This is a genomic window from Macrococcus sp. 19Msa1099, from assembly GCA_019357535.2.
Lineage (GTDB): Bacteria > Bacillota > Bacilli > Staphylococcales > Staphylococcaceae > Macrococcoides > Macrococcoides psychrotolerans.
Genome location: CP079955.1, coordinates 1,265,390 through 1,323,060, shown reverse-complemented (window position 1 = coordinate 1,323,060; position 57,671 = coordinate 1,265,390). Strand labels below are relative to the sequence as shown.

Here is a 57,671-nt window from a genome sequence, read left to right as displayed (position 1 = left end):
AGATGACAAGAAGCTATTTGTCAGAGAAAGATTATCAGTTTGTAGTAAAAAGTTATGAGCTGGCAGAAAAGGCACATGAAGGTCAATTTCGTAAAAATGGACTTCCTTATATCATGCATCCTATCCAGGTCGCAGGTATACTTGCCGAAATGAAATTAGACGGACCTACAATCGTTGCAGGGTTCCTGCACGATGTCGTTGAGGATACGCCTTATACATATGAAGATCTGAAGCAGATGTTCAATGAAGAGGTTGCCTATATCGTTGATGGGGTGACGAAGCTCGAAAAAGTAAAGTACCGTTCTAAAGCTGAGGAGCAGGCAGAAAATCATCGTAAACTATTTATTGCAATTGCAAAAGATGTCCGTGTTATTCTCGTGAAACTCGCAGATAGACTACATAATATGCGTACATTAAAAGCGATGCCCCACGAAAAGCAGGTGCGTATCGCAAAAGAAACGCTAGAAATCTATGCCCCTCTGGCCCACCGTCTTGGTATCAATACGATAAAATGGGAGCTTGAAGATATTTCACTGAGATATATTGATAGTATCCAGTATTTTAGAATTGTTCATCTTATGAAAAAGAAACGTAGTGAACGTGAATCTTATATAGAGAATGCCATCGACAATATTCAAAAAGAGATGCAGATTACAGGTATTGATGGTGAAATCACAGGGAGACCGAAACATATATACAGCATTTATAGAAAGATGGTTAAACAGAAGAAGCAGTTTGATCAGATATTTGATTTATTAGCAATCCGCATTATTGTTGATAGTATTAAAGATTGTTATGCGGTTCTTGGACTTGTACATACATTATGGAAACCGATGCCTGGTCGTTTTAAGGACTATATCGCGATGCCGAAACCCAATATGTATCAATCACTTCATACAACAGTCGTAGGACCGAATGGCGATCCGCTTGAAATCCAGATTCGAACACATGAAATGCATGAAATTGCTGAGCATGGGGTTGCTGCGCACTGGGCATATAAAGAAGGAAAGTCATTAGTTAACCCAGATGAAGCGAAAAGTTTAAGCAAGATGAGCTGGATGCAGGAAATTGAAGAAACAGATTCTACTTCACCAGATGCGGAAGCTTTTATGGAATCATTAAAGTACGAGCTTCAAAGTGATAAAGTATATGTGTTTACCCCAGAATCAGATGTTGTTGAGCTTCCGATTGGTGCAGTGCCGATCGACTTTGCATATGCTGTACACAGTGAAGTCGGCAACAAGATGATTGGCGCAAAGGTAAATGGTAAGATTGTACCGATTGATTATGAATTATCGACGGGAGATATTATAGAGATTAGAACATCAAAACATTCTTATGGCCCAAGTCGTGACTGGCTGAAAATTGTTAAAAGTGCAAGTGCAAAAAGTAAGATAAAGAGTTTCTTTAAGAAACAAGACCGTTCTAGCAATGTTGAAAAAGGTCGATTTATGATAGAAGCTGAAATTAAAGAAAATGGTTATCAAGTTGAAGAGATTATGACGGCAGAAAATATTCAGGCCGTCGTGGAAAAGTATAATTTTCAAAGTGTTGAGGATGTATATGCGGCAATTGGTTTTGGTGGGTTAACTGCATCGGCTGTTTTTAATAAGCTTTCAGAGAAACAAAGAATTAAAGAGAAGGAACTGAAGCTCAATCAAGTTCAGGAAGTAAATAAACAGTTAAGCGTGAAGGGTAATATCCAGACAGAGTCAGGTGTATATGTCGAAGGTATGGATAACATGCTGATAAAGCTTTCAAAATGCTGTAACCCAATTCCTGGGGATGAGATTATCGGCTACATTACTAAAGGTCATGGCGTAAAAGTTCATCGCACGGAATGCCCTAATGTTGTAAATGAAACGGAGCGTTTAATCGACGTAGAGTGGGTTGTTTCCTCTTCTGAGAATAAGACGTATCAAGTTGACCTCGAGATAACAGCTTACGACCGTCTCGGACTTATTAATGAAGTGCTGCAGGCTATAAATGCGACGAAAGTATCACTCGTTCAAGTTTCTGGTAAATCTGATGTTGATAAGAATGCGAAAATCAATATCAGTATCATGGTTAGAAATGTATCAGAATTAATGAAAGTCGTAGATAAGATTAAGCAGCTTGGTGATATCTATACAGTAACAAGAACATTAAACTGAGGTGTTGTATGAGAGTTTTAGTACAAAGAGTGAAAGAAGCTTCCGTGAAGAGTGGTGATTATTACGGATCGGTTCAAAAAGGGTTGCTGCTACTTGTCGGTATTCATGAAGAGAGCACTGAACGTGATGCAGATGTACTGGCAGATAAAATTGTGAAATCTAGAATCTTCGAAGATGCTGGCGGTAAGATGAACTTATCTGTTCAGGATATCGACGGAGAAATTTTGTCGATTTCTCAGTTTACACTGTATGCAGATGTAAAAAAAGGAAATCGTCCAAGCTTTACTAAAGCTATGCAGCCACGAAAAGCAGAGCAGTTATACCATTATTTTAATATGCAGCTTAAAAATAAAGGGATGACGGTTGTGCAGGGATGTTTTGGTGAAATGATGGATATTGCACTGATAAATGAAGGACCCGTTACCATCATGTATGAGAGTAAAGATGGTAAGTTAGTATGACGAAGATAAAACTGACGACAAAAGCATTGAAACTATTACTGGCACTTTCTTTGTTGGTATTAATTGTGCTTATTATGTTTGCTTTCATTGCAAAGCAGGAAAACCCAAAACGTTTGTCATTAGTTGAAGACAATTCACTGAGAACTGGTCCGAGTGCGATGTATCCTGAAATCTTCAAAGTTGAAAAAGGTGAGTCCTTCAAAATATTGAAGCAGGATAAAAAATGGTTCTTCGTTCAAAATGATGAGAAAAAAGGATGGATTGCAGGTTGGCACACGAATTTAAATATTAAACGTGACCACGTTCATCAGGAACACCCTTTAAAAAATAAGACCATCATCATAGATGCAGGACATGGTGGTGCAGACCAAGGTGCATCAAGTAGAAATGGTACAAAGGAAAAGGAAATCACCTTAAAGACCGGTCTCATGCTGAGGGATAAGTTACAGGATGAAGGTGCGAATGTAATTATGACGCGCGCAACTGATGAATACGTTAAGCTGAATGACCGTAAAGGAAAGGCTGATGCATTTTTAAGTATTCATGCAGATGCTTTGGAAGGTTCAGCACCACATGGTCTGACGGTCTATTATTATAGAGACTCACAAAAAATGCTCGCTGATACATTGCATATGGCGATTAAGAAAAAAGCGTTATTATCTGATCGTGGTGTAAGGCAGGAGAACTTTCAGGTCATACGTCAGACGAAGCAGCCGGCAGTATTGCTAGAACTTGGATATATAAGTAATCCTACTGATGAACATATGATGAACGACCAAATATACCGTCAGATTACGACGACGAGTATAGTAGACGGTCTTAGAAATTACTTTTCTTATTAACTTGACTTTAAACAGTTAAATTAGTAATATAAACCTAATATTAATTCCATATCAACCGTTATGAGCTTATATATTGTTATTGATTATTTAAAGAGACATCTACAGCTGCTGAAAGTAGATGATTAATGATGACAATGTGAACAATAAGCAAGGTTGCTTTATGAAAGTAAAGCCGTAATGCATGCGTTAAATGTACTAAAGAGGATATTCTTTACTGAATATCAATTTGGGTGGCACCACGAATATTTCGTCCCTTATGCATATGCATAAGGGGCTTTTTTATATTAAGGAGGATAATGATGATTAATATACCAAGAGGAACACAAGATATACTACCTGCTGAAACTGCCAAGTGGCGCTATGTCGAATCAAAGTTGCATAATATTGCAGCAAGTTATAACTATAAGGAAATCCGTACACCAATGTTTGAGTCGACGGATCTCTTCGCGCGTGGTGTTGGAGGTTCTACAGATATCGTTCAAAAAGAAATGTATACGTTCAAAGATAAAGGAGATCGTAGTTTAACATTACGTCCAGAAGGGACAGCAGCTGTTGTAAGAAGTTATATTGAGAATAAGATGAATGGAGATGCTAATCAACCGGTTAAACTTTATTATAATGGGCCAATGTTCCGCTACGAACGTAAACAAAAAGGACGTTATCGTCAATTTGTACAGTTCGGTGTTGAAGCAATCGGTAGTGAAAATCCAGCAATTGATGCAGAAGTTATTCATATGGTGTATAACATATACAAATCATTTGGGTTGAAGCATATTAAGATTGTACTGAACTCAATTGGTGATATGGATAGTAGAGAAGAGTATAAACAGGCGCTCATTGAGCATTTTGAACCACATATCGATAATTTCTGTAATGACTGTAAAAACAGATTACATACGAATCCGATGCGTATCCTGGATTGTAAGGTTGACCATGAGCAGCCTGCAGTTAAAACAGCACCGAAGATTACTGAGTACTTAAACGATTATTCAAGAAATTATTATGAAGAAGTGAAACAATACTTAGACTTGCTAAACATTCCATATATCGAGGATGCAAATTTAGTGCGTGGCCTAGATTACTATACGCATACTGCATTTGAAGTGATGAGTGAAGCGGAAGGTTTCGGAGCGATTACAACACTTTGTGGTGGTGGTCGTTATAACGGATTATTAGAGATGCTGGATGGACCTAAAGAAACAGGAATCGGATTCGCATTAAGTATTGAACGATTATTGCTTGCGATTGAAGCAGAAGGCATTGAACTTGATGTTGAAGAATCAGTAGATATATTTGTTGTAACGATGCCTGAAACTGTGAAAGAAGCAGTTAAGATTGTTGCAGAACTGCGTAATGCAGGTATACGTGCTGATATGGACTATCTCGGACGTAAGATGAAAGGTCAGATGAAGCAGGCCGACCGTATTCACGCAACATACACTGTTGTACTCGGAAGCGACGAAATTGAGACGAATGAAATACAAATTAAAGCGATGCAGACCGGTGAAAGTGAAACAATTAAATTACAGGATATTGCATCATATATTAAAGGAGAATAATGAATGGATAACAGAACAACTTATTGTGGCTTAGTCACAGAATCATATATAGGACAAGAAATTATTTTAAAGGGATGGGTACAAAAACGTCGTGACTTAGGCGGACTAATCTTTATTGATCTACGCGACCGTGAAGGTGTCGTACAGATTGTATTTAACCCGGACTTCTCAAAAGAAGCATTGGCAATTGCTGAAACCATCCGTTCTGAATATGTTATTGAAGTTCATGGTAAGGTAGCGATGCGTGATGAAGCTGTTATCAACCCAAAGATTAAAACAGGTAAAGTAGAAGTTCAGGTTAGTGATGTAACGATTATTAATAAATCTGAAACACCACCATTCCAGATTGAAGCAGAGACTGATAGCTCAGAAGACGTGCGTTTAAAATATCGTTACCTAGATTTACGCCGTGAACCTTTAGCGAACACATTTAAAATGCGTCATCAAATTACACGTGCTGTACGTAACTACTTAGATGAAGGTGGATTTTACGAAGTTGAAACACCTGTACTTACGAAATCTACTCCTGAAGGTGCACGTGATTATCTTGTTCCGTCACGTGTACAAGAAGGAGAATTCTATGCATTACCACAGTCTCCGCAAATCTTTAAGCAGTTATTGATGATTGGTGGATTTGATAAATACTATCAGATCGTTAAGTGTTTCCGTGATGAAGATCTACGTGCAGACCGTCAGCCGGAGTTTACTCAGATTGATATCGAAATGAGCTTTGTTGATCAGGAAGATGTTATGACAATGAATGAAGGAATGCTTAAACGTATTATGAAAGATGTTAAAGGGATCGATATTGTGACACCTTTCCCGCGTATGACGTATGAAGAAGCGATGCGTGATTACGGAATTGATAAACCTGACACACGTTTTGATATGAAACTTGTGACTTTAAATGAACTTGCTTCAAAGATGGAATTTAAAGTATTCAAAGGTGCCGTAGAAAGTGGTGGTGCCGTTAAAGCAATCGTTGTAAAAGGCGCAAGCGATAAATATTCACGTAAAGATATTGATGCGTTACAGGAATATGCAAAGATATATGGTGCGAAAGGGTTAGCATGGGTTAAAGTGACTGAAGATGGATTAAACGGACCGATCGCGAAATTCTTTGAAGAAAGTCATGCATCAGAATTATTAGATGTGACAAATGCAGAGACGGGTGACTTAATATTATTTGTTGCTGATAAGTGGAGTGTTGTCAACGCAAGCCTCGCAAACTTACGTAATAAGCTTGGTAAGGAACTTGGCTTAATTGACGATAATAAATTTAACTTCTTGTGGGTGACAGACTGGCCGTTATTTGAATATGACGAGGAGCTAGATCGCTACTTCGCAGCACACCATCCATTCACAGCACCGAAAAAAGAGCATAGAGAATTATTGAAAACGGACAAAGAAAAAGTACAGGCGAATGCATATGACGTCGTATTAAATGGTTATGAGCTCGGTGGTGGATCAATCCGTATACATGATCAGGAGATGCAGCAGGAGATGTTCGAGGCATTAGGATTCAGTGAAGAAGAAGCACAGGAACAGTTTGGATTCTTAATGGATGCATTTAAGTACGGTGCGCCACCACATGGCGGTATCGCTCTAGGATTAGACCGTATGGTAATGTTATTATCAGGCCGTACAAACTTACGTGACGTAATCGCATTCCCGAAAACTGCAAGTGCAACTTGTTTATTGACAGATGCACCAAGTAAAGTGGACGACAAGCAATTAGAAGAACTTCATATCCAGTTAAATATTGAAAATTCAGAAAAATAGAAAGTTTTTTATTTGCATTATATGAAATATATGATATTATAAAGACATAAGATAGGTGTCTGAAGAGTACGACATTAGTTTTTATATTTTGACCTAACACTTTATGATCAGGGAGCCTAATAGGTTTTCTTACGATGCACACGCCTCTAATGGAGGACTTGCTGAATAAGAAACAGGGCACCCACCTGAATTTATCAGGCCAAAATGATCAACTATACAATGACGGCTCAGTTGGATACTATCGTATTGGCGAAGGACTTATGTCCTTCGTCTTTTTTGTGTTCACAAATTCGAGTTATATGGTAGGATATACATATAATGAAAGAAGAATGGAGAACATTATGAAACATCAATTTTCAAGAAATGAGCTTGCATATGGAAAAGAAGGATTAGATGCATTAAATAAAAAGACGGTAATGGTCTTAGGTGTTGGAGGGGTAGGTTCTTTCGCTGCTGAAGCGCTTGCTCGTACCAATATCGGGCACATTATACTGATCGATAAAGACGATGTAGATATTACAAACGTTAACCGTCAAATTCATGCACTGACGACAACTGTGGGACAATCTAAAGTAACATTAATGGAAGAGCGTATAAAATTAATCAATCCTGAATGTAAGGTGACTTCTCTGCATATGTTCTATACAGACGAAACGTATGAAGAGATATTCGAATATGACATTGATTATGTTGTAGACGCATCAGATACAATCATGTATAAAATTCATTTAATGAAAGAATGTCTAAAGCGTGGTATAAAGATTATTTCGAGCATGGGGGCTGCAAACAAAACGGATCCGACACGTTTCCAGATTGCAGATATCTCGAAGACACATACAGATCCTATGGCGAAAGTAATTCGCACAAAGCTGCGTAAAGAGAAGATTTATAAAGGCATCCCTGTTGTTTTCTCTGATGAAAGTCCGATTGTAATACGTGACGATGTGAAATCGTATGTCGGCAACCCTGATGCTCCGATTCGTAAAGCGCAGATGCCCCCGTCTTCTAATGCTTTTGTACCAAGTGTTGTCGGATTAATTTGTGCGAGCTATGTGGTAAATGATATTTTGAAGGATTTCCCTGTGACACGTGTGAAAGATAAACAAAACAGCAATTGAGGTTGCTGTTTTTTAATGTCATTTTACTAGTAATTTTAGCATTAAATGGATAACTATAGTACAATTAAGTGGTAAAAATGATGGAGGTGTATCATGGAAAGTCAGCAATATAGTCTTGAAGTCACTAATCTTCACAAAAAGATTGGTAAGAAAGAAATTATTAAAGATCTGAACTTCACCGTAAATAAAGGAGAAGTATTTGGCTTCCTCGGTCCGAACGGTGCAGGTAAAACGACGACAATCCGTATGATTGTAGGTCTTACAACACCAACAGAAGGTGACATTAAAGTACTTGGAAAGTCTGTCGTGCACAATCGTTCAGAAATAATGAAAGATATCGGTGCAATTGTAGAAAATCCTGAGCTTTATCCATTTTTATCTGGATATGAAAACTTAAAGCAGTTTGCACGTATGCAAAAAGGAATAACGAAAGCTGATATCGATCGCGTTGTGAAGCTTGTAGGGCTCCAGCCACGTATAAAAGATAAAGTGAAGAAGTATTCACTAGGTATGCGTCAACGTTTAGGTCTGGCACAGGCGCTCTTACATAAACCGAAAATTTTAATTTTAGACGAACCGACAAACGGATTAGATCCGGCCGGAATTCGTGAAATTCGTGACTACATAAAGAAACTCGCTAAAGAAGAAAATATGTCAGTAATCGTATCAAGCCATTTAATGAGTGAGATGGAGCTGATGTGTGACCGTTTCGGTATTATTAAAAATGGTAAGATGGTACAAATTGAAGAAGTCAATAAAGTTGTAACATCAGACACTATTGTTAAACATACGTTAGACTTATATCCTTCTGAACGTGCGCAGGCATTTTTCCAGCGTATTGGTAAACAGTATCATCAAGAAGGTGATACGTTTACAATCGATACCGCAAGTAAAGATATACCGGAATTGATACGTAATATCGTAAAGGATGATATTGATATATATAGTGTTACGAAAGAAAAAGTATCACTTGAAGATCGCTTTATGAATATTACGAATGACGGAGGTGTGCACATTGGGTAAGCTGGTTTATAACGAATGGATTAAATATTTCAATCGACTTGGAACATGGATCATGCTCGGGTTAATCATTTTATTTATGTTGCTGCCTAGTTTACTAACGATGCAGTTTGGTTCAACGAAGTATGACCATAAAACGTATGGTGATAACTGGAAAACTGAAGTAAAAAAAGATATTAAGGATATGCAGACGGAACTTGCAAAAATTAATAAAAAGAAAGAAAAAGATAGAGAAGTAGTAGATTATAATAAACTTGCGACGTATGAAAGTCGTATTTCTGAGTTGTCATTCTACTTGAAAAAAGATGTTCAGCCACCTGCTGGTAATGATGTATATGGTGATATGCTCGGTATCAATGGTTTTATCCCATTAATCGCGATAATGATTACAGTTATGTGTAGCGGATTAATGTCGCGTGAATATCAGCAAGGGACGATTAAACTGTTATTAATACGCCCAGCATCACGACTTAAAATATTTGCATCTAAATTAATATTTGCATTTATTGCATCGTTTTTATTCCTGTTATTTGGTTATGTCGTGAAGCTTATCATTAGTCTTATAACATCTCAAATGAATCCAACAAGTAAGATTGCTGTACAGAGTGGTGAAGAGATGAAGTATAAAATGGTAGAATTCATGCCATTACTGATGAGACATTTTGCAAATGACTATATGTACGTTGTTATATTTGCAGTTATTGCATTTAGTTTATCCGTACTGTTCAGAAATACTTCATTAAGTATCGGTATCGCATTTACGTTAATGTTCTTCGGAGATATCGCTGTCATGTTCTTACAAAGTAAAACTGAACTTGTAAAGTTTTTATGGCCGGCGAACTGGGGACTGAATCAATATAATGTTGATAATATTGCACCACTACCTGTAGACGATATGACGTTTACTTACAGTTTAATTTACAACATTGTTGCACTACTCATTGTAATTATCGTAACTGCTGTTATATTTAAGAAACGAGATGTAGCAAACTAAATCAAAACGACAAAAGCGATTAACGCTTTTGTCGTTTTATATTGTCATAAATCTGTTTGAACTGCTGCTCTGACTTACTCGTTGCTTTTGGTTCGTAATAGTGCTTATGCTTTAATGTATCAGGTAAATACTGCTGCACGACATAGCCACTTTCAAAGCTGTGTGGATATTTATAATCAACACCATTTCCTAAGTCTTTGGCACCTTGATAATGTGCATCCTTCAAATGTTTTGGTATCGCACCGACTTTACCGCTCTTAACATCTTTTAGTGCGTGATCGATCGCACTGATACCAGAGTTTGATTTTGGACTTAAACATAATTCAATCACAGCTTGTGCGAGTGGGATACGTGCTTCCGGAAAGCCTAGACGTTCTGCAGATTCTATCGCAGCGAGGGTTCTTGCACCAGCACCTGGTGAGGCAAGTCCAACGTCTTCATAGCTGATAACGAGCAGACGTCTCGCAATTGTCGGTAAGTCTCCACCTTCAATCAGGCGTGCTAGATAATGGAGACTTGCATCAACATCACTACCACGAATGGATTTCTGAAATGCACTCATTATATCGTAATGCATATCCCCATCTGCATCGAAATTAAAACTCGGTTTCTGCAGACAATCTTTCGCATCCTGTAAAGTAATATGAACAGGGTCATCCTGTGCAGATAAAATTGAAAGTTCCAGTGCATTGAGTGCAGTTCTGATATCCCCGGCAGCACTTTGGACAAAGTGGGAAACTGCATCATCATCAATTTGAACATCTTTTTTACCATACCCATTCACATCATCATTTAAAGCACGCGTCAGCGCCTGCTTTACTTCTTTATCACCATGTGGGTACAGTTCGAAAATTTGTGTCCTGCTACGAATGGCAGGATTAATAGCATGATATGGATTGCTCGTCGTTGCACCAATCAGTATAATACTGCCCTTTTCTAGATGCGGCAGCAAGAAATCTTGTTTTCCTTTATCGAGTCGATGAATTTCATCCAGTAATAATATGACTTGACCGCTCATCTTTGCCTCTTCAGCGATGAGCTGCATATCTTTCTTAGTATTTGTTACAGCATTTAATTGTCTGAATTTAACATTTGTACTTCCAGCGATGGCTTGTGCGATACTTGTCTTGCCAATGCCGGGAGGTCCATATAATATCATTGAGGATAAACGTTTCGACTCAACCATACGTCTAATAATGCCACGGGGACCGACGAGATGTGCCTGTCCGATGATATCATCAATCGTATTCGGTCTCATTCTATATGCTAATGGTTCCAAAAAATCCTCCCCTTTTCATATAAAGTGTACCTTATTTTACATAAAAATGTGATAAAATTGATTTATTGAAAAGGAGCATCTATATAATGAAAATATCAACTAAAGGAAGATATGGTTTAACGTTAATGATATCGCTCGCGAAACGATATGATAAAGGTGAAACTGTATCCTTAAAAACGATTGCAGAAGAAAATCATTTAAGTGACTTATATTTAGAACAACTTGTTGGACCACTTAGAAATGCAGGACTCATTAAAAGTGTACGTGGTGCACGTGGTGGTTATAAGTTGATGAAACATCCGAAAGAAGTGACAACGAGTGAAATTATTCGTTTGTTAGAAGGACCGATTACACCAGTTGAGGGCATTGAAGATGAACCGCCAGCACAGAAACAGTTATGGATTGATATTCGTGATGCGGTGAAGAAAGTCCTTGATGAAACGACATTGTATGACTTAATGCATTATAAAGAAAGCAGTCCGATAGAAGGGTATATGTTCTATATATAATGTTTTGTAATGTTTGATTCTATGTTGTGATAGGGAGTAGATGGCGAATGTCGTGAAAGTTCGTCACCTACAAGCTTTAGGGCGACCACCTGGAAGGTCTAGGTGCCGAACATCGTGAAAGTTCGTCACCTACAAGCGTCAGGACGGCTACCTGGAAGGACTAGATGGCGAATGTCATGAAAGTTCGTCACCTACAAGCTTCAGGGCGACCACCTGGAAGGACTAGATGCCGAACATCGTGAAAGTTCGCCACCTACAAGTGTCAGGGCGACCACCTGGAAGGACTAGATGCCGAACATCGTGAAAGTTCGCCACCTACAAGTGTCAGGGCGACCACCCAAAACATCACCCCCACATATAACACTAAAAAACTCCCAGATCTATGATCCGGGAGTTTTAAATTATGATGTTAGTGCTTTAAACTTACGATAGCTTTCATGCTGTTTATCAATATCATATATATAACTTACAGCGATAAACTCATCTACATTAAATTCTTCTTGAAATGCTTCCAGCTGTGCTTTCACTGTCTCTTCAGAACCGATAAATCCAGTCGCTGTGCGTGACATGGCCATCAATTTCTCTTGCGGACTCCACAGTGCATCCATATTTTCTACAGGTGGCTGCATCGGAATGCGTGCATTTCGGATAATGCTTAAGAACATCTGGTGCATCGTTGTTGCCAGGTATTCTGCTTCTTCGTCTGTTTCTCCGATGATAACATTTGTTCCGACCATAACATATGGTTCTTTCAAATATTCAGAAGGTGTAAATAAATTTCTGTATATCTGAATGGCTTCTTTCATCTGTTCTGGTGCAAAGTGTGATGCGAAAGCATAAGGGAGACCTAATCGCGCTGCTAGATGTGCAGAATCTGTTGAAGATCCTAATATATAGATAGGAACGTTCGTATCTGCACCTGGATATGCTTTGACGTAGCCTTGTTTTTCTTCTGGTCCAAAGTATTGCAATAAGTCTTTCACTTCATCAGGAAATGTGTAGACACTGTCGTGTCTATCACGTCTTAATGCACTTGCAGTCATCATATCTGTTCCAGGTGCACGTCCTAATCCTAGACTTACACGGTTCGGATAGATTGTTGCGAGGGTTCCGAACTGTTCGGCAACAACAAGTGGTGCGTGGTTTGGAAGCATAATACCACCAGAACCAACTTCGATTGTCTGCGTATGTTGTAATACGTGACCGATTAATATGCTCGTTGCAGAACTTACTAAGTTCGGTGTATTGTGATGCTCTGCTATCCAATATCTTCTGTAATCGAGTTCTTCAGCGAGTTGCGCGAGTGCTGTCATTTGTTCTACTGCTTCTTTATTTGTTGAACCTTTTCTAACAGGTGCTAAATTTAATATTGAAACAGGTACTTTAATATTTGCCAATGTTATTCCTCCTAATACTCTCTCATGTATCGCTATTTTAACACTTCGTCAGAAACAATGAATAATAATTTGCTTTAAGTGATATATTTTATACAATGAAGCTGTTCTTATAGTTTTTTTATAGAAAGGGTGTTAATATAAGTTATTGAAAAAATAGAAAGGATGTTCAATATGAAAGTTTATGCAGATTATGCTGCGACGACGCATGTATCACCAACTGTAGCACAAGCGATATATGATGGGATTACTCAACAATTTGGTAATGCATCAAGTATTCACACAGTAGGTCGTGAAGCACGAAAATTGTTAGATGATGCACGTCGAAATATCGCACGTGAATTTAACGTCGATGCGAAAGAGATTATCTTTACGAGTGGCGCTACTGAATCAAATAATACAGCAATAAAAGGAGCGGCATATCGTCATCAGCATAAGGGGAAGCATGTTATTACTTCTCAAGTTGAACATCACGCTGTACTGCATGTCTTCAATAAGTTAGAGCAAGAAGGATTTGAAGTGACGTACTTACCGGTCGATCGTCATGGTGTGATTAATATTGAAGATCTGAAGCATGCGTTAAGAAGCGATACAATACTCGTCTCAATCATGACCGGCAATAATGAAGTCGGCGCGATACAGCCGATTGATGAAATAGGTGAACTATTATATGGGCATCAGGCATTATTTCACACGGATGGCGTACAGGCAGTCGGTCATATGCCACTCGATTTTCGTGCATTGAACATAGATTTGTTCACTTTAACTGCTCATAAATTATATGGACCTAAAGGTGTTGGTTTACTCTATGTTAAACAAGGTGTGGATTTAGAATATCAGCAGCTTGGAGGGTCTCAGGAGACGAAGCGTCGTGCAGGAACGGAGAATATCCCTTATATTCTTGGAATGACACAGGCGATTAAAGAAGCACATGAAAACATGACAGAACGCAATGTGAAACTTGTTAATTTAAAGATGCACTTTATTAATGCATTAACTGAACGTGATATTCCATTCGAAGTAAATGGCGACTTGAACAATCAGTTACCTCACATTCTTAATCTTTACTTTCCGTTTAGTGATGTAGAGATTATGTTAACGCGTCTTGATATGGCTGGTGTATATGTATCAAGCGGTTCAGCGTGCACAGCAGGCAGTATCGAACCATCACATGTCCTCACAGCAATGTATGGTGAGGATAAGCGTACGAAGCAGTCCGTTCGCTTTAGCTTCTCGTACACAATGACAGAAGAAGAAATTGAATTTATCGCACAAAGTATACAGGAAATATATAATAATTAAGGATTGATAACATGGATAACAGTAAAACAAAAGTGGTAGTAGGAATGAGTGGTGGCGTTGACAGTTCTGTTACAGCTTTACTGCTGAAAGAACAAGGGTATGACGTTATCGGTATTTTTATGAAGAACTGGGATGATACGGACGAATTTGGTGTATGTACAGCGACTGAAGATTATGAAGATGTGATTCGTGTATGTAACCAGATCGGCATACCGTATTACGCAGTGAACTTTGAACAGGAATATTGGGACAAAGTGTTTACGTATTTCTTAGATGAATATAAAAAGGGACGTACACCAAATCCTGACGTGATGTGTAACAAAGAGATTAAGTTTAAAGCATTTCTTGAGCACGCAGTGAAACTTGGTGCGGATTATGTTGCAACCGGTCATTATGCGCAAGTAAGACATACAGAAGACGGTGTAGAAATGTTGCGCGGCGTCGATAACAATAAAGATCAGACATATTTCTTAAACCAGTTAACGCAAGAACAACTCTCACGTGTGATGTTTCCACTTGGACATCTGCAAAAGCCTGAAGTGCGTGAAATTGCTTTGAAACATGATTTAGCGACAGCAAAGAAAAAAGATTCTACGGGCATATGTTTCATCGGTGAGCGAAACTTTAAAGAATTTTTAAGTGGATATTTACCAGCACAAAACGGTGAAATGCAGACGTTGGATGGTAAACCGATGGGCACACATAGCGGTTTAATGTACTATACGATTGGACAGCGACACGGATTAGGTATCGGTGGAGACGGAGATCCTTGGTTTGTCGTAGGTAAAAACTTGAAGGATAACGTTTTATATGTTGAGCAGGGATTTGATCATGATGCGTTATACAGTGATTATTTAATCGCATCTGATGTATCGTTTGTAAATCCTGTTGATTTAACGACGCCACTTGAATGTACTGCGAAGTTCAGATATCGTCAGAAAGATACGAAAGTTACAGTTGAAAAAATTGATGATAACACAATTAAGGTAACGTATGCAGAACCTGTGCGTGCAATTACACCGGGTCAAGCTGTTGTGTTTTATGACGGAGAAGTGTGTCTCGGCGGTGCAACAATTGACGATGTATATAAGACGTCAGGACAGTTAGAATATGTAGTACAGAATTAGAAGACAATTTGTCTTCTTTTTTTATAGTTTGATATAATAGTAGTATTTGGAGGTTATACAATGGATGATAATCAGTTAATGGAATTAATTAAGAATAAAAAGTATGAAGCGGCGTTAAAGTTATTATTTGAAGCAATTGAGTCTGAGCCTGAAGAGGTGACGCACTATATTAATGTTGGTACGATCTTGTTTGATACAGGTAAGCTTGAAGAGGCAGAGCGTTTCTTCCAGAAGGCGATCACTGTTAATCCTGAGCATGGTGGCGCTTATTACGGCTTAGCCAATATTTATTATAATGCTGAACGATTTGATGAAGCGGTGAAGTTGTATCAGAAGGCGATAGCGTATGAGCTGCAGGATGCGGATACGTATTATATGCTCGGTATGTCGTTCGTTAATCTAGGTGAGATGAGTAGCGCATTGCCGTATTTGATGCGTGCACATGAGCTAAATGATGCAGATATTGAGATTGCATTCCAATATGGTCTCGTGATGTGTCAGCTTAGTATGTATGGTGACGCTGTCGAGATGCTACAGCGTGTAATGGATCAGGACGCGTCTCATGCGGATGCGTTATATAATTTAACGCTTGCACAATATATGATTGATGAAGATGCAGATAAAGCGATTGAAGGGTTTAAGCGTGTGTTAATGGTGAGTCCGGATCATATGCTTGCTGGTCACGCTGTTAAGCAATTCGAATTACTTAAGGAGGAGTAGCATTGGAAAATATGACTTTGTTTGAGCAATCCTTTGTAAAAGGGACAATAACGAGAATATTATTTTATAACAATGATAATTTCTATACTGTGCTGAAAGCTGAAGTGATTGAATCAAATGAAGATTTCGATGATGATGCTACGATTACAGGATACCTTCCGCAAATTGCTGAAGGTGATACATATACTTTTACCGGGAAGATTGTAACGCATCCGAAGTACGGAAAGCAGCTACAGGCGGATAAATTTGAGAAGGATATGCCACAGTCGCGTGACGGTATTATTCATTATCTATCAAGTGATCTGTTTAAAGGAGTCGGTAAGAAAACAGCGAGAACGATTGTAGAAGTGCTTGGTGAAGATGCACTGAACATTATTCTTGATGATAAAAGTAGTCTTGACCAGGTGCCGAAGTTATCAGATGAGAAGAAAGAATTAATCTATAGTACGATTCATGATAATCAGGCAATCGAGAAGATTATGATTCGACTGAATGAATTTGGCTTCGGGCCACAGCTTGCGATGAAGATTTATCAGTTCTATAAGGACGATACGCTAAAGGTGATTAATGAATCCCCGTATCAACTCGTGATGGATATTGAAGGTATCGGATTTAATAAGGCAGATGAACTGGCAGGGAAACTCGGTATCGATAACAATCACCCAGAACGTCTGAAAGCAGCGCTCGTGTTTACGATAGAACAAGCCTCTAACCAGAATGGACATACATATATTCCGGACCAGGTATTACTTGAAACAAGCTTCAATCTACTGACGAAAAATGGCAGTCAAGTCAATCCTGATCGTCTCGTTATCGCACTCACTGAACTGACAGAGGAACATAAGCTCGTTGAACATGAGAAGAACATCTATATCCCGAGTCTATTCTATTCTGAAACAAAAGCTGTACAAATATTGCATCGATTAATGAATCATAAGGATCAGGTGAAACAATTCGAACAGTCAGAAGTGTTGATGGCAATTGGGGATCTGGAAACCTTGTTTGAAGTCAGCTATGCAGAACGTCAGAAAGATGCACTTGTTACGGCGATGAACGCTAAGCTGATGATTCTAACGGGGGGTCCTGGTACAGGAAAGACAACGGTAGTGCGTGGTATTGTGAATTTATATGCCGAGCTGCATGGCTTAAGTCTCGATTATGATGACTATGACGGACAGGACTATCCTATTGTCGTCGCAGCACCAACTGGTCGTGCATCGAAGCGTCTTCAGGAATCGACAGGACTTGAAGCGACGACGATACACAGGTTAATTGGATGGACGAAAGAAAATAAACCGGACGATGTGCTGGAAACCGAAATTACAGCGAAACTGGTCATTATTGATGAAATGTCAATGGTTGATACGTGGCTCATGTTTCAATTGATGAAGGCTGTACCAAACGATGCCCAGATTATATTTGTCGGTGACCAAGACCAGCTCCCATCGGTCGGTCCGGGGCAAGTATTTAAGGATATGATAGATGCACAAATTATGCCCCAAATTGAGTTGAACGAAGTGTACAGGCAGCAGGAAGGTTCATCAATCGTTGAACTTGCACACCAAATTAAGCGTAATGAACCATTTGATATTACGAAACGCTATAACGATAGAAGCTTTATCCCGTGCTCAAGCAATCAAATACCAGATGTGATTGAGAAAATTGTGCGTAGTGCTGTGAGTAAAGGGTATGATATGCGTGACATACAAGTACTCGTACCGATATATAGAGGACCAGCAGGTATACGTGCGCTGAACAAAGTGCTGCAGGAAATATTGAATCCAAGTGATGAAAACAAGCGTGAACTGCAGTTTGGAGATGTTTGTTTCAGAACGGGTGATAAGGTTCTGCAGCTTGTCAATCGACCTGAAGATAACGTATTTAATGGTGATATCGGAGAAGTTACCGGCATCTTTATGGCAGCTGAGAATGCATTAAACAAAGATGTTGTGATTGTTGACTATGATGGTAGTGAAGTAACGTATACGAAAGCAGAATTAATGGAAGTTACGCATGCATACTGCTGTTCTATTCATAAGTCTCAAGGTTCGGAATTTCCGATAGTAATCATGCCGGTTGTCAATCAGTACTACAGAATGCTGCAGAAGAATATACTATATACCGGATTAACGCGTGCGAAACAATCACTTATTTTTTGTGGAGATATACAGGCTTTTAATGAAGGGATAAAGCGTATCGGTAACGCAAGGTTTACAAGCTTCTATCAGTTCCTTATCGAATATTTTAAGACAGACGAAGCGGATGATACACAGCATGTTAATTCAGATGGAAACATATTGCCATTCAATGTTGGTGAGATGACAGAAGACAATATGCATCTCGTTGATCCGATGATCAACATGGAGGGCATTACACCATATGATTTTATAAGTTGACGATTACTGCTTATTTTTTTATAATTTATGTAATTCAATATACTTTAAAGGTGAGTAAGCAAACCGTACTTTTATAGAGACATATCGGCTGGTGAGAGATATGATGTACGTCTGCTGAAGCTACTTTAATGGTTGTAAGTGAATAACGAATGAGTGATGACTTTGTCATAACTAGGGTGGTACCGCGAACACGTTCGTCCCTTTTTTAGGGAGAGCGTGTATTTTTTTAACTAGAGGAGAAGATAAGATGAAACGTTTAACAGCTGCAGAAATAAGACAGATGTATTTAGATTTCTTTGTAGAGAAAGGTCATATGATTGAACCGTCAGCACCATTAGTGCCAATTGATGACGATACATTATTATGGATTAATTCGGGTGTTGCGACCCTTAAGAAATACTTCGATGGACGTGTGATTCCACGTAATCCAAGAATTACGAACGCACAAAAATCGATTCGTACGAATGATATTGAGAATGTTGGATTCACTGCACGTCACCATACATTTTTTGAGATGCTCGGGAACTTCTCGATTGGGGATTATTTTAAGAAAGAAGCGATTGAATTTGCATGGGAATTCTTAACGAGCGAGCGATGGATGGCCATTGAACCTAAAAAGTTATATGTAACGATCCATCCGGAAGATACAGAAGCATATGATTTATGGGTCAATGATATCGGATTAACAGATGACCATATCACACGTATTGAAGGTAATTTCTGGGATATCGGTGAAGGACCAAGCGGACCAAATACTGAAATCTTCTATGATCGTGGAGAAAGCTATGGCCAAAATGATCCAGCTGAAGAAATGTATCCGGGTGGAGAGAATGAGCGTTATCTAGAAGTATGGAACTTAGTATTTTCTGAATTCAATCATAATCCAGATCATACGTATTCTCCGCTTCCAAAGCAGAATATAGATACTGGGATGGGATTAGAGCGTATGGCGTCTATTTCTCAAGATGTTCCGACAAACTATGATACAGATTTATTTATGCCGATTATCGAAGCAACAGAACAAATTTCAGGGCGTAAATATCGCGATAATAAAGAAGATGATGTTGCATTCAAAGTCATCGCTGATCATATTCGTACGGTAAGCTTTGCTATAGGAGATGGTGCATTGCCTTCAAATGAAGGTCGAGGCTATGTGTTACGTCGTTTATTACGTCGTGCGGTGCGTTTTGCACAGAAGATTGATATTAATAAACCGTTCATGTACGAGCTTGTTGACATTGTAGCTAGCATTATGAAACCATATTATCCTGATGTTGATAAGAATAAGAATTTTATCAAGAAAGTCGTGAAATCTGAAGAAGATCGTTTCCATGAAACTTTAGAAGAAGGTTTAGTGCAGTTCAATGCACTTAAAGATAGTGCTAAAGCTTCTGACAATGTCTTAAAGGGTGAAGATGTCTTCAAACTGTATGATACATTCGGTTTCCCTGTTGAATTAACGGAAGAGCTTGCTGAAGAGGCGGGCGTGAAAGTTGATCATGAAGGTTTTGAAGTGGCGATGGAAGCCCAGCGTACACGTGCCCGCGAAGCACGTCAGAAGACACAAAGTATGCAAGTACAAAATGAGGTGTTATCGAATATTAAAGTTGACAGTAAGTTTGTCGGTTACGATACATTAACGATGGATACTGTCATTACTGCATTATTACAGGATGGTGTTGAAGTAGAAGAAGCAGACGACCGTTCTGATGTGCAGTTCGTCATGGCAGAAACGCCATTTTATGCTGTAAGTGGTGGGCAAGTTGCAGATAATGGTATTGTTACAGGTGAAGGTTTTGAAATCGAAGTGACAGAGGTTACGAAAGCACCGAACGGTCAAAACTTACACACAGGTACAGTGCGTTTTGGTAAAGTAACGAAATCTGCAGTGAAAGCAGCGGTGAATGCAGAATTCAGAACATTCGTCATTAAAAACCACAGTGCAACACATTTAATGCATCAAGCCTTAAAAGATGTGTTAGGCACACACGTTAATCAGGCAGGATCTTTAGTTACGCCTGAGCGTTTACGTTTTGACTTCTCGCACTTCGGACCTGTTACAAAAGAAGAAATTGCAAAAGTTGAACAAATTGTTAATGAAAAAATTTGGCAGAACATACATGTGGAAATCAACGAGATGCCGATTAATGAAGCAAAGACAAAAGGTGCGATGGCATTGTTCGGTGAAAAGTATGGGGACATTGTACGTGTTGTTGAAATGAGTGATTATTCTATCGAACTATGTGGTGGTGTCCATGTCCGTAATACAGGTGAAATTGGATTGTTCAAGATTGTATCCGAATCTGGAACAGGCGCAGGTGTTCGTCGTATTGAAGCTGTTACAAGTAAAGCAGCATTTAATTACTTATCTGAGTTTGTGGATACAGTAGATACGTTATTGCCAGTTGTAAAAGTAAAAGCTAAAGAACAGTTAACTGAAAAAGTAAATGAGATAACTTCAGTGATGAAAGAGCAAGAAAAACAAATTGTTCAGTTGAATAAAGAAATTTCTGCTTTAAAGATGGGTGATATCTCAGATAATATTAAAGAAATCAATGGCATAAAAGTGTTAAGTACTGAAGTAGAAGTACAAGACGCTAAAATGTTACGAGAACTTATGGATGACTATAAATCGAAAGTACAAGATGCAGTCATCTTCCTAGTCGTTGCAACAGATAAATTAAGCTACATGGCGAGCGTTCCTAAGGCTTTAACGGATAAAGTTAAAGCAGGAGACTTAATTAAAGCAGTGGCACAGGAAACTGAAGGTAAAGGTGGCGGACGCCCAGATTCAGCTCAAGGCGGAGCGCCGAACCCTAAAGACGTTACGAAAGCATTACAATTCGTTAATAGTTACATTAATCAATTGTAATTAAAATGTTATCTATAGTATGATGAATGTGTATCAGGTCATACTAAAAGGAGTGTTTCAAGTGGAATTTGACAAGACGATGAAATTTAACATCGAAGACTTACCCAAAGAAGAAGTTCGCACCGTATTATTAAATGTCTACAATACGCTGGAAGAGCGCGGATATAACCCGATTAATCAGATTGTTGGCTATTTATTATCGGGTGATCCAGCCTATATTCCTAGACATAATGATGCACGTAATCAAATTCGCAGATTAGACCGTGACGAAATTATGGAACAACTTGTATCAAGTTATATCAATTCAGAGAAAACCAATGCATAAATCAATAGGACTAGACGTCGGCTCAAAGACTATAGGTGTCGCTCTTAGTGATGCTATGGGATGGACTGCTCAAGGTTTAACAACACTCCGTATCGATGAAGCGAATGAAGATTATGGAATTGAAGCACTTAAAGAAATAATAGAAACAAATAATGTAACTACGGCGGTAATCGGACTCCCTAAAAATATGAATAACACGATTGGTCCAAGTGGAGAGGCATCACTGCACTTTAGTGAAATGTTAAAGTCAAGTTGTCCTGAACTTGATATCATCATGTGGGATGAGCGACTTTCTACAGTTGGTGCTGAGCGTAGTTTGCTTGAAGCCGATGTATCACGTAAGAAACGTAAGCAAGTAATCGACAAGATGGCAGCAGTATTTATACTGCAAGGTTATCTTAACTCTAAATAGAAAAGGATGATAAACATGACAGAAAACAATGAATTAAACCAAGGAACATTAGATATTAATAACGAAGAAGAGCTATTAACATTATTTGATGAAGAAGGTAACGAAGTATTATACCGTAAACTATTAGAATTCTATCACCCTGAATTTGAGAAGACATACATTATCTTAGCTGAAGAAGGCGCAGATGAGGAAGAAGAAATTGAATTAATTCCTATGATTAATGAGCCTAGTGAAGACGGTGAAGGTGGTAAATTACTACCAGTTGAAACAGATGAAGAGTGGGATATGATTGAAGAAGTTGTAAATACGAACTTTGACGGAGAATAATAGAAGGAGACTGTGATGACAAACAGGAACAAAGAAATTAGAGATTCAAAGACGTTCTCTAAACTTCTTTCTTCTATTATCATTGGTATTATTTTATTAGGCGCTGTTGTATTAGGTATTGCAGGCTTTATATATTTTAATGCAAGTCAAAAGCCACTGGATCCAGGAAATAAGACGGTAACGAAAGTTGAAGTGCTTCCGGGTGAAACGGCAACGATGATTGGAGAAAAGTTAGAGAAAAAGAAAATCATTAAGAATAGTAAGATGTTCAAATATTATTTAAAGTTTAATAATATTTCTAACTTCCAGGCAGGGAATTATGAATTCTCACCCTCAATGACTTATGATCAAATCGCAAAGAGCTTACAAAAAGGTGAAGTATATCTACCTGTACTATTCAAGATGAATGTGCCTGAAGGGATGACGATGGATCAAATTGCTGATATCGTATCTAAGAAGACGGATATCTCTAAGGAAGAATTTATGAAGACTGTAAATGATAAAACTTTTGTTAAAAAGATGATGCAGAAGCATCCGAAGTTAGTTACAGATGAAGTATTAGCTAAAGATATCAAGTCCCCTCTAGAAGGTTATTTATTCCCGGCTACGTATGATTTTACTGAAGAGAACCCAACGGTTGAACAAGTTGTTGACAAGATGCTTACTGCCATGGAGCATAATGCCTTTCCTTTATGGGATAAGTATGGCGGTATTATTATTACTGAAGCAGGCAAAGAAAGGAAACTTACTTTCCATGAATTTTTAACATTCAGTTCTCTTGTGGAGCGTGAAGCGACAGGATTAACAGACCGTGCGAAAATTGCATCAGTATTTATTAATCGTATGGGTGAAAATCCTGAAATGCCTCTGCAGACAGATCCAACTGTACTATATGCACTTGGAAAGCATAAAGCAGTAACTTATGAAGCAGACTTAAAAGTGGACTCCCCTTATAATACGTACATTCACACAGGATTACCACCTGGACCGATTGCAACGAGCGGTACTGCGTCTATGGAAAGTGTATTAAACCCGGCGAAAACGGATTATTTATACTTCTTAGCAGATAAAGACGGGAAAAACTATTTCTCTAAAACATTAGATGAACATTTAGAGAAAAAAGATAAACATATTGATAGTGTTGAAAATTAATAATTAAAATCCGGGTGGTGACTTTTCGTCATTGACCGGATTTTAATTATATACATAACGTTTGTTAATGAATTACCTATTACATTTTCTACTAAAATGTGATACAATACTTTGAAAATAAATTTTCTACTACCAGCCGTGTGGTTGGTAATTTTTTCGTTAAAGGATTGTTTAGATGATTAAAGAAGCAACATATATCAGTAATTTAAATCCAGTAAATGATATTGATACGTTAATTCAATATGCAATTGATAATGAAGTGCCAATTATGGATAAGATTTCTGTAGAATTTGTTAAACAGTTGATTCGAATTCATAAAGCGCAATCTATTCTTGAAATAGGTACAGCAATTGGATATAGTGCTTTGCATTTTGCTTCTGTAGATGATGCGATTCATGTTACGACGATCGAACGTAATGAAACAATGTATCAAACAGCGTTGTTAAATTTTGAGACGTTTAACACGAAGCAGATTAGACCGATATACAAAGATGCACTTGAAGCATTTCATGATGTAAATGATAGACAGTATGATATATTGTTTATCGATGCCGCAAAAGCACAGTCGATGAAGTTTTTTGAACTGTACAGTCCACTCGTAAGACAAGGGGGATTAATTATTACGGACAACATTTTATATCATGATTTTGTTGGTAATATTGAAATTGTACGCAGTAGAAATGTAAAACAGATGGTACGTAAAATTGAAAAATATAATACGTGGTTAAGTGAACACCCGGATTATGATACAAACTTTCTTGATATCGGCGATGGCATGAGCATATCAATTAAGAAATAAAGGAGAACACAATGACAGAATTATTAGTAACACCAAAATCGTTATTACATATAGATGCATTAATTGAAGCGGGTGCTGATGCATTTTTAATAGGTGAGTCAAAGTTTGGATTAAGACTTGCCGGTGAATTTAATAGAGAAGAAGTAAGACTTGCTGCTGAGAAAATTCATGCACATGGCAAGAAGGTGTATGTAGCAGTTAATGGATTATTTCATAATGAACATTTAGATGATGTTGAAGATTATATGAAGTATCTGCATACATTAGACATTGATGCGATTAGTTTCGGTGATCCGGCGATTGTCATGTATGCACGCGAACTTGGAAATACGATTCCATTACAGTGGAATCAAGAGACGCTCGTAACTAATTATTTCCAATGCAATTACTGGGGTGAGCGTGGCGCGAATCGCGCAGTGCTAGCACGCGAACTCTCATTAGAAGAAGTAATGAATATTAAAACGCATGCGAATGTTGAGATAGAAGTGCAGGTGCATGGAATGACATGTATGTTCCAGTCAAAACGTAATTTACTCGGGAACTACTTTATGTATCAAGATAAAGTAATGAAGATAGAGAATAGAGCACAAGCTGATAGCATGCTGTTATATGATGAAGAGCGTAATAATAAATATCCAATCTTTGAAGATAGTAATGGAACGCATATTATGAGTCCAAACGATATTTGCGTCATCGAAGAATTAGAAGAGCTGCTTGAAGCAGATATCGATAGCTTTAAGATTGACGGTGTATTGCATAGTGAAGATTATATTACGACAGTAACGAGAGCTTACCGTCAGGCAATCGATCTATTTAACGAAGACCCTGATCTATATGATGATGCGAAGTTTGATTTAATCGATATGATTGAAGAAATCCAGCCTGAACATCGTCCACTTGATCAAGGATTCTTATTTAAACAAACTGTTTACTAATATGGAAATTAAGGAATGATAATATGAAAACTGAAATGGAAATCATCAATCAGCAACCAAAAATTAAAAAGCCGGAATTATTAGCGCCTGCTGGAAACCTTGAAAAGTTAAAAATAGCAGTACATTACGGTGCCGACGCTGTCTTTTTAGGTGGACAGGAGTATGGTCTGCGCTCTAATGCTGATAACTTTACAATAGAAGAAATCAAAGAAGGCGTTGAATTTGCCAACCGATATGGTGCAAAAATATATATAACAACAAATATTATTGCTCATGACGAGAACATGCCTGGATTAGAAGAATATTTACAGAAGTTAGAAGGGGCTGGGGCAACAGGTATTATCGTTGCAGACCCGTTAATTATTGAGACGTGTAAGCGCGTCGCACCGAAATTAGAAATCCATTTATCAACACAGCAATCATTATCGAATGTTAAAGCCGTTGAGTACTGGAAATCTGAAGGGTTAGAGCGTGTTGTATTAGCACGTGAGACTAGCGCAGAAGAAATAAAAGAAATGAAAGAGAAAATAGACATCGAGATTGAAGCGTTTATTCATGGTGCAATGTGTATTGCATATTCTGGGCGCTGTACATTAAGTAACCATATGACAGCACGAGACTCAAACCGTGGTGGCTGTTGTCAGAGCTGTCGCTGGGATTATGATCTTATTACAGTTAATGATGGTGAACTGGATGTAGCTTATGAAGGAGATAACGTAACACCATTTGCAATGAGTCCAAAAGACTTGAAGCTTATTGAAAGCATTCCGAAGATGATTGATATCGGTGTTGACTCACTTAAAATTGAAGGACGTATGAAATCAATCCATTATATTGCAACGGTTGTATCCGTTTATCGTAAGGTCATTGATGCTTATGTCAATGACCCGGAAAACTTTAAGATTGATCCAGAATGGTTAGTCGAGCTTGATAAATGTGCGAACCGTGATACAGCCTCTGCTTTCTTTGAAGGTGTACCAGGATTTGAAGAGCAGATGTTTGGACACGAGCAATCTAAGAAAACACCATATGATTTCTGTGGTTTAGTACTAGACTATGATGAAACAACTCAAATTGCGACCATTCAGCAACGTAATAACTTTAAACCAGGTCAGGAAATTGAATTTTTCGGTCCGGAAATTGAAAATTTCAGACAAGTTGTAACTGAAATTGTCGATGAAGAGGGCAATGTATTAGATGCTGCCCGCCACCCGTTACAAATTGTACAAATTAAAGTAGATCATCCGGTCTATCCGATGAATATGATGAGGAAGGAACTGAACTGATGAGCAAAACGACGATTATCGGCATTGCGGGAGGATCAGGTTCAGGTAAAACTTCCGTGACATCTAAGATATTAAAGAATCTAGAAGGATATAGTGTTGCTCTCATTGAGCAGGATTACTATTACAAAAATCAGGATCATCTCACCTTTGAAGAACGTCTAAAAACAAACTATGATCATCCTTTTGCGTTTGATAATGAACTGCTCATTCAAAACTTGAAAGATTTGCGTAATGGTAAGACGGTAGAAGTTCCGACATATGATTATTCAAATCATACAAGAAGTGAGAAAACGATTACATTTGAACCAAAAGATGTTATTATAGTAGAAGGCATTTTTGCACTGGAAAATAGCGATCTTCGTGACCTCATGGATGTGAAGATCTATGTAGATACCGATGCCGATCTAAGAATACTGCGTCGTATCGTCAGAGATATTAAAGATCGCGGACGCACGATGGAATCTGTTATCGATCAGTATTTGACGGTGGTAAGACCGATGCATAATCAGTTTATCGAGCCAACCAAGAAATATGCTGATATTATCATTCCAGAAGGTGGAAGTAATTCAGTTGCAATCGATATAATGACAACAAAAATACAATCATTAATTCAAGTTTAGAATTAGGAAAGAAGGATTATTTATGGAAATGCAAAAAGAGTACCCAATGACACAAGAAGGTTTTGACAAATTAGAAGTTGAATTAGAACATTTGAAGACAGTACGTCGTCCTGAAGTTGTAGAAAAAATTAAGGTTGCGCGTAGCTTCGGTGATTTGTCTGAGAACTCTGAGTATGATGCAGCAAAGGATGAGCAGGGTTTCGTTGAACAGGAAATTACAAAAATCGAAATGATGTTACGTCATGCTGTAATCATTGAAGATGACGGTTCAAAGTCAGAGGTACAAATCGGTCGAACTGTAACATTTGCAGAAGTACCTGGAAATGAAGAAGAATCATATAAGATTGTCGGTAGCGCAGAAGCTGATCCATTTGAAGGTAAGATTTCTAATGAATCGCCAATTGCTAAAGCGTTACTTGGTAAAAAAGTTGGCGATGAAGTGAACGTGCCGCTTCCAAACGGTAATGAAATGCGAGTAAAAATTGTTGAAATTAGCTAAATAAATGTTGAAAAGGTTGAGCAGGTGTCCTTTGAACCTTTTATGTGGAGGAAAATTATGATTGGTATTATTGGTGCGATGGAAGAAGAGGTTGCAATTTTAAAAAGTGAAATACAAAACTTAACGACTGAAAAAATTGCACATGTTGAAATTTATAGAGGCTTACTTTTGGGCAAGGAAGTTGTTCTGATGCAAAGCGGTATCGGTAAAGTGAATGCAGCCATTTGTACAACTTTACTGATTTCTAATTTTAAACCAGACTATATTATCAATACAGGTAGTGCAGGTGGTTTAGGTTCAGGACTTACGGTTGGAGATGTATTAGTGAGTACAGATGTTCTGCATCATGATGTAGATGCAACTGCATTTGGGTATGCACAAGGTCAGGTGCCGATGATGCCTGAAACTTATAAAGCAGACGACATGCTAATAGATAAAACTAAACGTGCGATATCCAAACATAACTATACTGCACAAACGGGTTTAATCGTTTCAGGAGATAGCTTTATCGGCTCAGCTGAGATGAAAGCATCGATATTAGAGAAGTTTCCTGACGCAATGGCTGTTGAGATGGAAGCAGCGGCAGTTGCACAGACGTGTTATCAGTTTAATACACCATTCATCATTACGCGCGCTGTAAGTGATTTAGCAAATGGTGAAGCTGAGATGAGTTTCGAGCAATTTTTAAAAGTAGCTTGCGTATCAAGTTCTAACATTGTAAAATCATTATTAGAGACATTATAATAAGCTAGGGGGCTTATATATGATATTTATTATGGCATTAGCAGTGATTGCAACTTCTATTATCGGTTTTGTAATCTATAATGGAACTGAAGTAGATTACGCTCCAAATCAAGAAATCGAATAAGTTGTATAGAGCGAATCAATCGTTTGGTTCGCTCTTTTGTTTTACAGAAGGAATAGTGGGTATCATAAATGTAATAAATATAAGAGGTGTATCATGGGAATATTTAAAAAATATTTGCTACCAAGCAAGTATGCAAAGTCAGTATTTGAAATTACGCCGGAAGAATTAACAGGCAGAGGTGTAAAGGCAATAATAACTGATCTCGATAATACGTTAGTCGGCTGGGATGTTGAACTTGCTACGCCTGAAGTGATTAAATGGTTCAATGGTATGCGTGAAGCAGGCATTCAAGTGACGATTGTGTCGAATAACAATCAAGCACGTGTAGCAACGTTTGCAACACCACTTGAAGTTGATTATATCTTTGGAGCACGTAAACCAATGGGACAAGCATTTAAGAAGGCTGTAAAGGCGATGAATGTGAAACCGGCAGAAACAGTTGTTATCGGTGATCAGATGATGACGGATGTTCTAGCTGCCAACTCAAATGGATTCTATTCTATTATGGTCGTCCCGGTCAAAGCAAACGACGAATGGAAAACGAGAGTGAACCGTATGATGGAGCGTAAGTTTTTAGCGTACTTTAAGAAAAAGGGATATATCACGTGGGAGGATTAATTTTATATCGATAATGTAAAATTAATCCTTTACTTTGTAAAATAATTTTTGTATTATTATCTTACAAAGTTGATATATGCGGGTGTAGTTTAGTGGTAAAACCTCAGCCTTCCAAGCTGATGTTGTCGGTTCGATTCCGATCACCCGCTTCTAAATAGGATGGGACGTATGTCTCGTCCTTTTTTATTGTGACTTGCAATACTAATAACATCATTTATGATAAAATATACAATAGTGAGTTTAATAATGGAGGAATATAATTTGAGTGAACACATGAAATGTATCGGTTGCGGTGCAGAACTTCAGTCAGATGATCAGAATAAACCTGGATATGTACCTGCTTCAAGTTTAAAGAAAGAAGACGTCATATGCAAACGTTGCTTTAGATTAAAGCATTATAATGAGATTCAGGACGTAAATATGACAAGCGATGACTTTTTAACGATGTTAAATGCATTGAGCGAAAAACAAGGAATCATTGTTAATGTGATAGATGTATTTGATTTTCAAGGTTCATGGATTAACGGATTAAAGCGTATCGTAGGTAATAAGAAGGTCATCATTGCTGCGAACAAAATGGATCTATTACCGAAACTGATTAACAAACGCCGTGTAAAACTATGGATTGAAAAACAGGCGAAAGCACTTGGTATGAATCCAGATGACGTCGTATTAATTTCGGCACAGAAAAATCACGGTATTGAAGAACTGCTTGAGTCGATTGAAACTTTAAGATCAAATCAGGACGTCTATGTTGTAGGGACGACAAACGTCGGTAAATCGACTTTAATTAATAAATTGATTGAGACGAGCGTGGGTGAGAAAGATGTTATTACGACAAGTCACTTCCCGGGCACAACGCTTGATTTAATCGATATTCCACTCGATGAACATTCATTTCTGTTTGATACACCGGGTATCATCCAGGCACACCAGATGACCCATTACGTTACTGATAAGGAACTCAAAGTAATTATGCCAAAACAAGAAATCAAGCCTCGTAACTTCCAGTTAAACGAAGGACAGACGTTGTTTCTAGGAGGCTTAGTACGCGTTGATTATGTGTCTGGAGGTAGAAGAAGCTTAAACTGTTTCGTAAGCAATTTACTGAACATTCATAGAACAAAGACAGATAATGCGCAAAGTTTGTGGCATCGTCAGATTGGTGAACTATTAGTACCTCCTGGTAGTGGCGAATTTGATTTTGATAATGTGAAGCAAGTTCAGTTATCTGTGAAAGAAGAGAAACAGGATATCATTATTTCAGGCCTCGGTTTTATTACGGTGGATAAAGGTGCGCAAATCATCGTACATGCACCGAAGCAAGTTGATGTATATTTAAGACCGAGCATATTGTAGAGGTGACATTATGAAATTTGCAGTTATAGGTCATCCTATTAAACATTCACTATCACCGTTGATGCACCATGCCAATTTCAAAGCATTGCAAACTGATGATGAATACACTGCACTTCACATCGATCCGAAACACTTTCATCATTTGAGAGATATTATTCACGAGAAGGCCATTGACGGCTTTAATATTACGATTCCGTATAAAGTGGATATGTTGCAAGTTGTGGATGTAGTAGACACAAAAGCGCAGATGATTGGTGCAATTAATACGGTGCACATTAAAGATGGTGTATGGTATGGCTATAATACAGACGGTGCAGGATTTAAAGCATCTATAGAGGAACATATTGGTGGAAAGAATATTGTCGTACTCGGGGCTGGTGGTGCGAGTCGAGCGATATGTTATACGTTATTTAAAGATAATAAAGTTACTGTACTGAACAGAAATTGTAATCGTGTTGCAGACTGGCCGTTTCAAATAGACGCTTACAAGTATGAGGAGAGTGACGTGATCATTCAGCAAGCGGATATTGTTATCAACACGACACCGGTCGGGATGGAGGGATTTATGTCGGAGACTTTAATCGATATAGCCCAGTTGAAGTCAAGTGCTGTCGTATGCGACATTATATATACACCTGACACGACACCGATACTGCAAAGTGCAGCACAACGAGGATTAAAGATTATCAACGGCCTTGATATGTTTGTGAATCAAGGTGCGCTGAGTTATGAAATATGGACTGGTAAGCAAGCGAATAAAGCAGCGATGAAACAAGCTGTAATAAATCATTTATAAAGGAGCACATTATGTTAACAGGAAAACAAAGAAGATATTTACGCGCAAAAGCTCATAATTTGGACCCAATCTTTCAAATTGGTAAAGGTGGTATTAGCAATAACTTAATTGAGCAATTAAATGATGTACTGGAAAAACGTGAACTCATAAAAGTCAGTGTATTGCAGAATAATATGGATGATAAAGAGGAGCTTGCAGAAACAATTGCGCGCCGTGTGTACGGGGAGCTTGTACAAGTCATCGGTTCGACAATTATTCTGTATAAACCTTCAGTAAATCATAAAAAAATAGAACTCCCACGCTAATGGAAATCATACTTTACGGTGGCTCATTCGATCCTGTTCATATTGGTCATGCATTTGTTGCAAATGAAGTGTATCAGCAGTTTAGACCAGATAAATTTATCTTCATGCCAGCAGGACAAAGCCCGCATAAAACATCAAGACCAAACGTATCAGATCAACATCGGTTAAATATGATAGAACAGACGATTGAATATTTAACTTTCGGTGAAATTGATACGTTTGAAATAGAGCAGTCAGGAAAGAGTTATACGTATCATACTGTTTTATATTTGAAGGAAAAGTATAAAAATTGCACGCTAAAAATATTAATCGGATATGATCAGTACGAAGCGATTGATAAATGGTACAATCTAGAAGCAATTACTTCACTTGCATCGTTCATCGTCGTGAACAGATCGCGTGATGAACTGAATTTAAGAGAGCCTTTTATACCTTTTACATTGCCAAGGATGGATGTGAGTGCGACTGATATTAGAAAGCGTATGCTTAATGGACAGTCAGTGAAATGCTTACTACTAGACGATGTAGAGAAGTATATTAGAGAGGAGCACTTATATGAAGAGAAAAAAAGCGATTAAATTAGTAGAAGAGAAATTACCTAAGAAGCGATTTGAACATTCATTACGTGTTGCTGAAACAGGTGTTAAACTCGCTGAAATGTTCGGTGGTGACAAAGATGTCGTAGATATTGCAGGGATATTGCACGATTATGCAAAGTATGATGATTTAAGCGTACTTTATCAGGCAGTGACACATTATGAACTTGATAATGAACTACTGGCTTACAACTCAGAAATATTACATGGACCTGTTGCAGCTGAAATTATGAAGCATGAACATCATATTGAAGATGAAGAAATATATCATGCGATCTATCATCACACTTGTGGCCGTAAGCAGATGAGATTAAATGAAAAAATTATATTTGTGAGTGATTATATTGAGCCGGGTAGAACACAGCCTGGTGTTGATGAGATTAGAGACATCGTGTATAACGAGCAAAATTTAGACAAAGCAATATATGAAATTTCAAAACGTACGACACTCTATTTAGTTGAAAATGATAAGACAATTTATCCGAAAACGATTGAATGTCTTAATTATTATAATTTACAAAGATAAAGGATGGATTTAATGAATAGTAAAGTATTATTGGAGCTTGCATTTAATGCATGTGATAACAAACGAGCAGAAGATATTATTGGTATAAATGTCGCAGATGTAACGGGTATTACGGATTATTTTGTAATCTGTGAGGGAAATTCTGATCGACAAGTACAAGCAATTGCACGCGAAGTTAAAGACGAAGCACAAAAGAATGGCATTGAAGTTAACCGTCTGGAAGGATTTAATGAAGCGCGTTGGGTACTTGTGGATCTTGGAGATGTTGTAGTGCATGTCTTCCATCATGAAGAACGTGATTATTATAATTTAGAGAAATTATTCCGAGATCAGGAAATCATTACGTACGAGTCGGAAACGATATAATGGAATACGGGCAATTTGCGCACATCTATGATCGATTTATGTATGATCAGCCTTATGACACCTGGGCACAGATCGTTCAGCGATATATCCCAGCAGAGGGCTCGATTCTAGATGTTGCGACGGGGACAGGAAAGTTATTGCAGCTCGTCACTGCCAATGAAAAGGTCGGTGTCGATTTAAGTGAGGATATGCTTGCTGTTGCTCAGCATAATGTAGGCAATGCACAATTTATTACACAGGATATGACTGAACTTAATCTTGCGAAATCATTCGATACGATTACGTGTTTATGTGACAGTCTAAACTACCTGCAAGATGAAGATGCTATAGCCCGCACATTTCAAAATGTGTATGCGCATCTGAAACGTGAAGGTACATTTATTTTTGATGTGCATAGTGTTCAGAAGTTTGAGCGCTACTTCAATAATGCAACCTATAGTGACGATCTATCAGACGTTGTGTATATATGGCATGCCATTAAAGGTGAGACACCATTTTCTGTGTATCATGATATGACCTTTTTCGTATCAGATGGAACACGTTATGATAGATTCGATGAATCTCATGAACAACGTACGTTCCCGATTGATTTCTATAAGTTGCAGCTCGAACAGGCAGGATTTGATATCGAGAGAGTATTCTTTGATTTTAATGAAGCGCAAGTGACAGAAACTGACGACGTAGAACGCGTATTTTTTGTCGCAAAAAAACGATGATAGATAAAATAAATTTTAAATTGTTACAAATAAGAGATTTTGTTCACTTCCTGATATAACTATTCAGGAGGTGTTTTTTTGCAGAAATTATTAAATTTCGGGGCGCTACTAGACAGATACAATGTAAACAAGCAGATGATCGGATTAACAATCGTAACCTTTATCGTTGGGATGATTGTATTGATGAAATCAATATCAAGTACAGAAATTAGTGAGGAAGAAATACAACAACCGGCTGAAACTTCTGAGGTAGCCTTACAGAAGGAAGAAGAGACTGAGGAAAGTGCAGCACAGAATATTAAAGTTGATGTGAAAGGCGCTGTCAAGTATGGCGGTGTCTATGATGCACAGCAAGGTGAGCGTGTACATGATATATTAAAACATGCTGAAGTACTGCCGAATGCAGATCTGGAGGCAGTGAACTTATCTCAAGAAGTACGTGATGCCCTTGTGATCTATATTCCATTTAAAGGTGAAGTGAAGACGGACAAATATACGCTCTATCAGAATACCGGGGGGCATCCTGAAAGTAATTCTGGAAGCAACGTACAGAGTAAGATTAATATTAATCAGGCAGAACAGTCTGAGCTTGAGGAAATACCTGGAATTGGTCCGAAGAAAGCGCAGGATATTATTAAGTACAGAACAGATAACGGAGGGTTTAAAGCTATCGAAGAAATTAAAGAAATACGAGGTATAGGAGACAAGACATATGAAAGTTTAAAGGAATATATAGAAGTATGATTGATTTAGCATAAATATCATATTACAATTGTATCAAAATGACTTGGAGTGGATGTTATGGAACGTATACAGTGGAAAGAGTACTTTATGGCGCAAAGTCAGTTGTTAGCATTACGCTCAACGTGTACAAGACTCAGTGTCGGTGCAACAATTGTCAAGGATAATCGTATTATCGCAGGTGGATACAACGGTTCAGTATCAGGTGAAGTGCACTGTATAGATGCAGGATGCTATGTTGAAGATGGACACTGTATCAGAACGATACATGCCGAGATGAATGCATTATTACAATGCGCTAAAATGGGTGTAACGACTGAAGGCGCTGATATTTATGTCACACACTTTCCGTGTATTCATTGTACGAAGTCACTCATTCAGGCAGGCATTAAGAAAATTTACTATGCAGAGGATTATAAGAATCATCCTTATGCCATAGAACTGCTGGATAAGAATCACGTTGATACTGAGAAGATTGACTTTAATCCACATCATGTTGTCCATTATTTTGAACAAATGTAGAACGGAGGATATGTGGGCTTAATTGCAGTTCTTGTAGTGATATCTGCAGTTTTATGTCAGTACGATTATTTAAGCAGCGTTATGTTGATGTTCGTAGCGATAATGATTATCTATAAGAAGCGTTTATCACGCTTTATTTATATTTATGCAGCATTATTTTTATGTACGTACCTTTATTATGAGAGCCATTCATTCAGCCGGATTGTTACTCAGTTTAATGACCAATCGGATATTAAGATAAATACGACCGGCTATTTTACAACGCAGTTTAAAGTGGATGGCAACTTGATGATGGGTGATATTGTCATTGATAACGATACGTATAAGTTCGTTTATAGGATTAAAGATCAAGCTGAACAATTACGTCTTAAACGTGGAATCCACATCTATCAGCAATGTGCATTCAGTAGTGCAGCTGAATCGCCATTGCCGAATACAAATCAGCCGGGATTTCATTATGATGAATATTTATATTATGGCACCTATAAAGGCACACTTACAATCGAAGAGGTTAATTTTGATTCATGCAGACAACACCCGTTAACGATATTGGATCACATACGTCTGTATCGCTATCACTTAGGCGAACAGATGGTGCAATTAAAGTACGGTGCCTATATCACGGCGCTGACTACAGGCGATACGAGATATTTAGATCATAAGACATTAAATGATTTGAAAACATTAGGCATCTATCATCTCTATGCGATTAGCGGCAGCCACGTTGCACTGGTTACAGTTCAGCTCTATTATTTGTTTAAACGACTTTATGTACCGTTACATATAAGCAAATTGATGATATTAATTATTCTGCCGGGCTATGTTATATTGACAGGAGAAGCACCAGCCGTTGTGCGTGCAGCACTATTTATGGCATTCGTATTGGTGAAGCCAAGATTTATCTCGATGCTCGATGCACTCGCAATTACATTTATCGTAAATTTAATAATGACACCTTTTATAATCTTTAACATTGGATTTCAACTATCTTATATTATCTGCTTTTCGTTTATCTTCATATTACAAAGCTATGAATTAACGCCAATCAAACTTTTTTTATTAACCAATTTCATTTCACAAGTTGCAACGTTACCCATTCTTTTTTATCATTTCAATATCGTCTATTTTATCGGATTGTTGACTAATCTTTTATTTATACCACTTTTCTCTTTCGTTATTTTCCCGCTTTGTACTTTCATTTTACTTTGTTTAATGTTGTTTAATTTTATACCGGAGATACTGGACGCATTGACCCACTATGCATTCTTACTCCATGATATATGTGTAGAAAAATTTTTGTCGTTACATGCATTGCCACTTGTTATTAAATCACAGCATATAATCTATTATGTCATCATGATAGGCGTAATCTATTATTTATTTCATCAGAAACCCCGTATTCAAGTGACTGCAATATGTCTATGTATAGCGCTTATTCTTATTAGTCGCATACAAAATGAAGACGCACTACATGTTCTGGATGTTGGGCAGGGGGATTGTATTGTTATTGAATATAATGGCAGAGTTGTGATGGTGGATACCGGCGGTAAGTTTGATTTCAATGAAGGGTGGGAGAAACGGAGAGACGCACGTTCCATCAGTGAGAAAATTATCGTACCATTCCTATATCATAAAGGGATCACACAAATCGATGATTTAATATTGACACATCCAGACTTGGATCATATCGGAGAAGCAGAACAACTTATAAAATTAAAGCTTGTAAAGCGCATTATCATAAATAAAACAGCTGCATCGATACCGAAATACACATCACTTCAAGCGATTGCTCATCAATACAACATTCCAATATTCGATGAATCAGAGGTCAAGATAGCTGGGATTGACTTAATTACAGCAAGTAAAGGGGATGATATTAACGACGAAAGCATCGTCACATTTATTCAAGGAGAAAAAGTCAATGCATTGCTGACGGGAGATTTGAGCAAAGCGCAGGAAGAAGAGGTGCTGGCTCATATTTCATCAAGGATCGATATCGTTAAGATTGGCCATCACGGATCCGATACAAGTACAGGTGATGCACTATTAAAACGTGAATTTAAAACAGCAATGATATCTGCCGGGCGAAACAACAGGTATGGTCATCCGCATGAAGAGACAATCAAACGACTAATTGAGTATAATAAGCTGATTTATAATACGCAGTCAGATGGCAGAATAACAGTAAAGTTAGGCCAAAATGAAATCTCTACGATGCGCAAGGAATTAAAGGATAATAAATAAAAACCCGAGCAATAATGGCACGATAGTGTGCATTATTATTCGGGTTCGTGTGATGTACGAAACGGACACACAGATAAGTACATTATTTTGCAATCAGGTCAAAGATTTGAGCGATGATGTAAATTGTGGCAAATCCACCAAATCCAAATAAGAATGCATAACCAGAATCTTGTACGTCATTATTTTTTGATTGAACATTTTTTTCGAATTGATTCATAATTTCTCAACCTCCTAATGTATCTATTTAAGTATATGATAACATATAAAAAAAAGCTATAATGAAATAGAGATTTTTATTTTAAGGAGTAAATGATGCGCTATATTTATTTAATACATGGAAGTACGAAGCCTTTAGTTGAATCAGAAACAGAGCAGCTGGTTGCAAAGTTAATCGGTACGAAAGATGAATTTAATTATAGTCAGTACGATATGAAGGAAACCGAAGTTAAACCGATATTAGAAGATGCGATGACAATTCCTTTTCTGTCCGATGCGAAAGCGATTGTCATACATAATGCTTTTGTGTTTACAGGCGAGAAAGTCAAGACGACATTTGAAATCGATATAGATGAAATATTGGCGTTTATTGAAAGATTTGAAGGCCCGAACTATGTCATCTTCACCGTCTATTCAGATAAGCTCGATGAACGTAAGAAGATTGTGAAGAAAATAAAGGCCAACCATGAAGTGAAGAAGATTGAACCACTGGATGAACAAGGGATAAAAAAAATTATTAAATCAACTTTAAATGAAAATTTTAAGGATATTAAAGAAGATGCACTTAATGAAATGATCCATCTCACCGGGATCGATTATGGAGCGGTTATGAAGGAACTGGATAAGCTAGTGTTATATAGTGGCGACGCACCTATAATAACGAAAAGCGATGTGTCACAGGTCGTCAGCAGAAGCCTTGAACAGAATGTGTTTTTGCTCACAGACTACATAACGTCAGGGAAGAAGGCAGAAGCTATTCATCTATTGAAAGACTTGATACATATGAAAGAAGAACCGATTAAACTGCTCGCGCTTATAACAAGTCAGTATCGATTATACTATCAGGTGAAGATATTGTCTGAAAAGGGATTTTCTGAGCAGCAGATCGCACGCGAAGTGAAGGTGCATCCATATCGTGTAAAACTATCGATGCGTAAAGTACGACAAATTCCGTTAAAGCATCTGCTGAATGTTATCGATGCATGTGCCGAAGCAGATTATGAACTGAAGTCATCTTATATGGATAAAGTATTGATACTGGAACTGTTTATCTTGAAGGTATAAAAAACAAGGCGATAGTGAAACTATCGCCTTGTTTCTCTTGTGACAGAACACTTCTGTCACGACATTTTATTGACGGCGTTCCTCGAGCAGACACAAGTAAAATCAAAAAGAATGCAAGAAATAAAAAACCATTTCCTGCATTCTTTTTCGTGATTTTACTCGTGTCTAAACACTCGAGTCACGACCTTTTATTTATTTTTCATGATTTGTGATTTTAAACGGTCAGCTTTGTTTGAGTGGATTAAGTTGCTTTTCGCAGCTTTATCAATCTTTTTAACAGCTACTTGTACTAATTCTGATTTATTGTCAGCGTTGTTTTCAATTGCCGCTTTAGCGTTTTTCACAGCAGTACGCATATCATTTGTTTGAGAAATGTTAGCATCGTGTGCTTTGTTACTTGTAGTAACGCGTTTAATTGCAGATTTGATGTTTGGCATAAATTTCACCTCCTAAAAATGTCTTACACTTGCATAAAATTATAAATTTGATTGCAACAAGAAATATTTTATCAAATTCAAGCGCTATATGCAATCTAATTTTTTGAAAACTGATTGATACACTTACATTTAGTTGTTATAATCAAATATACGAACAATTTAAGAAAGTTGGACAATAACTATGAATAATGAACAACGTTTAAAGCGTCAGGAACGAATTAGAAACTTTTCGATTATTGCCCACATCGACCACGGGAAGTCGACTTTGGCGGATAGAATTTTAGAGAATACGAAATCTGTAGCAACGCGTGAGATGAAAGCACAGCTTCTTGATTCTATGGATCTGGAACGTGAACGCGGGATTACAATTAAATTAAATGCAGTACAGTTAAATTATACAGCGAAAGATGGCGAGACCTATATCTTTCATTTAATCGATACACCTGGTCATGTGGACTTCACATATGAAGTTTCTCGTAGTTTGGCTGCATGTGAAGGTGCGATTCTCGTAGTGGATGCGGCACAAGGAATTGAAGCGCAAACGCTGGCAAACGTTTATTTAGCACTTGATAATGAGTTAGAACTTATTCCTGTTATCAATAAGATAGATTTACCAGCAGCAGAACCTGAGCGTGTGCGCCAGGAGATTGAAGATGTTATCGGTCTTGATGCGAGTGATGCGGTGCTTGCGAGTGCGAAGGCAAATATCGGTATTGAAGATATTTTAGAACAGATTGTTGAACTTGTTCCGCCGCCGATGGGTGACCCAGAAGCACCGCTTAAAGCGTTGATCTTTGATAGTGCCTTTGATGCTTATCGTGGTGTTATTTCATCAATCAGAATTATTGATGGGACGGTTAAGGCAGGCGATAAGATTAAGATGATGGCGACAGGTAAAGAATTTGAAGTTGTCGAAGTAGGAATCAATACACCGAAGCAAATGCCGGTTGCTGAATTAACGGTTGGAGATGTTGGTTATTTAACAGCATCGATCAAGAATGTTGGCGATTCACGTGTCGGTGATACAATCACACATGCCAGCAATCCTGCTCTTGAGCCACTTCAAGGATATAAGAAGATGAACCCGATGGTATTCTGTGGGGTGTATCCGATTGATACGGGTAAATATAATGATCTTCGTGAAGCATTAGAGAAACTTCAGTTAAACGATGCATCGCTAGAATTTGAACCAGAAACGTCTCAAGCGTTAGGATTCGGCTTCCGTGTCGGCTTCTTAGGGCTATTGCATATGGAAATTATTCAGGAACGTATTGAACGTGAGTTTGGTATTGAATTAATTGCGACTGCGCCGAGCGTTATCTACAAATGTGAGATGACAGACGGTAGTGAAATTGTTGTAGACAATCCTTCTAAGATGCCGGACCCACAGAAGATCGACAAAATTTATGAACCATACGTTAAAGCAAGTATTATGGTACCGAATGATTATGTTGGTGCAGTGATGGAACTATGCCAGAAGAAACGCGGAAACTTCCAGACGATGGATTACTTGGATGATATTCGTGTTAACATCATTTATGAAGTGCCGCTTTCAGAAGTTGTATTTGATTTCTTCGACCAGCTGAAATCAAGTACCAAAGGGTATGCTTCATTTGATTATGAATTGATTGGCTATCAGGAAAGTAAGCTTGTGAAGATGGATATATTATTAAACGGTGAAACAGTAGATGCACTAAGTTTTATCGTGCATAGAGACTTTGCATATGATCGTGGTAAAGTCATCGTTGAGAAACTAAAGACTTTAATTCCAAGACAGCAGTTCGAAGTCCCTATACAAGCAGCAATCGGTCAGAAGATTATTGCACGTACAAATATTAAATCGATTGGTAAGAACGTACTTGCGAAATGTTACGGTGGGGATATCAGCCGTAAGCGCAAATTACTTGAAAAACAAAAAGCAGGTAAAGCAAAGATGAAATCAGTAGGATCGGTTGAAATTCCTCAGGATGCATTCTTAGCTGTACTGAAAATGGATGAAGAATAAAGACGTGGGTAACCATGTCTTTATTTGTTAGGAGGCATAATGAGAAGTTTATATATTCATATTCCATTTTGTAATCGTATATGCACGTACTGTGATTTTAATAAGTTCCTCATTAAAAATCAGCCAGTAGATGAATATCTGGACTGTTTAATCAAAGAGCTTTCATCCATTGATGAACGCGATTTGCTAACGGTATTTATTGGTGGAGGTACACCTACAGCGCTGAATGAAGGACAACTTGAACGATTGCTCAGTTATATTGAACAGTCATTTACGATACATGAAGAATTTACGATGGAAGCAAATCCTGATGAATTGACGCGTAACAAGATTGCATTAATGAAGCAGTACGGTGTCAACCGTCTATCACTCGGTGTACAGACGTTTGATAATGATCTATTAAAGTCGCTTGGCAGAACACATCAAGAACAAGATATATTTAACGCGGTGAACGCCGCAAACGAGCTGGGTATAGAATCTATCAGTCTCGACTTAATGTATCATTTACCGACACAGACATTAGAGCAATGTCGTCGTGATCTAGCACTTGCGACATCACTGGATATACACCATATTTCAAGTTACTCCCTAATATTAGAGCCGAAGACACAGTTTTATAATATGTATAAAAAGGGCATGCTTCAGCTGCCGGATGAACAGCTCGCTGCAGAGATGTATACGCTCACGATGAATACTTTAAGAGATCGTGGCTTTCATCAATATGAAATCTCTAATTACGCTAAAGGACACCATGAATCAATACACAATAAAGTATACTGGCAGAATAAAGAATATTATGGTGCCGGTGCTGGAAGTCATGGGTATATCGACGGAGTACGCTATTATAACATTGCACCTGTTCCACACTATATTAAGGCGATGCATAAAGGAAATGCGGTTAAAGAACGTATACCTGTCACAGTTGATGCTGCGATGGAGGAGTTTATGTTTTTAGGGTTAAGGTTGAATGATGGCATCAGCAAGAATGAATTTCTTGCGCGATATAAAACGTCGTATGATAATGTGTTTAAAGATGTCACGACCAAGCTCGTAAATGAAGGGTATTTAATTGAAACAGATGACCGAATCTCTTTAACAGCACTTGGAAGAATGCGTGGGAATGATGTATTTGAGAAGTTTCTACTTACTGTTTAGTAAATAGAAACTTCTTTTTTATAATTATGAGTGTTAATGTTGACATACTTTGACCAATTTGATAAATTAGTATTAGCACTTGAGGTAAGAGAGTGCTAACGAGGTGAAATATGCTAACAGATAGACAATTACATTTGTTGAACGTAATTGTTGAGGATTTTGTTGATAGTGGAACGCCTATAGGATCTAAGAAGTTGATTGATGATCATCACTTTAATGTCAGTCCTGCAACCATACGTGCAGAGATGAAACGTCTAGAAGATTTTGGTTTGATCGAGAAGATGCACACATCTTCAGGACGTGTTCCTTCAGAAACGGGTTACAAGTTTTATGTAGAAGCGCTGCAGGAAGAATTTCCTTATGAACCGAACTTTGATATTAATAACAGTGATGCACTTGACTTCAGAAGACTTGCACAATTAATCGCAAGAGATACAAGACATTTGTCTATTGCAACAACATCTCAAATCGATATGAAGTCTATTTCCCAGATTCATTTAACATACTTAACACCGACGAAGCTGGTGTTGATTATCGTATATGAGAACGGAAATGTTGAACATCAGCAAATTTCATGGCAGGTACGTTTAACGAGACTTGAAATTGAGAAGATGAATAATTTTCTGAATGCGAATTTGGCGTCAATTAATAAGTCGAACTTACATCAGGAAGGATATCCGTCGATAAAGCAACTTCCTTTAACACATATTAAATCAGAGATTATTAAGAAAGCGACAACGAATACGAACGCGGTGTTCTTTGAAGGTCGCGAGTATTTATACGAAATTATGGACTCTGATAATCTAGAAGCGATTAGAGAAATGTTGAAGCTTATCGACTCTAATACATTACCAGATCTAATAGAATCAAAACAGTCGAATCAGATTGAAGTAATATTAGGTCAGGAGATTAGTCAGAACTTACAAGGGATATCGATTGTAACGACACCGATTCATATGCATAATATGAATGGTAACATTTCAATCATCGGACCAACTCAAATGAGTTACCGTGATATATTTAATAAATTATCGAATTTACATCGAATGTTTAAGGAGGACTAGATTTGTCAGAAGAAAATAAGCAGGATGTAATGAAAGACGAAAGCATCACAGAAACGAATGAAACTGAAAGCAATGAAACAGATGTTGCATCAACTGAAACTCCAGATGAAACAGTAGTAAGTGAGGCGCCTGTTGAAGATGAAAGTACCGATCCGGTAGCTGAACTTGAAGCAAAGCTTGAGCAGTCAGAAGAGAAGTATTTAAGACTGTATGCAGAGTTTGAAAACTATAAGAAACGCACGCGTCAGGAATTAGATACCGAAAGAACATATCGTGCGCAGAGTGTGTTACGTGATATATTACCAGCAATTGATAATATTGAACGTGCATTAGCGCAGCAAGGTGAATCAGATGAGTTTAAATCACTTCACAAGGGTGTAGAGATGGTTTATGAAAGTCTGTTACATTCACTTAAAGAGAATGGATTAGAAGTCATAGAAGCACTTGACCAGCCATTCGATCCAAATCTTCATCAAGCAGTGATGCAAGAAAGTGATGAGCGTAAAGATTCAGGTATCGTACTTGAAGAACTACAGAAGGGCTATAAATTAAAAGAACGTGTACTAAGACCGTCAATGGTTAAAGTAAACGAATAATTTTTAGTTTTATAACATTTCATAAATTTTAAATTAATGGAGGAATTATACAATGAGTAAAGTAATTGGTATTGACTTAGGAACTACAAATTCATGTGTATCTGTATTAGAAGGTGGAGAGCCAAAAGTAATCGCAAACCCAGAAGGTAACCGTACAACACCTTCAGTTGTAGCATTCAAAAATGGTGAAACACAAGTCGGAGAAGTGGCGAAGCGTCAAGCAATCACTAACCCTAATACAATCATTTCGATTAAACGTCATATGGGTACAGACTACAAAGTAAACATCGAAGGTAAAGAATACTCACCACAAGAACTTTCAGCAATGATCCTACAAAACTTAAAAGCAACAGCCGAAAGCTACTTAGGTGAAAAAGTAACGAAAGCAGTTATTACAGTACCTGCATATTTCAACGATGCAGAACGTCAGGCAACTAAAGATGCTGGTAAAATTGCAGGATTAGAAGTTGAGCGTATTATTAACGAACCAACTGCTGCAGCGCTTGCTTATGGCTTAGATAAAACCGATAAAGAACAAAAAGTATTAGTATTCGACTTAGGTGGCGGTACGTTTGACGTATCTATCCTTGAACTTGGTGATGGTGTATTTGAAGTATTGTCTACTTCAGGTGACAACAAATTAGGTGGAGATGACTTTGACCAAGTAATCATCGACTACTTAGTAGAAGAATTCAAAAAAGAAAATGGCTTAGATTTATCTCAGGATAAAATGGCAATGCAACGTTTAAAAGATGCTGCTGAAAAAGCGAAAAAAGACTTGTCAGGTGTATCTTCAACACAAATTTCATTACCATTCATCTCTGCAGGTGAGGCAGGACCACTTCACTTAGAAGTGACTTTATCACGTGCGAAGTTTGAAGAACTATCTCATACATTAGTAGAACGTACGATGGGTCCTACACGTCAAGCGATGAAAGATGCTGGATTATCAAATGCAGATATCGATGAAGTAATTCTTGTTGGTGGTTCAACTCGTATTCCAGCAGTACAAGAAGCAATCAAGAAAGAATTAGGTAAAGAACCAAACAAAGGTGTTAACCCAGACGAGGTTGTAGCGATGGGTGCTGCAATTCAAGGTGGCGTTATCACTGGTGATGTAAAAGATGTTGTATTATTAGACGTAACACCATTATCATTAGGTATCGAAACAATGGGCGGTGTGTCTACAGTGTTAATCGAACGTAATACTACAATTCCAACATCTAAATCACAAGTATTCTCAACTGCAGCGGATAATCAGCCAGCAGTAGACATTCACGTATTACAAGGTGAGCGTCAAATGGCAGCAGATAACAAAACGTTAGGCCGCTTCCAGTTAACTGACATTCCACCAGCACCACGTGGTATGCCTCAAATCGAAGTGACGTTTGATATCGATAAGAATGGTATCGTAAACGTTACAGCGAAAGATCTAGGTACGCAAAAAGAACAGAAGATTACAATCCAGTCTTCATCTTCATTAAGTGACGAAGAAATCGATCGTATGGTTAAAGATGCAGAAGCAAATGCTGAAGCAGATAAGAAGCGTCGTGAAGAAGTAGATTTACGTAACGAAGCAGATCAACTTGTATTTGCAACGGATAAAGCAATCAAAGATTTAGAAGATAAAGTAGATGCTGCTGAAAAAGAAAAAGCAGAAGCAGCAAAAGAAGACCTTAAAAAAGCGTTAGAAGGTAATGACCTTGAAGAAATTAAAACGAAAAAAGACACACTAAACGAAATTGTTCAAGGCTTATCTATGAAACTTTATGAGCAAATGGCACAACAGCAAGGCGAAGGAGCACAAAGTGCTGAATCTAAAGATGACGATGTTGTAGATGCTGATTTTACTGAAGTGAAAGACGACGATAATAAATAAGTACTCTTTTAAAGTCAAAGTCAATTTATTGGCTTTGACTTTTTCTTTTAAAACATGCGATACACTGATATAGTAATAAAGAAATAAGAAAGGGAGAATGAAACGTGGCGAAAAGGGATTACTACGAAGTCCTTGGATTATCTAAAGGTGCTTCTAAAGAAGAGATAAAAAGAGCATATAAGAAACTATCAAAGAAATACCATCCGGACATTAATAAAGAAGCGGATGCTGAAGATAAATTCAAAGAAATTGCTGAGGCATACGAAGTGTTAAGTGATGATCAGAAAAAAGCACAGTATGATCAGTTCGGTCATGCAGGTATGGGCCAAGGTGCAGGATTTAGTGGCCAGGACTTTGGTGGTTTCGGTGGATTCGAAGATATCTTCAGTTCATTCTTCGGTGGCGGCGCACGTCGTGACCCGAATGCACCGCGACAAGGGAATGATTTGCAGTATCAGATGAATGTAACGTTTGAAGAGGCTGTATTTGGTGCTGAGAAAGAAATTTCAGTGAAGAAGGAAGTCGAATGTGATACGTGTGATGGCAGTGGTGCGAAACCAGGAACAAATATTAAGACATGCGCTACTTGTGGTGGACGTGGAAATGTGCATGTTGAACAGAACACACCATTTGGTCGCGTGAGAAGTGAACGTACTTGTCCAGATTGTGGTGGTACTGGTAAAGAGTTTGAAGAGAAATGTTCAGATTGTGGTGGTACTGGCAGAAAGATTAAGACAGTTAAGATTAGTGTGAAAGTACCAGCAGGTGTCGATACAGGTCAGCAAATTCGACTATCAGGTCAAGGTGAACCAGGTATAAATGGTGGACCGGCTGGAGATTTATATGTTGTATTTAACGTACAGGACCATGCTTACTTTGATCGCTCCGGTGAGGATATATTCTATACACTTGAACTCTCAATCGCTCAAGCAGCGCTTGGTGATGAAGTCGAAGTGCCAACGTTAGAAGGTAAAGTGAAACTAACAATTCCAGCAGGAACACAAACGGGCAAACGTTTCCGATTAAAGGAAAAAGGTGTTCAGAACGTCCACGGTTATGGTCGCGGTGATGAATATGTAACGGTTAAAGTGATGACGCCTGTTAAGATGACGAACAGACAGGCAGAGTTATTAAGAGAATTCGCAGAGATCGACGGACATGATATTACAGAACAGCCTTCAAATTTCTTTGATAAAACGAAACGCTTCTTTAAAGGAGAATAAAGATGAACTATGTAGAGATAACGATGATGATCAATCATGAACTTGAGCCATTTATTGCAGAGATCCTGAATGAAGTCGGTGCGAATGGTGTAGTGATTGAAGATAGTCTTGAACTTCAGAAAGGTCGTATTGAAACATTCGGGGAAATTTATGAATTAAATCCGGATGATTTTCCAGAAGAGGATGTACGCGTTAAAGTTTACTTTAGTGAACTAGATTATGATGCGTCTGTTATCGAGCAAATTAAAGAAAAAGTAGACGCATTAAATGATGTCGACGTCACTCGTCTGGAATTCAGTACACATACCGTGCAGGAAGAAGACTGGGCTAATGAATGGAAAAATCATTTCCATGCCTTTAAAGTTTCAGACAATTTCGTTATCGTACCGAGCTGGGAAAGCTATGACGGTTTACAGGACGGTGAGCATGCGATACACCTAGATCCTGGTATGGCATTTGGTACTGGTGATCATGCGACGACTTCGATGTGTCTCAAGTTAATTGAGAAGTATGTAGAAAGTGATCAGTCTATAGTTGACGTAGGAACTGGGTCTGGCATACTAAGTATCGCTGCACATAAACTTGGAGCAAAGCCAATTAAAGCACTCGATTTAGATTCTGTTGCTGTGAAAGTAGCAGAAGACAATTTCGAGAAGAATGACTGTCTTGACGCGATACAAGCAGAACCAGGGAATCTCCTTAAAGGTGAGACAGAGAAACGCGATGTAATATTTGCTAATATATTAGCTCATATCGTGGATATGATGATTGATGATAGTTATGCATTATTAAATGATAATGGTCTGCTTATAACGTCAGGCATCATCGACGAGAAAGAAGAGATGATCATCGACCACTTAAAACGCGTCGGTTATACGATTGTTGAAGTGATGCACGATAGTGGATGGGTTGCCATTGCAGCAAGAAAAGAGGCATAGTATGCAGCGTTATTTTCTTGGTATAAAAAGTGTTATAAACGAAACATATCGGATCAGTAGTAAGGACGACGTCCATCATATTAAAAACGTTATGAGACAGCAAACGGGAGATAAGGTGATCGTTAACTTTACGAATGCAACGATGATCTGTGAAATTACCGATATTCAGGCTGAGATTACAGTGAAACCGATTGAGCACATTGATATTCAGACAGAGATGCCTGTGTCTGTGACGATTGCCAGCGGGTTGCTTAAAAATGATAAGTATGAATGGATGATACAGAAGGCGACAGAACTTGGAGCTGCGTCGTTTATGCCGTTTGTTAGTGAAAGAACGATCGTTAAAGTGGACGAAAAGAAGTTCCAGAAGAAGTTAGAGCGTTTTACGAAGATTGTTAAGGAAGCGGCTGAGCAGAGTTACAGACAAATTGTCCCGTCTATTGAGTTTGTCGCGAGCGGGAAAGCATTAGGACAAAAGCTGAAAGACTTTGATCATGTGCTGATTGCATATGAAGAAACAGCGAAGTCAGGTGAGATGAAAAGCTTTACTGAAGCGTTACAAAATGTACAGCATGGTGATAAAGTGTGCGTGATATTCGGTCCGGAAGGTGGACTGAGTGAAGCGGAAGTGGCTCAGTTTGGAAGTATGGTTATTGGACTCGGACCACGTATATTAAGAGCTGAGACCGCGCCGTTATATGCATTGTCAGCAATGAGCTTTCATTTTGAGTTGAATTAGACACTGAACTTTCAGTGTCTTTTATTGTATATCAATAACATTCCATGCAATGACATTGAAAGTTATTGATATTCATGGTATTTTTATATAATGCAAAGAATTATAAATGAGGTGAACATATGTCAACAGTTGCATTTCATACGTTGGGTTGTAAAGTAAACCATTATGAAACAGAAGCGATTTGGCAGTTATTTAAAGATGCTGATTATGAGCGCGTTGATTTTGAACAAAGTGCAGATGTCTATGTTATTAATACGTGTACAGTAACGAACACGGGTGATAAGAAGAGTCGTCAGGTGATCCGTCGTGCGGTTCGTCGCAATCCTGATGCGGTCATTTGTGTTACGGGGTGTTACGCACAGACGTCATCTGCAGAAATTATGGATATTGCCGGTGTAGATATTGTTGTCGGTACACAGGATCGTCATAAGATGCTTCCTTATATCGAACAGTATCGCGCGGAACGTCAACCGATTAATGGTGTGACGAATATTATGAAGAATCGTACATATGAGGAGTTAGATGTACCTTACTTTACGGACCGTACGCGTGCGTCACTTAAGATTCAGGAAGGGTGTAATAACTTCTGTACGTTCTGTATTATTCCTTGGGCGCGTGGTTTAATGCGTTCTCGTGATCCTAAAGAGGTTGTCCGTCAGGCAACGCAGCTTGTACAGTCTGGTTATCAGGAGATTGTATTAACAGGGATTCATACGGGTGGTTATGGTGAAGATTTAAAGGATTATAATTTGGCACAATTACTCCGTGATCTAGAGACGATTGATGGTTTGAAGCGTATTCGTATTTCTTCTATCGAGGCGAGTCAGCTAACGGATGAAGTGATTGATGTAATTGACAAGAGCAATAAAGTTGTGCGTCACCTACACATTCCGCTTCAGTCCGGTAGTGATACGGTATTAAAGCGTATGCGTCGTAAATATACGATGTCACATTTCTCAGAGCGTCTGAAGAAGCTGCATGCCATTATGCCAGGTCTTGCTGTTACGAGTGATGTTATTGTCGGTTTCCCTGGTGAGACTGAAGCAGAGTTCCAGGAGACATATGACTTTATTTTAAAGCATGGTTTCAGTGAATTACATGTCTTCCCGTATTCAATGCGTACGGGTACGCCTGCTGCAAGAATGACGGATCAAATTGATGAATCTGTGAAGAATGACCGCGTACATCGTTTAATTACATTAAGCGATCAGCTTGCAAAAGAATATGCAGGTCGTTTTGAAGGTGAAGTGCTGGAAGTGATTCCAGAAGAGAAGGCTAGTAATGGTAATATGCTTGTTGGTTACACGGATAATTACCTTAAGGTACAGTTTGAAGCAGATGAGCATTTAATCGGTGAGCTTGTTAAGGTGAAGATTGATAAGAGCGGCTATCCAGTAAATGAAGGAACGTTCGTAACGGTCATCCCAAATACTTACAAGAAGTCAGAGATGCAAGTTCAATAACCTTCAAATTCGTTATTGACCTCGTGTAACTGTTGTATTATAATGTTTTAGTACATAGAATATTTTACTTATATCTATGTTTAAAATGTTCCGTTGATATTTGGAGGGAGGGAAATTATATGTCTAAAACTGTAGTTCGTAAAAACGAATCAATTGAAGATGCTTTACGTCGTTTCAAGCGTACTGTTTCTAAAAATGGTACAATTCAAGAAGTACGTAAACGTGAATTCTACGAAAAACCAAGTGTAAAACGCAAAAAGAAATCAGAAGCAGCGCGTAAACGTAAAGTCAAATAATATTTGCTCCCTCAAATGTTATTAATAGATGTAGAAGTCTGGATTATCCAGGCTTCTTTTTTGTAACTGTTATTTGTGAATTTTTCATAAATTTTATGTTTATACATATATTGTGAGTGAATTTTCTGTATAATGAAAATAAGGAGGTGTTCAGTTGGATTTACAATTACAGGATATCATCCTGCTTATGTTAATGATTGTTATGACAGTGTCATGCATATGGCAGCTTTATACTCCGAGAATCAGCAGTGCTGGAATAATATGCGCAATTGCGAGTTTATTATTTTTTGTCATGAACATCTATAACGGTGATATGGAAGCACTGGCGATTATTTTGTTTATCGGTGGTATACTTCTTGTCATTTTAGAGTTGTTTATTATCGGTGCTATTATTGGAATTATCGGTATTATATGCATTATCATCAGTTTTCTGCTTATTGGAGACAACATGACGATGATGACTTTATTCGTATCGATCTGTTTAATCGTCGCACTTATAGAATGGGTGATCATAGTGAAGTTTTTCAAGAAGAGAGTTCCTCTGCTTCAGCAAGTCGTGTTACATGACTCAACGAATAAGGAGGCAGGCTACACATCTCATGATGACAGGTCATATTTAGTAGGGCAGGTAGCTGTTTGTCTAACTGACTTAAGACCTTCTGGTATTATCGTGCATAATGATAAGCGTATTGACGCCGTGAGTGAAGGTGCATTTATCAAAAAAGATACTTCGGTGAAGATAACCGAGGTTGAAGGTACGCGTGTTGTAGTAAAAACATTATAAATAAAGGAGTGGAATGAATGTCAGGTTTAATAGGTATTGGAATAATTACATTTATCGTTATCGTCTTCTTGATGATATTATTCTCGTTTGTACCAGTAGGGTTATGGATTTCAGCGTTAGCTGCAGGTGTTAAAGTCGGCATTGGTACACTTGTTGGTATGCGTTTACGTCGTGTATCGCCACGTCGCGTTATTGATCCATTGATTAAGGCGCATAAAGCAGGTTTATCATTGACGACGAACCAGTTAGAGTCGCATTATTTAGCAGGTGGGAACGTTGACCGCGTCGTAGATGCAATTATTGCAGCACAACGTGCAGACATTAACTTACCTTTCGAGCGTGGTGCTGCGATTGATTTAGCAGGACGTGACGTGTTAGAGGCGGTACAGATGTCAGTTAACCCGAAAGTTATAGAAACGCCATTTATCGCCGGCGTTGCGATGAATGGTATTGAAGTTAAGGCGAAAGCGCGTATTACAGTGCGTGCAAACATCGAGCGCCTTGTTGGTGGTGCAGGTGAAGAGACGATTGTAGCCCGTGTCGGAGAAGGTATCGTTTCGACAATCGGTTCAAGTCGTTCCCACACATCTGTATTAGAGAACCCGGATATGATTTCTCAGACAGTATTAGGAAAAGGTTTAGACTCTGGAACAGCGTTTGAGATTCTGTCGATTGATATTGCTGATGTAGATATCGGTAAGAATATTGGTGCAGATCTTCAGACAGAGCAAGCGATGGCAGATAAGAATATCGCACAGGCGAAAGCTGAAGAACGACGTGCGATGGCGGTTGCGCAGGAGCAAGAGATGAAAGCGCGTGTTCAAGAGATGCGTGCGAAAGTTGTGGAAGCGGAAGCAGAAGTGCCGCTTGCAATGGCTGAAGCATTAAAGTCTGGTAATATCGGTGTTAAAGAATACTATAACTTAAAGAATATCGAATCAGATACAGGTATGCGCAACGCGATTAACAAGATGACAGATAAGAATGATGATACGCCTAAAAAATAAAGGGTGATTACATGAGTGTAGGTACGATAATATTTATATTGATTGCGGTAATTAGCGGTGTGTCTTCTTTGTTAGATAATGATAAGAAAAAGACCGCTCCTGGTAAAAAGGCTGGAACATCAAAAGGTTTGCGATCAGAATTTCAGAAACAGTTACAGCAAATCGAGGCAACGATAAATCAAGGTATGAATGATAAGTCGACTCGTAATGCCACTACTCAAGCGCGTGGGCAGACAGTTGGTCAAGTGAAGCCGAAGAAAGTTGTGCAGCATCAAAGCAATATAAGAGAGAATGTGAAAGCAAAGGCAGAACAAGCAAGTCTTTCAAGACAGAGTGAGACAGTTGTAACCCAAACTTTCACGTTGGCTGAACAAATCTACAAAATTGAAAATGATCAGAATCTCACACCACGCCAAAAACAGAATCGCATTCAAAGTTTAGTGATGGCACAGGACATTGAAGTTGCAGTAGACGATTTGACGTTTGACAAAGCTGCAGTATTAAATGGTATTATTATGAGCGAAGTGCTCGGCAAGCCGAAATCAATGCAATAATGGTTAACCTTAAGTGATTGTTTCAGTCACTTAAGGTTTTTTAATTTTAATGATGATAATTTATTAGTTTATAGAGAAACTATTAACGTATCATGAATAAAATTTGATAAAATAGAGGTAAGAGGTGATGGCATGAGATATAAAAGTATCGTCAATTCATTTCAGAAGTCGCTACTCGTCATTATTGTTACACTCGTTTCCATTGCATTCTATTTAAATCCATTGACGAGTGGTGTCGCTTCTTTTGTACTTGGGAGTCTCCTTATCTATACGCTGTTAAATGAATTTTATGATATAGAGGGAAATGCGCTTAATATTACGAAAGGTTTTGAGCGTAAAGCGATTAATATTCATGATATTGAATTGTTAAATTGTGTGAAAGTACGAGATAATGTGCTGGTAGAAATTTATGGTAAAGAGCAGAAGGTTGTTGTGAAACCTAAGTTAACCTTAGAATTTATTGCGCACTTGAAGAAGGTTAATCCGGATATTCGCATTCAGAACTTCAGTTTAGCCGATTCAATGCTTGATAGAGTCGCTGATATAAAATAATTGTGTGTTATTTCCCAAACTGATAAAGTTAAGGTAACGATAAATAAAGGAGTTTTTGAATGTCTGATATCATTCGCTTTGACAATATAAATGAAGCCCAGGCAATGCTTGGCAATAACGACGAACATTTAAATTATCTTGAGGAATTTTATGGTGTGGAATTGCATACGCGTGGTCAGGAACTTACGATACATGGTCAAGCTGATGCGATTTCGAAGGCTGAGGTCGTTATCAGAAGTTTGCTTAAGATTATTCAAAAAGGTACGAATATTACGTTACGTGATGTACAGTCTGCTGTTCAGATGTCTGAGAAAGGCACGATTCATTATTTAAGTGATCTGTACGATGAAGAAATAACGAAAGACGCTACTGGAAAGTCTATCCGTGCAAAGACGATGGGTCAACGATTATATGCCCATCAGATAAAGAAGAATGATCTCGTGATTGGTATTGGACCTGCTGGGACAGGGAAGACATTTCTAGCAGTTGTAATGGCCGCCCAGAGTTTACGTAGCGGAAAGGTGAAGCGTATCGTATTAACACGTCCAGCTGTTGAAGCGGGTGAGTCCCTTGGATTCTTACCCGGAGACTTGAAAGAGAAGGTAGATCCATACTTACGTCCGTTATATGATGGCTTGCATTTTGTACTCGGTGCAGAGCATACAGCTCGACTCATTGAACGTGGGGTGATTGAAATTGCACCGCTTGCATATATGCGTGGCCGTACATTAGAAGATGCCTTCGTTATATTGGATGAGGCACAGAATACGACACATGCTCAAATGAAGATGTTCTTAACACGACTAGGGTTTGGCTCTAAGATGGTCATTACGGGTGATGAAACACAAATTGACCTACCTAAAGGTGTTAAGAGTGGTCTGATTGAAGCGGTTCACCGCTTAAACGGTGTAAAAGGGATAGAAATCCATTATTTTGATGGTGCTGATGTTGTGAGACACCCGCTCGTTGGAAAGATAATCAATGCATACGAAGGAGACGTTTAAATGTTAACAGTAGATTTTATTGATGATAATGCACAAATTGATGCAAAGCACTTACCAGAAATTGAGCGTTTGCTCATTTTTGCTGCCGAGCAGGAAGGAATTAATGAAGAGGCTGAAGTTGCAGTGTCATTTGTAGACGAAAATGAAATTCAGGCAATTAATAAAGCATACCGCAATAAGGATGCAGTAACAGACGTCATCAGTTTTGCCCTTGAAGAAGGCGAGGATGACTTTGAAATGCCTGATGCACCACGTGTGCTGGGAGACATCATTATCTGTGTAAAAAGAGCTTTGGAACAGGCTGAAGAGTATGGTCATTCTTTTGAGCGTGAGCTAGGTTTCTTATCGTTGCATGGTTTACTACATCTTCTAGGATATGATCATATGAATGAAGCAGATGAAACACGTATGTTTGGGCGTCAGGATGAAATATTAAATGCATTCGGATTACGAAGAGATGTATGATCAAACGATTTAAACATCCAATTGCAGGACTTGTTATATTATTACAAAAGGATAAAAATTTTATCCTGCATTTAATTGCTGCTTTATTCGTAATCATTATTAGTGTATTATTTAATATCACGAGAACGGAATGGTTGTTTATCATTATTGCAATAAGTGCAGTTCTCTTTATGGAAGTGATCAATACGTCTGTTGAATATGTTGTAGATCTCGTAACAGATGAGTATCACCCGTTAGCGAAGTACGCAAAAGACACAGCAAGTCTTGCGGTATTAATTGCATCCATGATGAGCCTGCTTATTGGTATGATTATTTTTATACCGTACATATTGAAGTTATTCTAGGAGGAATGATCATGGAATTCAAACAGGAATGGTTAAAGGGCGTAATTCGCGCTCAGGAAAAAGCACATGCACCGTATTCAAACTTTAAAGTAGGTGCCTATTTAATTACGAAGGACGGCAAAACTTTCGATGGTTGTAACGTAGAGAATGCTGCATATGGTGACTGCATCTGTGCGGAGCGTACAGCGCTAGTATCGGCGATTGCAGATGGTTATAAGCCAGGTGAGTTTGAAGTATTGGTTGTTACAACAGATACTGATGCACCATCATCGCCATGTGGTTCATGTCGACAAGTGATCAAGGAGTTATGCGATGATGAAATGCCTGTATTCTTAACGAATGTTAAAGGTGATGTTATCGCACGTACTGTCGACGATTTATTGCCGCTTGGTTTCTCAGGAAAGGATTTGAAATAATGTCAAATGAATTTAAGTCAGGGTTTGTTGCGATTATTGGACGCCCGAATGTAGGGAAATCTACATTTATGAATAAAGTACTTGGACAGAAAGTAGCGATAATGTCAGATAAAGCACAGACGACACGCAATAAAGTACAAGGTGTTTTAACGACAGAACAGTCACAAATCATCTTTATCGATACACCTGGTATTCATAAACCGAAACATATGCTTGGTGATTATATGATGAAAGTAGCGAAGAACACGTTACGTGAAGTTGATGCAATCATGTTCATGGTCAATGTAGAAGAGAGTATCGGCCGTGGAGATGAATTTATTATTGAACTACTTAAGAATAACCGCACACCGATATTCTTAGTATTAAACAAAATCGATAAGATACATCCTGACGAGCTGATTAAAGAAATTGAGAAGTATAAGGACTTATTGCCGTTTGCAGAGATTGTACCGATTTCAGCATTACAAGGTAATAATGTTGACCATCTTGTAAAAGTCATTGAAGGATATATGCCGGAAGGACCGATGTACTATCCGAAAGATCAGATTTCAGATCATCCGGAAGAGTTTATCGTGGCAGAACTTATCCGTGAAAAAGCGCTTCATTTAACAAGCCAGGAAATCCCGCATGCAATTGGTGTGCAGGTGGAGAAGATGGTCAAAGAATCAGAAGAACGTGTTCATATTGAAGCGACGATCTATATCGAACGAGATTCTCAAAAAGGGATTATTATCGGTAAACAAGGGTCAATGCTTAAAAAGATCGGACAGCTTGCCCGTAAAGATATCGAGATGTTACTAGGTTCTAAAGTGTATTTGGAGCTATGGGTGAAAGTACAGAAGGACTGGAGAAATAAACCGAATTTCATACGACAAATTGGCTATAGAGAAGACGAGTATTAATGCTTAAGAAAGCTGTAGGTATCGTCATTAGACGTGTCGCTTATGGTGATAATCATCTGATTATCACCTTTTTGAATGAAGCGGGGGTTAAAGTTGCGTTAATGGCAAGGAATGCCCGTAAATCAACAAAGTATGGTGCGGGATTAGATTTGTTCTATGAAAATTTGTTTATTTTCTCTCAGTTCAAAGGAATGGGTACATTGTCTTCGGTGGATACAATTAACAGTCATTATGAAATACGTGAAGATATCTATGTGATGACGTATGCACAGTACGTTGTTGAACTGATTGATCGTGCACTTGAAGAAGATGAGACGAATCCATATGTATATCAGTTACTTAAAGTCGCGTTGACACATATAGAGCGAAGTGATAATGCGAGACTTATTGCGCTGCTAGTGAGTATTAAATGTATGCCGCTCTATGGCTATGTACCAAATTTTAAGTACAGTACTTATGATGGCAACATGACACATAAAGATTTTATTGCGTATTCGTTTCAATTTAATAGCGTGATAACGCAAGAGGCACTCAATGAAGATCCACATGCAATCCCTATGACGAATAAGAGTCTCTATATGCTTTATCTGCTCAGTGAAGTACCGATTGAAAGTTTAAGCTCTATAAATATTGAACACAGTTTAATCGACGAGATGGAAACACTCGTGTATAAGATGTATGATGAATTTATAGGTGTCTTTATCAAGTCTAGGAAGATTCTGGAGCAGATGAGAAGACTAGATAATTGTAAATAAAGAAGCGAGTTCATGAAAATGAACCCGCTTTTATCATTTTAAAACTTAATTTTTTCATCTAAAAATGCTTTTACTTCGCTAATTGGCATACGTACTTGTTCCATCGTATCACGGTCACGAACTGTAACTTGATTATCTTCTAACGAATCAAAGTCAAATGTGATACAGAATGGTGTACCGATTTCATCTTGTCTTCTGTAACGTTTACCAATTGACTGACTTTCATCAAAGTCGATGGCAAAGTATGTGCTGAGTTCTTCATATACTTTCAT

Annotated in this window: 61 protein-coding genes, 1 tRNA gene and 1 other RNA gene (2 of these 63 running past the window's edge); 58 read left to right on the top strand and 5 right to left on the bottom strand. The window is 38.2% G+C overall.

Translation table 11 applies throughout. From position 1 onward, the window contains the following. The 9 genes from KYI10_06925 to KYI10_06885 form a co-directional block, all read left to right on the top strand. On the top strand, nucleotides 1–2,153 hold the 3' portion of the coding sequence (locus KYI10_06925) for a bifunctional (p)ppGpp synthetase/guanosine-3',5'-bis(diphosphate) 3'-pyrophosphohydrolase (GenBank protein ID QYA32125.1). Its footprint begins 40 nt before the window's first position; only the last 2,153 of its 2,193 coding nucleotides appear in the window; its start codon lies off the left edge, out of view; it ends in the stop codon at nucleotides 2,151–2,153. An 8-nt stretch (nucleotides 2,154–2,161) separates the two neighbouring features. Further along, on the top strand, nucleotides 2,162–2,614 hold the full coding sequence (dtd, locus tag KYI10_06920; GenBank protein QYA32124.1) for a D-aminoacyl-tRNA deacylase: 453 nt from the start codon (nucleotides 2,162–2,164) through the stop codon (nucleotides 2,612–2,614). Then, a complete protein-coding gene (locus KYI10_06915; protein ID QYA32123.1) occupies nucleotides 2,611–3,456 on the top strand; it encodes an N-acetylmuramoyl-L-alanine amidase in 846 nt (281 codons plus the stop codon). Before dtd ends, KYI10_06915 begins: the two co-directional genes overlap by 4 nt. 299 nt (nucleotides 3,457–3,755) lie before the next feature. After that, complete coding sequence (hisS, locus tag KYI10_06910) at nucleotides 3,756–5,015, top strand: histidine--tRNA ligase (GenBank protein QYA32122.2); 1,260 nt, start codon at nucleotides 3,756–3,758, stop codon at nucleotides 5,013–5,015. Between the two features lie 3 nt (nucleotides 5,016–5,018). Next, nucleotides 5,019–6,797, top strand: coding sequence for an aspartate--tRNA ligase (aspS, locus tag KYI10_06905; GenBank protein ID QYA32121.1), 1,779 nt, complete (start codon nucleotides 5,019–5,021; stop codon nucleotides 6,795–6,797). Between the two features lie 53 nt (nucleotides 6,798–6,850). After that, nucleotides 6,851–7,039, top strand: a non-coding RNA gene (ssrS, locus tag KYI10_06900) — 6S RNA. 99 nt (nucleotides 7,040–7,138) lie between these two features. Further along, nucleotides 7,139–7,915, top strand: a complete 777-nt coding sequence (locus tag KYI10_06895) for a tRNA threonylcarbamoyladenosine dehydratase (GenBank protein ID QYA32120.1) — start codon at nucleotides 7,139–7,141, stop codon at nucleotides 7,913–7,915. A gap of 93 nt (nucleotides 7,916–8,008) precedes the next feature. Then, nucleotides 8,009–8,938 (top strand): ABC transporter ATP-binding protein, encoded by a 930-nt coding sequence (locus tag KYI10_06890; protein ID QYA32119.1) that lies wholly within the window; start codon nucleotides 8,009–8,011, stop codon nucleotides 8,936–8,938. Further along, complete coding sequence (locus KYI10_06885) at nucleotides 8,931–9,929, top strand: ABC transporter permease (protein ID QYA32118.1); 999 nt, start codon at nucleotides 8,931–8,933, stop codon at nucleotides 9,927–9,929. Before KYI10_06890 ends, KYI10_06885 begins: the two co-directional genes overlap by 8 nt. Nucleotides 9,930–9,948: 19 nt before the next feature. Here the strand turns inward: KYI10_06885 and KYI10_06880 are convergent, their stop codons facing one another. Then, a complete protein-coding gene (locus tag KYI10_06880) occupies nucleotides 9,949–11,187 on the bottom strand; it encodes a replication-associated recombination protein A (protein QYA33928.1) in 1,239 nt (412 codons plus the stop codon). Between the two features lie 107 nt (nucleotides 11,188–11,294). Between KYI10_06880 and KYI10_06875 the strand changes: the two genes are divergently transcribed. Then, nucleotides 11,295–11,717, top strand: coding sequence for an Rrf2 family transcriptional regulator (locus KYI10_06875; protein QYA32117.1), 423 nt, complete (start codon nucleotides 11,295–11,297; stop codon nucleotides 11,715–11,717). 401 nt (nucleotides 11,718–12,118) lie between these two features. On the opposite strand, the gene KYI10_06870 is transcribed toward KYI10_06875, so the two are convergent. Then, nucleotides 12,119–13,114, bottom strand: coding sequence for an LLM class flavin-dependent oxidoreductase (locus KYI10_06870; GenBank protein ID QYA32116.1), 996 nt, complete (start codon nucleotides 13,112–13,114; stop codon nucleotides 12,119–12,121). Nucleotides 13,115–13,285: 171 nt separating this feature from the next. On the opposite strand from KYI10_06870, the gene KYI10_06865 reads away from it, so the two are divergent. The 27 genes from KYI10_06865 (at nucleotide 13,286) to KYI10_06735 (ending at nucleotide 37,540) form a co-directional block, all read left to right on the top strand. After that, complete coding sequence (locus tag KYI10_06865; GenBank protein QYA32115.1) at nucleotides 13,286–14,413, top strand: cysteine desulfurase family protein; 1,128 nt, start codon at nucleotides 13,286–13,288, stop codon at nucleotides 14,411–14,413. A gap of 11 nt (nucleotides 14,414–14,424) precedes the next feature. Beyond that, nucleotides 14,425–15,540, top strand: coding sequence for a tRNA 2-thiouridine(34) synthase MnmA (gene mnmA, locus KYI10_06860; protein ID QYA32114.1), 1,116 nt, complete (start codon nucleotides 14,425–14,427; stop codon nucleotides 15,538–15,540). Nucleotides 15,541–15,600: 60 nt separating this feature from the next. Next, nucleotides 15,601–16,260 carry a tetratricopeptide repeat protein gene (locus KYI10_06855; GenBank protein QYA32113.1) on the top strand — a complete coding sequence of 220 codons (660 nt, stop codon included), beginning with the start codon at nucleotides 15,601–15,603 and terminating at the stop codon, nucleotides 16,258–16,260. Nucleotides 16,261–16,262: 2 nt separating this feature from the next. Further along, on the top strand, nucleotides 16,263–18,656 hold the full coding sequence (locus tag KYI10_06850; protein QYA32112.1) for an ATP-dependent RecD-like DNA helicase: 2,394 nt from the start codon (nucleotides 16,263–16,265) through the stop codon (nucleotides 18,654–18,656). Between the two features lie 247 nt (nucleotides 18,657–18,903). After that, nucleotides 18,904–21,528, top strand: coding sequence for an alanine--tRNA ligase (gene alaS / locus KYI10_06845; protein ID QYA32111.1), 2,625 nt, complete (start codon nucleotides 18,904–18,906; stop codon nucleotides 21,526–21,528). Between the two features lie 79 nt (nucleotides 21,529–21,607). After that, entirely contained in the window at nucleotides 21,608–21,853 is a 246-nt protein-coding gene (locus tag KYI10_06840) for an IreB family regulatory phosphoprotein (protein QYA32110.2), read from the top strand. Next, the gene (gene ruvX, locus KYI10_06835; protein QYA32109.1) at nucleotides 21,846–22,265 is read left to right on the top strand and encodes a Holliday junction resolvase RuvX; all 420 of its coding nucleotides are present in this window, start codon (nucleotides 21,846–21,848) and stop codon (nucleotides 22,263–22,265) included. Before KYI10_06840 ends, ruvX begins: the two co-directional genes overlap by 8 nt. A gap of 15 nt (nucleotides 22,266–22,280) precedes the next feature. Beyond that, nucleotides 22,281–22,592, top strand: coding sequence for a DUF1292 domain-containing protein (locus KYI10_06830; protein ID QYA32108.1), 312 nt, complete (start codon nucleotides 22,281–22,283; stop codon nucleotides 22,590–22,592). Nucleotides 22,593–22,607: 15 nt separating this feature from the next. Next, entirely contained in the window at nucleotides 22,608–23,744 is a 1,137-nt protein-coding gene (gene mltG / locus KYI10_06825; GenBank protein ID QYA32107.2) for an endolytic transglycosylase MltG, read from the top strand. A gap of 175 nt (nucleotides 23,745–23,919) precedes the next feature. Further along, entirely contained in the window at nucleotides 23,920–24,543 is a 624-nt protein-coding gene (locus KYI10_06820; protein QYA32106.1) for an O-methyltransferase, read from the top strand. A gap of 11 nt (nucleotides 24,544–24,554) precedes the next feature. After that, on the top strand, nucleotides 24,555–25,478 hold the full coding sequence (locus KYI10_06815; protein ID QYA32105.1) for a peptidase U32 family protein: 924 nt from the start codon (nucleotides 24,555–24,557) through the stop codon (nucleotides 25,476–25,478). A 23-nt stretch (nucleotides 25,479–25,501) separates the two neighbouring features. Then, on the top strand, nucleotides 25,502–26,764 hold the full coding sequence (locus KYI10_06810) for a U32 family peptidase (GenBank protein QYA32104.1): 1,263 nt from the start codon (nucleotides 25,502–25,504) through the stop codon (nucleotides 26,762–26,764). Further along, entirely contained in the window at nucleotides 26,764–27,384 is a 621-nt protein-coding gene (udk, locus tag KYI10_06805) for a uridine kinase (protein ID QYA32103.1), read from the top strand. The genes KYI10_06810 and udk overlap by 1 nt, the downstream gene beginning before the upstream one ends. 22 nt (nucleotides 27,385–27,406) lie before the next feature. Then, nucleotides 27,407–27,883: a transcription elongation factor GreA gene (greA, locus tag KYI10_06800; protein ID QYA32102.1), complete on the top strand. Its 477-nt coding sequence runs from the start codon at nucleotides 27,407–27,409 to the stop codon at nucleotides 27,881–27,883. A gap of 57 nt (nucleotides 27,884–27,940) precedes the next feature. Then, nucleotides 27,941–28,627, top strand: a complete 687-nt coding sequence (gene mtnN, locus KYI10_06795) for a 5'-methylthioadenosine/S-adenosylhomocysteine nucleosidase (protein QYA32101.1) — start codon at nucleotides 27,941–27,943, stop codon at nucleotides 28,625–28,627. Between the two features lie 217 nt (nucleotides 28,628–28,844). Then, nucleotides 28,845–29,369 carry a YqeG family HAD IIIA-type phosphatase gene (locus KYI10_06790; GenBank protein ID QYA32100.1) on the top strand — a complete coding sequence of 175 codons (525 nt, stop codon included), beginning with the start codon at nucleotides 28,845–28,847 and terminating at the stop codon, nucleotides 29,367–29,369. A gap of 78 nt (nucleotides 29,370–29,447) precedes the next feature. Further along, nucleotides 29,448–29,518: transfer RNA gene (locus KYI10_06785), tRNA-Gly, on the top strand. Nucleotides 29,519–29,630: 112 nt separating this feature from the next. Then, nucleotides 29,631–30,728, top strand: coding sequence for a ribosome biogenesis GTPase YqeH (gene yqeH, locus KYI10_06780; protein ID QYA32099.1), 1,098 nt, complete (start codon nucleotides 29,631–29,633; stop codon nucleotides 30,726–30,728). Nucleotides 30,729–30,738: 10 nt separating this feature from the next. After that, nucleotides 30,739–31,524: a shikimate dehydrogenase gene (gene aroE, locus KYI10_06775; protein QYA32098.1), complete on the top strand. Its 786-nt coding sequence runs from the start codon at nucleotides 30,739–30,741 to the stop codon at nucleotides 31,522–31,524. 11 nt (nucleotides 31,525–31,535) lie between these two features. Next, nucleotides 31,536–31,829 (top strand): ribosome assembly RNA-binding protein YhbY, encoded by a 294-nt coding sequence (gene yhbY / locus KYI10_06770; GenBank protein ID QYA32097.1) that lies wholly within the window; start codon nucleotides 31,536–31,538, stop codon nucleotides 31,827–31,829. Beyond that, nucleotides 31,829–32,407 (top strand): nicotinate (nicotinamide) nucleotide adenylyltransferase, encoded by a 579-nt coding sequence (gene nadD, locus KYI10_06765; protein ID QYA32096.1) that lies wholly within the window; start codon nucleotides 31,829–31,831, stop codon nucleotides 32,405–32,407. Before yhbY ends, nadD begins: the two co-directional genes overlap by 1 nt. Continuing rightward, nucleotides 32,385–32,951, top strand: coding sequence for a bis(5'-nucleosyl)-tetraphosphatase (symmetrical) YqeK (gene yqeK / locus KYI10_06760; GenBank protein QYA32095.1), 567 nt, complete (start codon nucleotides 32,385–32,387; stop codon nucleotides 32,949–32,951). Before nadD ends, yqeK begins: the two co-directional genes overlap by 23 nt. Before the next feature lie 12 nt (nucleotides 32,952–32,963). Then, on the top strand, nucleotides 32,964–33,317 hold the full coding sequence (gene rsfS / locus KYI10_06755; GenBank protein ID QYA32094.1) for a ribosome silencing factor: 354 nt from the start codon (nucleotides 32,964–32,966) through the stop codon (nucleotides 33,315–33,317). Beyond that, entirely contained in the window at nucleotides 33,317–34,033 is a 717-nt protein-coding gene (locus KYI10_06750; GenBank protein ID QYA32093.1) for a class I SAM-dependent methyltransferase, read from the top strand. Before rsfS ends, KYI10_06750 begins: the two co-directional genes overlap by 1 nt. 78 nt (nucleotides 34,034–34,111) lie before the next feature. Then, nucleotides 34,112–34,777, top strand: coding sequence for a helix-hairpin-helix domain-containing protein (locus tag KYI10_06745; GenBank protein ID QYA32092.1), 666 nt, complete (start codon nucleotides 34,112–34,114; stop codon nucleotides 34,775–34,777). 57 nt (nucleotides 34,778–34,834) lie between these two features. Continuing rightward, the gene (locus tag KYI10_06740) at nucleotides 34,835–35,296 is read left to right on the top strand and encodes a ComE operon protein 2 (protein ID QYA32091.1); all 462 of its coding nucleotides are present in this window, start codon (nucleotides 34,835–34,837) and stop codon (nucleotides 35,294–35,296) included. Between the two features lie 12 nt (nucleotides 35,297–35,308). After that, a complete protein-coding gene (locus KYI10_06735; protein QYA32090.1) occupies nucleotides 35,309–37,540 on the top strand; it encodes a DNA internalization-related competence protein ComEC/Rec2 in 2,232 nt (743 codons plus the stop codon). Between the two features lie 82 nt (nucleotides 37,541–37,622). Here KYI10_06735 and KYI10_06730 read toward each other — a convergent pair whose 3' ends face one another. Further along, on the bottom strand, nucleotides 37,623–37,757 hold the full coding sequence (locus KYI10_06730; protein QYA32089.1) for a YqzM family protein: 135 nt from the start codon (nucleotides 37,755–37,757) through the stop codon (nucleotides 37,623–37,625). A gap of 92 nt (nucleotides 37,758–37,849) precedes the next feature. On the opposite strand from KYI10_06730, the gene holA reads away from it, so the two are divergent. Beyond that, nucleotides 37,850–38,821: a DNA polymerase III subunit delta gene (holA, locus tag KYI10_06725; protein QYA32088.1), complete on the top strand. Its 972-nt coding sequence runs from the start codon at nucleotides 37,850–37,852 to the stop codon at nucleotides 38,819–38,821. A 188-nt stretch (nucleotides 38,822–39,009) separates the two neighbouring features. Here holA and rpsT read toward each other — a convergent pair whose 3' ends face one another. Further along, the gene (gene rpsT, locus KYI10_06720; protein QYA32087.1) at nucleotides 39,010–39,258 is read right to left on the bottom strand and encodes a 30S ribosomal protein S20; all 249 of its coding nucleotides are present in this window, start codon (nucleotides 39,256–39,258) and stop codon (nucleotides 39,010–39,012) included. A gap of 181 nt (nucleotides 39,259–39,439) precedes the next feature. Here rpsT and lepA point away from each other — a divergent pair, with 181 nt between their 5' ends. The 20 genes from lepA (at nucleotide 39,440) to recO (ending at nucleotide 57,399) form a co-directional block, all read left to right on the top strand. Next, complete coding sequence (lepA, locus tag KYI10_06715) at nucleotides 39,440–41,263, top strand: translation elongation factor 4 (GenBank protein ID QYA32086.1); 1,824 nt, start codon at nucleotides 39,440–39,442, stop codon at nucleotides 41,261–41,263. Nucleotides 41,264–41,302: 39 nt separating this feature from the next. Continuing rightward, a complete protein-coding gene (gene hemW / locus KYI10_06710) occupies nucleotides 41,303–42,418 on the top strand; it encodes a radical SAM family heme chaperone HemW (GenBank protein QYA32085.1) in 1,116 nt (371 codons plus the stop codon). Nucleotides 42,419–42,528: 110 nt separating this feature from the next. Next, on the top strand, nucleotides 42,529–43,482 hold the full coding sequence (gene hrcA / locus KYI10_06705; protein QYA32084.1) for a heat-inducible transcriptional repressor HrcA: 954 nt from the start codon (nucleotides 42,529–42,531) through the stop codon (nucleotides 43,480–43,482). Nucleotides 43,483–43,484: 2 nt separating this feature from the next. Next, complete coding sequence (gene grpE, locus KYI10_06700) at nucleotides 43,485–44,078, top strand: nucleotide exchange factor GrpE (GenBank protein ID QYA32083.1); 594 nt, start codon at nucleotides 43,485–43,487, stop codon at nucleotides 44,076–44,078. A gap of 52 nt (nucleotides 44,079–44,130) precedes the next feature. Then, nucleotides 44,131–45,957 (top strand): molecular chaperone DnaK, encoded by a 1,827-nt coding sequence (dnaK, locus tag KYI10_06695; protein QYA32082.1) that lies wholly within the window; start codon nucleotides 44,131–44,133, stop codon nucleotides 45,955–45,957. Nucleotides 45,958–46,061: 104 nt separating this feature from the next. Then, nucleotides 46,062–47,180 carry a molecular chaperone DnaJ gene (gene dnaJ, locus KYI10_06690; protein ID QYA32081.1) on the top strand — a complete coding sequence of 373 codons (1,119 nt, stop codon included), beginning with the start codon at nucleotides 46,062–46,064 and terminating at the stop codon, nucleotides 47,178–47,180. A gap of 2 nt (nucleotides 47,181–47,182) precedes the next feature. Beyond that, nucleotides 47,183–48,118 carry a 50S ribosomal protein L11 methyltransferase gene (gene prmA, locus KYI10_06685; protein QYA32080.1) on the top strand — a complete coding sequence of 312 codons (936 nt, stop codon included), beginning with the start codon at nucleotides 47,183–47,185 and terminating at the stop codon, nucleotides 48,116–48,118. Nucleotide 48,119: 1 nt separating this feature from the next. Beyond that, nucleotides 48,120–48,857 (top strand): 16S rRNA (uracil(1498)-N(3))-methyltransferase, encoded by a 738-nt coding sequence (locus KYI10_06680; protein QYA32079.1) that lies wholly within the window; start codon nucleotides 48,120–48,122, stop codon nucleotides 48,855–48,857. A gap of 119 nt (nucleotides 48,858–48,976) precedes the next feature. After that, the gene (mtaB, locus tag KYI10_06675) at nucleotides 48,977–50,320 is read left to right on the top strand and encodes a tRNA (N(6)-L-threonylcarbamoyladenosine(37)-C(2))-methylthiotransferase MtaB (protein QYA32078.1); all 1,344 of its coding nucleotides are present in this window, start codon (nucleotides 48,977–48,979) and stop codon (nucleotides 50,318–50,320) included. Between the two features lie 119 nt (nucleotides 50,321–50,439). Further along, nucleotides 50,440–50,616 carry a 30S ribosomal protein S21 gene (rpsU, locus tag KYI10_06670; GenBank protein QYA32077.1) on the top strand — a complete coding sequence of 59 codons (177 nt, stop codon included), beginning with the start codon at nucleotides 50,440–50,442 and terminating at the stop codon, nucleotides 50,614–50,616. Nucleotides 50,617–50,770: 154 nt separating this feature from the next. After that, nucleotides 50,771–51,400 (top strand): NfeD family protein, encoded by a 630-nt coding sequence (locus tag KYI10_06665; protein ID QYA32076.1) that lies wholly within the window; start codon nucleotides 50,771–50,773, stop codon nucleotides 51,398–51,400. A gap of 17 nt (nucleotides 51,401–51,417) precedes the next feature. Continuing rightward, nucleotides 51,418–52,407: a flotillin-like protein FloA gene (gene floA / locus KYI10_06660; GenBank protein QYA32075.1), complete on the top strand. Its 990-nt coding sequence runs from the start codon at nucleotides 51,418–51,420 to the stop codon at nucleotides 52,405–52,407. An 11-nt stretch (nucleotides 52,408–52,418) separates the two neighbouring features. Continuing rightward, on the top strand, nucleotides 52,419–52,961 hold the full coding sequence (locus KYI10_06655) for a hypothetical protein (GenBank protein ID QYA32074.1): 543 nt from the start codon (nucleotides 52,419–52,421) through the stop codon (nucleotides 52,959–52,961). Between the two features lie 132 nt (nucleotides 52,962–53,093). Continuing rightward, a complete protein-coding gene (locus KYI10_06650; protein ID QYA32073.1) occupies nucleotides 53,094–53,513 on the top strand; it encodes a PH domain-containing protein in 420 nt (139 codons plus the stop codon). 59 nt (nucleotides 53,514–53,572) lie between these two features. Then, nucleotides 53,573–54,517, top strand: a complete 945-nt coding sequence (locus tag KYI10_06645; GenBank protein ID QYA32072.1) for a PhoH family protein — start codon at nucleotides 53,573–53,575, stop codon at nucleotides 54,515–54,517. Beyond that, nucleotides 54,518–54,982 (top strand): rRNA maturation RNase YbeY, encoded by a 465-nt coding sequence (gene ybeY, locus KYI10_06640; protein QYA32071.1) that lies wholly within the window; start codon nucleotides 54,518–54,520, stop codon nucleotides 54,980–54,982. Then, the gene (locus KYI10_06635) at nucleotides 54,982–55,326 is read left to right on the top strand and encodes a diacylglycerol kinase family protein (GenBank protein ID QYA32070.2); all 345 of its coding nucleotides are present in this window, start codon (nucleotides 54,982–54,984) and stop codon (nucleotides 55,324–55,326) included. Before ybeY ends, KYI10_06635 begins: the two co-directional genes overlap by 1 nt. 11 nt (nucleotides 55,327–55,337) lie before the next feature. Then, nucleotides 55,338–55,742, top strand: coding sequence for a cytidine deaminase (cdd, locus tag KYI10_06630; GenBank protein QYA32069.1), 405 nt, complete (start codon nucleotides 55,338–55,340; stop codon nucleotides 55,740–55,742). After that, nucleotides 55,742–56,644: a GTPase Era gene (gene era / locus KYI10_06625; GenBank protein ID QYA32068.1), complete on the top strand. Its 903-nt coding sequence runs from the start codon at nucleotides 55,742–55,744 to the stop codon at nucleotides 56,642–56,644. The genes cdd and era overlap by 1 nt, the downstream gene beginning before the upstream one ends. Beyond that, nucleotides 56,644–57,399: a DNA repair protein RecO gene (recO, locus tag KYI10_06620; GenBank protein ID QYA32067.1), complete on the top strand. Its 756-nt coding sequence runs from the start codon at nucleotides 56,644–56,646 to the stop codon at nucleotides 57,397–57,399. Before era ends, recO begins: the two co-directional genes overlap by 1 nt. Before the next feature lie 38 nt (nucleotides 57,400–57,437). Here recO and KYI10_06615 read toward each other — a convergent pair whose 3' ends face one another. Next, on the bottom strand, nucleotides 57,438–57,671 hold the final stretch of the coding sequence (locus tag KYI10_06615) for a glycine--tRNA ligase (protein QYA32066.1). 1,155 nt of this gene lie beyond the right edge of the window; the window shows 234 of its 1,389 coding nt (coding positions 1,156–1,389); its start codon lies beyond the right edge, outside the window — the gene reads right to left on this strand; its stop codon occupies nucleotides 57,438–57,440.

Coding starts and splice junctions, on each gene's coding strand:
- rsfS (QYA32094.1), top strand. CDS start 32,964: ATGAATAGTAAAGTATTATTGGAGCTTGCATTTAATGCATGTGATAAC.
- lepA (QYA32086.1), top strand. CDS start 39,440: ATGAATAATGAACAACGTTTAAAGCGTCAGGAACGAATTAGAAACTTT.
- KYI10_06655 (QYA32074.1), top strand. CDS start 52,419: ATGAGTGTAGGTACGATAATATTTATATTGATTGCGGTAATTAGCGGT.
- KYI10_06895 (QYA32120.1), top strand. CDS start 7,139: ATGAAACATCAATTTTCAAGAAATGAGCTTGCATATGGAAAAGAAGGA.
- KYI10_06810 (QYA32104.1), top strand. CDS start 25,502: ATGAAAACTGAAATGGAAATCATCAATCAGCAACCAAAAATTAAAAAG.
- KYI10_06680 (QYA32079.1), top strand. CDS start 48,120: ATGCAGCGTTATTTTCTTGGTATAAAAAGTGTTATAAACGAAACATAT.
- KYI10_06880 (QYA33928.1), bottom strand. CDS start 11,187: ATGAGACCGAATACGATTGATGATATCATCGGACAGGCACATCTCGTC.
- KYI10_06865 (QYA32115.1), top strand. CDS start 13,286: ATGAAAGTTTATGCAGATTATGCTGCGACGACGCATGTATCACCAACT.
- hisS (QYA32122.2), top strand. CDS start 3,756: ATGATTAATATACCAAGAGGAACACAAGATATACTACCTGCTGAAACT.
- ybeY (QYA32071.1), top strand. CDS start 54,518: ATGTTAACAGTAGATTTTATTGATGATAATGCACAAATTGATGCAAAG.
- prmA (QYA32080.1), top strand. CDS start 47,183: ATGAACTATGTAGAGATAACGATGATGATCAATCATGAACTTGAGCCA.
- mtaB (QYA32078.1), top strand. CDS start 48,977: ATGTCAACAGTTGCATTTCATACGTTGGGTTGTAAAGTAAACCATTAT.
- era (QYA32068.1), top strand. CDS start 55,742: ATGTCAAATGAATTTAAGTCAGGGTTTGTTGCGATTATTGGACGCCCG.
- KYI10_06815 (QYA32105.1), top strand. CDS start 24,555: ATGACAGAATTATTAGTAACACCAAAATCGTTATTACATATAGATGCA.
- KYI10_06890 (QYA32119.1), top strand. CDS start 8,009: ATGGAAAGTCAGCAATATAGTCTTGAAGTCACTAATCTTCACAAAAAG.
- holA (QYA32088.1), top strand. CDS start 37,850: ATGATGCGCTATATTTATTTAATACATGGAAGTACGAAGCCTTTAGTT.
- KYI10_06840 (QYA32110.2), top strand. CDS start 21,608: ATGAAATTTAACATCGAAGACTTACCCAAAGAAGAAGTTCGCACCGTA.
- KYI10_06915 (QYA32123.1), top strand. CDS start 2,611: ATGACGAAGATAAAACTGACGACAAAAGCATTGAAACTATTACTGGCA.
- KYI10_06740 (QYA32091.1), top strand. CDS start 34,835: ATGGAACGTATACAGTGGAAAGAGTACTTTATGGCGCAAAGTCAGTTG.
- KYI10_06645 (QYA32072.1), top strand. CDS start 53,573: ATGTCTGATATCATTCGCTTTGACAATATAAATGAAGCCCAGGCAATG.
- dnaK (QYA32082.1), top strand. CDS start 44,131: ATGAGTAAAGTAATTGGTATTGACTTAGGAACTACAAATTCATGTGTA.
- KYI10_06730 (QYA32089.1), bottom strand. CDS start 37,757: ATGAATCAATTCGAAAAAAATGTTCAATCAAAAAATAATGACGTACAA.
- mnmA (QYA32114.1), top strand. CDS start 14,425: ATGGATAACAGTAAAACAAAAGTGGTAGTAGGAATGAGTGGTGGCGTT.
- mtnN (QYA32101.1), top strand. CDS start 27,941: ATGATTGGTATTATTGGTGCGATGGAAGAAGAGGTTGCAATTTTAAAA.
- aspS (QYA32121.1), top strand. CDS start 5,019: ATGGATAACAGAACAACTTATTGTGGCTTAGTCACAGAATCATATATA.
- KYI10_06790 (QYA32100.1), top strand. CDS start 28,845: ATGGGAATATTTAAAAAATATTTGCTACCAAGCAAGTATGCAAAGTCA.
- rpsT (QYA32087.1), bottom strand. CDS start 39,258: ATGCCAAACATCAAATCTGCAATTAAACGCGTTACTACAAGTAACAAA.
- yqeK (QYA32095.1), top strand. CDS start 32,385: ATGAAGAGAAAAAAAGCGATTAAATTAGTAGAAGAGAAATTACCTAAG.
- dtd (QYA32124.1), top strand. CDS start 2,162: ATGAGAGTTTTAGTACAAAGAGTGAAAGAAGCTTCCGTGAAGAGTGGT.
- recO (QYA32067.1), top strand. CDS start 56,644: ATGCTTAAGAAAGCTGTAGGTATCGTCATTAGACGTGTCGCTTATGGT.
- aroE (QYA32098.1), top strand. CDS start 30,739: ATGAAATTTGCAGTTATAGGTCATCCTATTAAACATTCACTATCACCG.
- nadD (QYA32096.1), top strand. CDS start 31,829: ATGGAAATCATACTTTACGGTGGCTCATTCGATCCTGTTCATATTGGT.
- hrcA (QYA32084.1), top strand. CDS start 42,529: ATGCTAACAGATAGACAATTACATTTGTTGAACGTAATTGTTGAGGAT.
- greA (QYA32102.1), top strand. CDS start 27,407: ATGGAAATGCAAAAAGAGTACCCAATGACACAAGAAGGTTTTGACAAA.
- rpsU (QYA32077.1), top strand. CDS start 50,440: ATGTCTAAAACTGTAGTTCGTAAAAACGAATCAATTGAAGATGCTTTA.
- KYI10_06650 (QYA32073.1), top strand. CDS start 53,094: ATGAGATATAAAAGTATCGTCAATTCATTTCAGAAGTCGCTACTCGTC.
- floA (QYA32075.1), top strand. CDS start 51,418: ATGTCAGGTTTAATAGGTATTGGAATAATTACATTTATCGTTATCGTC.
- KYI10_06830 (QYA32108.1), top strand. CDS start 22,281: ATGACAGAAAACAATGAATTAAACCAAGGAACATTAGATATTAATAAC.
- udk (QYA32103.1), top strand. CDS start 26,764: ATGAGCAAAACGACGATTATCGGCATTGCGGGAGGATCAGGTTCAGGT.
- KYI10_06820 (QYA32106.1), top strand. CDS start 23,920: ATGATTAAAGAAGCAACATATATCAGTAATTTAAATCCAGTAAATGAT.
- KYI10_06750 (QYA32093.1), top strand. CDS start 33,317: ATGGAATACGGGCAATTTGCGCACATCTATGATCGATTTATGTATGAT.
- ruvX (QYA32109.1), top strand. CDS start 21,846: ATGCATAAATCAATAGGACTAGACGTCGGCTCAAAGACTATAGGTGTC.
- yhbY (QYA32097.1), top strand. CDS start 31,536: ATGTTAACAGGAAAACAAAGAAGATATTTACGCGCAAAAGCTCATAAT.
- KYI10_06855 (QYA32113.1), top strand. CDS start 15,601: ATGGATGATAATCAGTTAATGGAATTAATTAAGAATAAAAAGTATGAA.
- mltG (QYA32107.2), top strand. CDS start 22,608: ATGACAAACAGGAACAAAGAAATTAGAGATTCAAAGACGTTCTCTAAA.
- hemW (QYA32085.1), top strand. CDS start 41,303: ATGAGAAGTTTATATATTCATATTCCATTTTGTAATCGTATATGCACG.
- alaS (QYA32111.1), top strand. CDS start 18,904: ATGAAACGTTTAACAGCTGCAGAAATAAGACAGATGTATTTAGATTTC.
- KYI10_06875 (QYA32117.1), top strand. CDS start 11,295: ATGAAAATATCAACTAAAGGAAGATATGGTTTAACGTTAATGATATCG.
- cdd (QYA32069.1), top strand. CDS start 55,338: ATGGAATTCAAACAGGAATGGTTAAAGGGCGTAATTCGCGCTCAGGAA.